Origin of the sequence: Lysobacter niastensis, from assembly GCF_031457115.1 — a bacterium.
In the GTDB taxonomy this organism is placed as follows: domain Bacteria; phylum Pseudomonadota; class Gammaproteobacteria; order Xanthomonadales; family Xanthomonadaceae; genus Lysobacter_J; species Lysobacter_J niastensis_A.
In genome coordinates this window covers 1,071,922-1,129,441 of record NZ_JAVDVY010000002.1, presented here as the reverse complement: position 1 = coordinate 1,129,441, position 57,520 = coordinate 1,071,922, and the positions used below count along the sequence as shown (strand labels likewise).

Annotated in this window: 50 protein-coding genes (2 of these 50 running past the window's edge); 36 read left to right on the top strand and 14 right to left on the bottom strand. The window is 66.9% G+C overall.

Annotation, left to right across the window (positions count from 1 at the left end; translation table 11 throughout):
• Together J2X06_RS14460 and J2X06_RS14455 are read right to left on the bottom strand one after the other, a co-directional pair.
• On the bottom strand, window positions 1–959 hold the 5' portion of the coding sequence (locus J2X06_RS14460) for a LacI family DNA-binding transcriptional regulator (protein ID WP_310063538.1). The gene continues 76 nt to the left of window position 1, outside the view; the window shows 959 of its 1,035 coding nt (coding positions 1–959); it begins with the start codon at window positions 957–959; its stop codon lies off the left edge, out of view.
• Window positions 960–1,087: 128 nt separating this feature from the next.
• Window positions 1,088–2,392: a sugar MFS transporter gene (locus J2X06_RS14455; protein WP_310063536.1), complete on the bottom strand. Its 1,305-nt coding sequence runs from the start codon at window positions 2,390–2,392 to the stop codon at window positions 1,088–1,090.
• Between the two features lie 313 nt (window positions 2,393–2,705).
• Here J2X06_RS14455 and J2X06_RS14450 point away from each other — a divergent pair, with 313 nt between their 5' ends.
• The 9 genes from J2X06_RS14450 to J2X06_RS14410 all read left to right on the top strand — a co-directional run bounded on the left by J2X06_RS14450 (window position 2,706) and on the right by J2X06_RS14410 (window position 18,469).
• Window positions 2,706–3,818 (top strand): glucokinase, encoded by a 1,113-nt coding sequence (locus tag J2X06_RS14450; protein ID WP_310063534.1) that lies wholly within the window; start codon window positions 2,706–2,708, stop codon window positions 3,816–3,818.
• 134 nt (window positions 3,819–3,952) lie between these two features.
• Complete coding sequence (locus J2X06_RS14445) at window positions 3,953–6,721, top strand: TonB-dependent receptor (protein WP_310063533.1); 2,769 nt, start codon at window positions 3,953–3,955, stop codon at window positions 6,719–6,721.
• Window positions 6,722–6,837: 116 nt separating this feature from the next.
• Entirely contained in the window at window positions 6,838–9,192 is a 2,355-nt protein-coding gene (locus J2X06_RS14440; RefSeq protein WP_310063532.1) for a family 20 glycosylhydrolase, read from the top strand.
• Window positions 9,193–9,353: 161 nt separating this feature from the next.
• On the top strand, window positions 9,354–9,983 hold the full coding sequence (locus tag J2X06_RS14435) for a tetratricopeptide repeat protein (protein ID WP_310063531.1): 630 nt from the start codon (window positions 9,354–9,356) through the stop codon (window positions 9,981–9,983).
• Between the two features lie 215 nt (window positions 9,984–10,198).
• Complete coding sequence (locus J2X06_RS14430) at window positions 10,199–11,395, top strand: EAL domain-containing response regulator (RefSeq protein WP_310063529.1); 1,197 nt, start codon at window positions 10,199–10,201, stop codon at window positions 11,393–11,395.
• A gap of 23 nt (window positions 11,396–11,418) precedes the next feature.
• The gene (locus J2X06_RS14425) at window positions 11,419–14,325 is read left to right on the top strand and encodes an ATP-binding protein (protein WP_310063528.1); all 2,907 of its coding nucleotides are present in this window, start codon (window positions 11,419–11,421) and stop codon (window positions 14,323–14,325) included.
• A gap of 43 nt (window positions 14,326–14,368) precedes the next feature.
• Window positions 14,369–16,084: a gamma-glutamyltransferase gene (ggt, locus tag J2X06_RS14420; RefSeq protein WP_310063525.1), complete on the top strand. Its 1,716-nt coding sequence runs from the start codon at window positions 14,369–14,371 to the stop codon at window positions 16,082–16,084.
• Between the two features lie 31 nt (window positions 16,085–16,115).
• Entirely contained in the window at window positions 16,116–16,838 is a 723-nt protein-coding gene (locus J2X06_RS14415) for a 2OG-Fe(II) oxygenase (protein WP_310063524.1), read from the top strand.
• Window positions 16,835–18,469, top strand: a complete 1,635-nt coding sequence (locus tag J2X06_RS14410; RefSeq protein WP_310063523.1) for a tetratricopeptide repeat protein — start codon at window positions 16,835–16,837, stop codon at window positions 18,467–18,469. Before J2X06_RS14415 ends, J2X06_RS14410 begins: the two co-directional genes overlap by 4 nt.
• A 122-nt stretch (window positions 18,470–18,591) precedes the next feature.
• Here the strand turns inward: J2X06_RS14410 and J2X06_RS14405 are convergent, their stop codons facing one another.
• On the bottom strand, window positions 18,592–20,079 hold the full coding sequence (locus tag J2X06_RS14405) for an AAA family ATPase (protein WP_310063522.1): 1,488 nt from the start codon (window positions 20,077–20,079) through the stop codon (window positions 18,592–18,594).
• A complete protein-coding gene (locus tag J2X06_RS14400; RefSeq protein WP_310063520.1) occupies window positions 20,076–20,243 on the bottom strand; it encodes a hypothetical protein in 168 nt (55 codons plus the stop codon). Before J2X06_RS14400 ends, J2X06_RS14405 begins: the two co-directional genes overlap by 4 nt.
• A 138-nt stretch (window positions 20,244–20,381) precedes the next feature.
• Here J2X06_RS14400 and J2X06_RS14395 point away from each other — a divergent pair, with 138 nt between their 5' ends.
• The 12 genes from J2X06_RS14395 to J2X06_RS14340 all read left to right on the top strand — a co-directional run bounded on the left by J2X06_RS14395 (window position 20,382) and on the right by J2X06_RS14340 (window position 30,485).
• Complete coding sequence (locus J2X06_RS14395; RefSeq protein ID WP_310063518.1) at window positions 20,382–21,014, top strand: ParA family protein; 633 nt, start codon at window positions 20,382–20,384, stop codon at window positions 21,012–21,014.
• Between the two features lie 66 nt (window positions 21,015–21,080).
• Window positions 21,081–21,557, top strand: coding sequence for a SixA phosphatase family protein (locus J2X06_RS14390; protein WP_310063516.1), 477 nt, complete (start codon window positions 21,081–21,083; stop codon window positions 21,555–21,557).
• Entirely contained in the window at window positions 21,548–22,126 is a 579-nt protein-coding gene (locus J2X06_RS14385) for a YceI family protein (protein WP_310063515.1), read from the top strand. The genes J2X06_RS14390 and J2X06_RS14385 overlap by 10 nt, the downstream gene beginning before the upstream one ends.
• Before the next feature lie 44 nt (window positions 22,127–22,170).
• On the top strand, window positions 22,171–24,117 hold the full coding sequence (locus J2X06_RS14380) for a phospholipase D family protein (protein WP_310063661.1): 1,947 nt from the start codon (window positions 22,171–22,173) through the stop codon (window positions 24,115–24,117).
• A gap of 236 nt (window positions 24,118–24,353) precedes the next feature.
• The gene (locus J2X06_RS14375) at window positions 24,354–24,548 is read left to right on the top strand and encodes a hypothetical protein (RefSeq protein ID WP_310063512.1); all 195 of its coding nucleotides are present in this window, start codon (window positions 24,354–24,356) and stop codon (window positions 24,546–24,548) included.
• Window positions 24,549–24,594: 46 nt separating this feature from the next.
• The gene (locus J2X06_RS14370; RefSeq protein WP_310063510.1) at window positions 24,595–24,786 is read left to right on the top strand and encodes a hypothetical protein; all 192 of its coding nucleotides are present in this window, start codon (window positions 24,595–24,597) and stop codon (window positions 24,784–24,786) included.
• Window positions 24,787–24,890: 104 nt separating this feature from the next.
• Entirely contained in the window at window positions 24,891–25,085 is a 195-nt protein-coding gene (locus J2X06_RS14365; RefSeq protein ID WP_310063509.1) for a hypothetical protein, read from the top strand.
• Between the two features lie 179 nt (window positions 25,086–25,264).
• On the top strand, window positions 25,265–25,708 hold the full coding sequence (locus J2X06_RS14360; protein ID WP_310063507.1) for a hotdog fold thioesterase: 444 nt from the start codon (window positions 25,265–25,267) through the stop codon (window positions 25,706–25,708).
• A 55-nt stretch (window positions 25,709–25,763) separates the two neighbouring features.
• Complete coding sequence (locus J2X06_RS14355; protein ID WP_310063506.1) at window positions 25,764–26,570, top strand: lysophospholipid acyltransferase family protein; 807 nt, start codon at window positions 25,764–25,766, stop codon at window positions 26,568–26,570.
• Window positions 26,571–26,635: 65 nt separating this feature from the next.
• Window positions 26,636–27,640 carry a YheT family hydrolase gene (locus tag J2X06_RS14350; protein WP_310063504.1) on the top strand — a complete coding sequence of 335 codons (1,005 nt, stop codon included), beginning with the start codon at window positions 26,636–26,638 and terminating at the stop codon, window positions 27,638–27,640.
• Between the two features lie 91 nt (window positions 27,641–27,731).
• Complete coding sequence (locus J2X06_RS14345) at window positions 27,732–29,804, top strand: tetratricopeptide repeat protein (protein ID WP_310063503.1); 2,073 nt, start codon at window positions 27,732–27,734, stop codon at window positions 29,802–29,804.
• A 54-nt stretch (window positions 29,805–29,858) separates the two neighbouring features.
• A complete protein-coding gene (locus J2X06_RS14340; protein WP_310063501.1) occupies window positions 29,859–30,485 on the top strand; it encodes a YbhB/YbcL family Raf kinase inhibitor-like protein in 627 nt (208 codons plus the stop codon).
• An 88-nt stretch (window positions 30,486–30,573) separates the two neighbouring features.
• On the opposite strand, the gene J2X06_RS14335 is transcribed toward J2X06_RS14340, so the two are convergent.
• A complete protein-coding gene (locus J2X06_RS14335; protein ID WP_310063499.1) occupies window positions 30,574–31,428 on the bottom strand; it encodes an undecaprenyl-diphosphate phosphatase in 855 nt (284 codons plus the stop codon).
• 451 nt (window positions 31,429–31,879) lie between these two features.
• On the opposite strand from J2X06_RS14335, the gene J2X06_RS14330 reads away from it, so the two are divergent.
• From J2X06_RS14330 to J2X06_RS14305, 6 genes are all read left to right on the top strand, one after another.
• The gene (locus tag J2X06_RS14330; RefSeq protein ID WP_310063497.1) at window positions 31,880–32,689 is read left to right on the top strand and encodes a DUF2092 domain-containing protein; all 810 of its coding nucleotides are present in this window, start codon (window positions 31,880–31,882) and stop codon (window positions 32,687–32,689) included.
• Window positions 32,686–33,213, top strand: a complete 528-nt coding sequence (locus tag J2X06_RS14325) for a hypothetical protein (protein ID WP_310063495.1) — start codon at window positions 32,686–32,688, stop codon at window positions 33,211–33,213. The genes J2X06_RS14330 and J2X06_RS14325 overlap by 4 nt, the downstream gene beginning before the upstream one ends.
• A 55-nt stretch (window positions 33,214–33,268) precedes the next feature.
• On the top strand, window positions 33,269–35,851 hold the full coding sequence (locus tag J2X06_RS14320) for a hypothetical protein (protein ID WP_310063493.1): 2,583 nt from the start codon (window positions 33,269–33,271) through the stop codon (window positions 35,849–35,851).
• A gap of 33 nt (window positions 35,852–35,884) precedes the next feature.
• Window positions 35,885–36,850 (top strand): SphA family protein, encoded by a 966-nt coding sequence (locus J2X06_RS14315; RefSeq protein ID WP_310063491.1) that lies wholly within the window; start codon window positions 35,885–35,887, stop codon window positions 36,848–36,850.
• A gap of 139 nt (window positions 36,851–36,989) precedes the next feature.
• Window positions 36,990–38,159, top strand: a complete 1,170-nt coding sequence (locus tag J2X06_RS14310; RefSeq protein WP_310063489.1) for a BamA/TamA family outer membrane protein — start codon at window positions 36,990–36,992, stop codon at window positions 38,157–38,159.
• Window positions 38,160–38,274: 115 nt separating this feature from the next.
• Window positions 38,275–38,937 (top strand): MarC family protein, encoded by a 663-nt coding sequence (locus J2X06_RS14305; protein WP_310063488.1) that lies wholly within the window; start codon window positions 38,275–38,277, stop codon window positions 38,935–38,937.
• A gap of 6 nt (window positions 38,938–38,943) precedes the next feature.
• Here the strand turns inward: J2X06_RS14305 and J2X06_RS14300 are convergent, their stop codons facing one another.
• Window positions 38,944–39,684, bottom strand: a complete 741-nt coding sequence (locus tag J2X06_RS14300) for a hypothetical protein (protein ID WP_310063486.1) — start codon at window positions 39,682–39,684, stop codon at window positions 38,944–38,946.
• Window positions 39,681–40,160: a phosphate-starvation-inducible PsiE family protein gene (locus J2X06_RS14295; RefSeq protein WP_310063484.1), complete on the bottom strand. Its 480-nt coding sequence runs from the start codon at window positions 40,158–40,160 to the stop codon at window positions 39,681–39,683. Before J2X06_RS14295 ends, J2X06_RS14300 begins: the two co-directional genes overlap by 4 nt.
• 396 nt (window positions 40,161–40,556) lie before the next feature.
• Here J2X06_RS14295 and J2X06_RS14290 point away from each other — a divergent pair, with 396 nt between their 5' ends.
• The 6 genes from J2X06_RS14290 to J2X06_RS14265 all read left to right on the top strand — a co-directional run bounded on the left by J2X06_RS14290 (window position 40,557) and on the right by J2X06_RS14265 (window position 47,046).
• Window positions 40,557–41,096 carry a DUF4136 domain-containing protein gene (locus tag J2X06_RS14290; RefSeq protein WP_310063482.1) on the top strand — a complete coding sequence of 180 codons (540 nt, stop codon included), beginning with the start codon at window positions 40,557–40,559 and terminating at the stop codon, window positions 41,094–41,096.
• A gap of 192 nt (window positions 41,097–41,288) precedes the next feature.
• Complete coding sequence (gene glnA, locus J2X06_RS14285) at window positions 41,289–42,698, top strand: type I glutamate--ammonia ligase (RefSeq protein WP_310063480.1); 1,410 nt, start codon at window positions 41,289–41,291, stop codon at window positions 42,696–42,698.
• A gap of 543 nt (window positions 42,699–43,241) precedes the next feature.
• Window positions 43,242–43,994 (top strand): TorF family putative porin, encoded by a 753-nt coding sequence (locus J2X06_RS14280; protein WP_310063478.1) that lies wholly within the window; start codon window positions 43,242–43,244, stop codon window positions 43,992–43,994.
• Between the two features lie 24 nt (window positions 43,995–44,018).
• Entirely contained in the window at window positions 44,019–44,357 is a 339-nt protein-coding gene (locus J2X06_RS14275; protein ID WP_310063476.1) for a P-II family nitrogen regulator, read from the top strand.
• A 229-nt stretch (window positions 44,358–44,586) separates the two neighbouring features.
• The gene (locus J2X06_RS14270) at window positions 44,587–45,882 is read left to right on the top strand and encodes an ammonium transporter (RefSeq protein ID WP_310063658.1); all 1,296 of its coding nucleotides are present in this window, start codon (window positions 44,587–44,589) and stop codon (window positions 45,880–45,882) included.
• 222 nt (window positions 45,883–46,104) lie between these two features.
• On the top strand, window positions 46,105–47,046 hold the full coding sequence (locus J2X06_RS14265; protein ID WP_310063474.1) for a DedA family protein/thiosulfate sulfurtransferase GlpE: 942 nt from the start codon (window positions 46,105–46,107) through the stop codon (window positions 47,044–47,046).
• A 247-nt stretch (window positions 47,047–47,293) separates the two neighbouring features.
• On the opposite strand, the gene J2X06_RS14260 is transcribed toward J2X06_RS14265, so the two are convergent.
• The 3 genes from J2X06_RS14260 to J2X06_RS14250 all read right to left on the bottom strand — a co-directional run bounded on the left by J2X06_RS14260 (window position 47,294) and on the right by J2X06_RS14250 (window position 49,636).
• Window positions 47,294–47,827 carry a porin gene (locus tag J2X06_RS14260; protein ID WP_310063472.1) on the bottom strand — a complete coding sequence of 178 codons (534 nt, stop codon included), beginning with the start codon at window positions 47,825–47,827 and terminating at the stop codon, window positions 47,294–47,296.
• A 686-nt stretch (window positions 47,828–48,513) separates the two neighbouring features.
• On the bottom strand, window positions 48,514–48,915 hold the full coding sequence (locus J2X06_RS14255) for a DoxX family protein (RefSeq protein WP_310063471.1): 402 nt from the start codon (window positions 48,913–48,915) through the stop codon (window positions 48,514–48,516).
• Between the two features lie 19 nt (window positions 48,916–48,934).
• A complete protein-coding gene (locus tag J2X06_RS14250; protein WP_310063470.1) occupies window positions 48,935–49,636 on the bottom strand; it encodes a pirin family protein in 702 nt (233 codons plus the stop codon).
• A 152-nt stretch (window positions 49,637–49,788) separates the two neighbouring features.
• Between J2X06_RS14250 and J2X06_RS14245 the strand changes: the two genes are divergently transcribed.
• On the top strand, window positions 49,789–50,697 hold the full coding sequence (locus tag J2X06_RS14245) for a LysR substrate-binding domain-containing protein (RefSeq protein WP_310063468.1): 909 nt from the start codon (window positions 49,789–49,791) through the stop codon (window positions 50,695–50,697).
• Window positions 50,698–50,741: 44 nt separating this feature from the next.
• Here J2X06_RS14245 and J2X06_RS14240 read toward each other — a convergent pair whose 3' ends face one another.
• Entirely contained in the window at window positions 50,742–52,859 is a 2,118-nt protein-coding gene (locus J2X06_RS14240; RefSeq protein WP_310063467.1) for an amylo-alpha-1,6-glucosidase, read from the bottom strand.
• 10 nt (window positions 52,860–52,869) lie between these two features.
• On the bottom strand, window positions 52,870–53,928 hold the full coding sequence (locus tag J2X06_RS14235) for a glycosyltransferase family 4 protein (RefSeq protein ID WP_310063464.1): 1,059 nt from the start codon (window positions 53,926–53,928) through the stop codon (window positions 52,870–52,872).
• Between the two features lie 168 nt (window positions 53,929–54,096).
• Here J2X06_RS14235 and J2X06_RS14230 point away from each other — a divergent pair, with 168 nt between their 5' ends.
• On the top strand, window positions 54,097–55,119 hold the full coding sequence (locus J2X06_RS14230) for an SDR family oxidoreductase (RefSeq protein WP_310063462.1): 1,023 nt from the start codon (window positions 54,097–54,099) through the stop codon (window positions 55,117–55,119).
• A 30-nt stretch (window positions 55,120–55,149) separates the two neighbouring features.
• Here the strand turns inward: J2X06_RS14230 and J2X06_RS14225 are convergent, their stop codons facing one another.
• The gene (locus J2X06_RS14225; RefSeq protein WP_310063460.1) at window positions 55,150–55,944 is read right to left on the bottom strand and encodes an alpha/beta hydrolase family protein; all 795 of its coding nucleotides are present in this window, start codon (window positions 55,942–55,944) and stop codon (window positions 55,150–55,152) included.
• Complete coding sequence (locus tag J2X06_RS14220; RefSeq protein WP_310063458.1) at window positions 55,934–57,034, bottom strand: DUF3182 family protein; 1,101 nt, start codon at window positions 57,032–57,034, stop codon at window positions 55,934–55,936. Before J2X06_RS14220 ends, J2X06_RS14225 begins: the two co-directional genes overlap by 11 nt.
• Before the next feature lie 225 nt (window positions 57,035–57,259).
• On the opposite strand from J2X06_RS14220, the gene J2X06_RS14215 reads away from it, so the two are divergent.
• A protein-coding gene (locus tag J2X06_RS14215; RefSeq protein WP_310063456.1) for a two-component system sensor histidine kinase NtrB crosses the window boundary here: on the top strand, window positions 57,260–57,520 show its beginning. The gene runs 792 nt beyond the window's last position; 261 of the gene's 1,053 nt are visible here — the first part of the coding sequence; it begins with the start codon at window positions 57,260–57,262; its stop codon lies off the right edge, out of view.

The window sequence follows — 57,520 nt, the reverse complement described above, 5'->3', positions numbered from 1 at the left end:
TTGCGCGGGGCCTGCTCGCGGATTTCCTGCAGTAGCCGGCGCGCGGCGTGCTGCGCGATCTCCTGCGTGGCCTGCTTGGCGGTGGTCAGCGCCGGCCAGCTCTGCTTGGAGAACGGACTGTCCTCGAAGCCGGCGATCGACAGGTCGTAGGGCACGTTCATGCCGCTGGACTTGGCCGCCGCCAACACGCCCGCGGCGATCTCGTCGTTGCTGCCGAAGATCGCGGTCGGGCGATCGGTCAGCGCAAGCAGTCGGCGCGCGCCACGGAAACCGTCGTCGAACGAGTAGTCGCCCTCGACGACGAGTGCGGGATCCAGCCGGATGCCGTACTCGTGCAGCGCGTCCTCGTAGCCCTTGTAGCGCTCCCACGAGGAGCCGTGCGACTTGCCGCCCCACAGGAAGCCGATCCGGGTGTGGCCCAACTGGATCAGGTGCTCGGTGATCTCGTAGGCGGCGTCGCGGTCGTCGACGTAGACGCAGGCGCTGCCGTCCTGCGGGTCGGCGGCGGACGAGACGATCCGCACCAGGCGGATGCCGTGCGCGACCAGTTCGGTCACCAGCTCGTTGCGCTCGGACATCGGCGGCGCCAGCACCAGCCCGGCCAGCCGTGAGTGCTGCACCAGGTCGATGAGTTCGGCGGCCAGCGTCGGCGAGGACGAATCGCAGGGATGGATCTGCAGCCCGTAGCCGGTCTCGCGGCAAACCGACAGCACGCCGGCCTGCACCGCGATCACGTAATACGGGTTGGGATTGTCGTAGACCAGGCCGAGCGCGTACGGCTGCGCGCTGCGCAGGCTGCGCGCGGACGGATCCGGCTGGTAGCCGAGTTCGGCGATCGCCTGCTGCACGCGCTCGCGCGTGCGCGCCTGCACCCCGGGCTCGTCGTTGATGACGCGCGAAACGGTCTTGAGCGATACCTGCGCACGCTCGGCGACGTCTTTGATCGTGGGTCTGCGCACCAGTGCCTCGAGTGTTATCGACATATCCGCCGGCGGTAGAAAGCCGCTGCGCCAGTGGGCGCGGCGGCGGGCCGGCTAGCCTACCCAGCGCCGCCTGCGATGGGAAACATGCGCAGGCGTAGCGTTCATCAGCCGTGTTGCGAGGCGGGCTTCGGGTTCGCCGCCACCGCGGCGCCGTGGCCGAGGTTATGGCCGCGCAGCGCGAAGAAGAGGATGTACAGGTAGCACGGCACCATCAGCAACACGAATACCAGCTGGAAGTCGTGCTGCTGCTTGAAGTGCACGAACAGCTGCGGGATCACCGCGCCGCCGGCGATGCCCATGATCAGCAGCGCCGAACCGTACTCGGTGAAGCGGCCCAGGCCCTGGATCGCCAGCGGGAAGATCGCCGGCCACATCATCGCGTTGGCAAAACCGAGCGCGGCGACGAAGCCCACCGACACGTAGCCCTTGGTGAGGAAGGCGCCGATGGCCAGTGCCGCGCCGAGCACGGCCGAGAAGCTCAGGTAACGCTCCTGCGAGATGAAGCGCGGGATCGCGATCAGGCCCACCACGTAGCCGGCGAGCATGCCGAACAGCGTGAACGAGGTGAAGAACTTGGTCTCGTCCAGCGGCAGGCCGAAGCCCTGGCCGTAGGTGCCGATGGCGTCGCCCGCCATCACCTCCACGCCGACGTAGACGAAGATGCACAGCGCTCCCAGCCAGACGTGCGGAAACTGGAAGATGCTGGTCTTGTCGCTGCTGGCGCTCTCGGCATTGGCTTCCTCGGCGCGGATTTCCGGCAGCGGCGAGAACAGGATGCCGACCGACAGCAGCGCCAGCAGTCCGGCCATCAGCATGTAGGGGTCGTGGATGCGCGCGGCGAACTCGTTGAGCAGCTGCTCCTTGGTCGCGGCGTCGGCGCCCGCCACCTGCGCCGACAGGTCGCCCATGCCGTGCAGCACCAGCGCGCCGATCACCAGCGGCGCGAGGATGCCGGCGACCTTGTTGCAGATGCCCATCACCGCGATGCGCTGCGCCGCGCCTTCGATCGGGCCGAGAATGCTGATGTAGGGATTGACCGCGGTCTGCAGGATTGCCAGGCCGGCGCCGATCACGAAGATGCCGGTTAGCGCGCCGGGGTAGACGCGCTGGGTCGTGTACTGGCCGAACACGACCGCGCCGACCGCCATCAGGAACAGGCCCAGCGCCATGCCCTTCTTCATGCCGGTTTTCTTGAGGATGAAGGACGACGGCAGCGCCAGGCAGAAATACGAGATGTAGAACGCGCTCGGGATCAGGAACGCGAGCGTCTCGCTGACGTCGAAGGCCAGCCGCGCGAACGAGATCAGCGGCCCGTTGAGCCAGGTGACGAAGCCGAAGATGAAGAACAGCGCGCCGACGATGGCGATCGAGCCATAAGGGCGCGTCGCGCGGGTGTTGGACCTGGACATGACGAAAAGACTCCCCTCCCAAGGAAGGCGGGGAGCGCCCCGCCGCGTCGGATGCCGGTTATGACTTGTCGGACATCACTTTGGCTCAACGTTGTCACAAGTTTGTCCGACAAGCCAGATGGGTATCGAAAAATTCGACGTAGCGCCGGAAATCGCGCGCCAGCCATGCTGCACTGCGGCATAGAGAACCCCAATAAAACCGGGCCTTCCAAGGATTGTTAAAAAAACGATGGCCGGTAGTTGACAACGTTGTCATGTGAGTCGCAATCTCGCCACGGCTGGCGGGGAGCCGGCCGCACGGAGGGAACATGCAGTGGGATCGCCGCACCTCGCCAAACCAGGACAGCCGCCCGGCCAACGCGCCCGTCGCGTTCGCCTGCCGGTGGCCGAGGTGAGCGCCGTGGTCCATTCCATCGTGCGTCCGGACAAGCGCTTCATCGCCGCCGACGTCGGCGGAACCCATACGCGTGTTGGCCTGGTGCGCGCCGGCGGCCCTGGCGAAGGTGCCGTCGCCGTGCTGGCCCACCGCAAATACGTCTGCGCCGATTACCCGAGCCTGGCCGCGATCCTGGCCGACTTCATCGCGTCCAACAGCATTTGTGCCGGCATCGAACGCGTGGCCATCGCCTGCGCCGGCGTCGTGCTCGACGATGTGGTGGTCAACTCCAACCTGCCCTGGCGCATCTCGCTGTCGCAGTTGCGCCGCGAACTGGCGCTGAGCGAGCTGCAATTCATCAACGACTTCCAGGCCGCCGCGCACGCCGCGCAGTGCATGGACCCGCGCGATTCGATGCTGCTCACGCCCGACGTCAGCGAGGCGGCACCGGGGCCGGTGCTGGTGGTCGGGCCGGGCACGGGGCTGGGCGCCGCGATCCGCATTCCGCACCGCGGCGGTACGGTGGTGCTGCCGACCGAGGCCGGCCACACCGCGTTCGCGCCGGGCAACGAGCGCGAAGTCGCGATCCTGCGCTGGCTGCAGCAGCGCGGCGCGACCCACGTGCCGACCGAACACCTGGTCTCCGGGCCCGGGCTGGTCAATTTGTACGACGCCATCTGCGCCCTCGACGGCATCTGGCCGGCGCTGCGCGCGCCCGCCGCGATCACGCAGGCCGCACGTCGCGGCGACGCGGCCGCGAATGAGGCGGTACTGACCTTCTGCGCGCTGCTGGGCAGCGTGATCGGCGACCTGATTTCGGTCAGCAGCGCCAAGGCGGTCTTCATCGCCGGCGGCATCGTGCCTCAGCTCAAGGATTTCCTGCCGCACAGCGCGTTCAACGCGCGCCTGCTCGACAAGGGCGCGATGCGCGCCGTGCTCGAGCGCGTGCCGGTGCGACTGATCGAGAACGACCAGTTGGGCGTGATCGGTGCGGCCAACTGGTACCTGGAGCATGTCTCGGAAAACGGCGTTTCGGAGCAGAGCGCGTAAGGCCGCAACCGCGGCCTGACGTACACAAGGAAACCGTCCTGGCGGCACCCGCCGGCAGGGCAAAGCGAGCAAGGCGTCGTAAGCCCACTCAGATCGGGCGCGGCGTCAACAACAGCCCTGAGGGAGGGAGTGCAATGAAAGTTCGCAAGTCAGTACTGTCGGCCAGTATCGTCATGGCCCTGGGTTTTGCCGCCAACGCGGCCGCCCAGGACACCGCCGCTCCGGCACCTCCTGCTACGCAGGAGGCCAAGGATCTCGACGCCGTCATCGTCAAGGGCATCCGCGGCGCCATCGCGGAGTCGCTGGAAACCAAGCGCGATGAGGTGAGCCGCGTCGAGGTCATCACTTCCGAAGATATCGGCAAGATGCCGGACAAGAACGTGGCCGACTCGCTGTCACGCGTGCCCGGCGTCACCATCAGCGCGGCCAGCGCCAACGAAGGCGCGTTCGACGAAAACGACCGCGTCAGCATGCGCGGCACCAGCCCGAGCCTGACCCAGACGCTGATCGACGGCCACAACGTCGCCAGCGGCGACTGGTTCGTGCTCAACCAGACCGGCACCGTGGGCCGCAGCGTGAGCTATTCGCTGCTGCCGGCCGAACTGGTCGACTCGGTGGTGGTGCGCAAGTCCTCCGAGGCAAAGCTGGTCGAGGGCGGCGCGACGGGCAGCGTCGACATCATCACCCGCAACCCGCTCAACTTCGACACCGGCTTCAGCGTGTTCGGCTCGGTCGGCGTGGTGTACGCCGAGCAGCCGGACGAGATCGACCCGCAGATCTCGGTGCTGGGCAACTGGAAGAACGACGACGGCAGCTTCGGCGTGACCGTGCAGGCGTTCAGCGAGAAGCGTCACCTGCGCCGCGACGGCCAGGAACTGCTCGGCTACGAGCAGATCGCCGAGGGCTCGGCGATCGCCACCAGCAATCCTGACCTGGCGGGCGTGTTCTACCCGGTGCTGATCGGTTCGGCCCTGTTCGAACAGGAACGCGAGCGCAAGGGCGGCATGATCAGCGCGCAGTGGAAGCCGACCGACACCGTCGAGCTGGAAGCCAACTACTTCCGGTCCGACATGGACGCCGACAACTACAACCGCAACTACATGCTCTGGGGCTCGCGCATCCTGGGCCAGGGTTCGGGCCAGGCGCCGGATCCGGGCTACGTCGTGCGCGACAACACCCTGGTGCAGGCCAACTTCACCGCCGATCCGACCCGCCAGTACGGCATCTACGACGAGATCTCGCGTCCGGGCGCCGAGTCGAGCACCGAGTTCTTCAGCGTAGGCGGCAAGTGGGACGCCACCGAGAGTCTGCGCTTCAGCGCGCAGGCCGGCACGTCGGAAGGCCATGGCAAGACGCCGACGCAGGACGTCGCCGAATGGGACACCGGCCTGGGCACCGGCGGCGGCTACCTGCTGCACGGCGTCGGCGCCGCCGACTGGAACCTGGGCTCGGCCAACACCTCCGTGCCGGGCACGCCGCTCGTCGATTACAAGCTCGACTGGATCTTCGGCTTCCAGGACATCGACGTGGTCGACGAAGAGGACTGGGGCCAGATCGACGGCCAGTGGTTCCTCGACAACGCCAGCCCGCTCGACTCGATCGAGTTCGGCGTGCGCGACGCCAAGCACAAGCGCAACCTGGACCAGGTCACCGCCCAGGGCCCGGCCTGCCTGGTCAACGGCCAGGTCGATCCGTCCTGCCCTCCGGGCTCGCAGTCGCCGTTCGACCCGGCCAACTTCCCGCAGGGCTTCCAGAACTACCCGAGCGATTTCGCTGACGGCTTCGGCGGCAACTTCCCGCGCAACATCTGGTTCCATTCGATGGAGCAACTGGCTGAGTTCAACCGCTTCACCAACCGCGATCCGCAGGCCCGTTTCTTCTTCCCGGGCGCCTACGGCCTGGAAGAGCGCAACTCGGCCGGCTACATGCAGCTGAACTTCTCGGGCGAGCAATGGAACGGTAACTTCGGTGTGCGCTACGTGCAGACCAAGGAAGAGGTCACCAACTACGTCAACACCACCGCGGCCGATCCGGCAGCGATCACCACGTCGCTGTTCGGCCCGTACAAGACGGTGCTGACGACGAACACGTACCGCACCTTCCTGCCCAGCGCCAACCTGAAGGTCGACCTCACCGATGAGCTGGTGCTGCGCCTGGCCGCGTCGGAAACGATGACCCTCCCGGACTTCTCGGCACTGGCCGGCTCGGTGAGCCTGCTGCCCCCGGCCACCCTCGGTGGCGTGGGCTCCGGCACCGGCGGCAATCCGAACCTCAAGCCGATCCTGTCGACCAACCTCGATGCGACCGTCGAGTGGTACTACGCCGAGCGCTCGCTGTTCTCCGTTGGCGCGTTCAGCATGGACATCGACAACTACGTCGCGCTCGATCGCGTCCGCCAGGAGTTCCTGACCATCGACTCGCTGCATCCGGCCCCGGGTGCATTCGTCCCCTACGACCTGGTCGTGCCGGTCAGCTCGCACGCCGAGGTCAATGGCTTCGAAGTGGCGTGGGAAGGCACCTTCGGCGAGTACTTCGGCGCGTTCGCGAACTACACCTACGCCAGGGGCAACACCGACGACGGCCAGCCGATGCTGGGCACGTCGGAGAACACCTACAACGTCGGCGTGTGGTTCGAAAACGAGATGTTCAATGCCCGCCTGAACTACAACTACCGCGACAAGTTCTTCAGCGGCCTGGATCGCGCCTCGGCGTTCTGGCAGGACGACATCGACAACGTGTCGGCTTCGTTCGGCTGGAAGATCAGTGACAACTACGCGCTGACGCTGGACGCAATGAACCTCAACAACCCGAAGACCAAGTACTTTGCCGAGACCGAAACGCGTCCGCGCTCGATCTACGAAAACGGTCGCCAGTACTACCTGAACTTCCGCTTCAACTTCTGATGTCGCGCGTGAGTTCAGCAACCTTGTGAGGCAAGGGCGGGCCCGGTCACTCCGGGCCCGCCTGTTTTGACACGGCCGATGGCGCTGCCCTGAATACCGACGAGACCAATGCACCGATGAAACCGCAAAGCACCAAGGTCATGGCCGCCAGTGCGGCGTTGATGATGTTCCTGGGCGCATGCCAGCGACCGCAGACGGAAACCGATGCCGGCACCGGCACGGGGGCCGCGACGGCCGCGATGACGACCTCCGTCATACCGCGTCCGGCACAGGTCGAACCGCGGTCCGGGCAGTTCCTGCTTACGGGCAAGACGCCACTGCGGGTGTCCGCAGGCGACGGCGAGGCGACCCGCATTGCCCGCGATTTCGCAGCGCGATTGCGCCAGGCGCGCGGATTCGAGCCGCAGGTGGGCACGGGCGAAAGCGACGGCGCGGTGAACTTCCTGATCGACCCCAAGGCGCCGCTCGCCAGCGACGAGGCCTACACGCTCGACATCACCGACCGCGGTGCCACGATCACGGCGCGCGCTCCGGTCGGCCTGTTCTATGGCGCCGTCACGCTGTGGCAGCTGGCCACCGCCGACGGCGGCCAAGGCGATGCCCGCATCGCCGCGCAACGCATCGAGGACGCGCCGCGCTTTGTCTGGCGCGGTTTGATGCTCGACGTCGCGCGCCACTTCCGCAGCGTCGATGAAGTCAAGGCGCTGCTGGACCAGATGGCGCTGCACAAGCTCAACACCTTCCATTGGCACCTGACCGACGACCAGGGTTGGCGGATCCAGATCCGCCAGTACCCGAAGTTGACCGAAGTCGGCGGCTGCCGCATTCCGGCCGGCGCGGCCGGACGAGACGCGGACGGAAAGCCCAAGCCGTACTGCGGTTACTACACCCAGGACGAGATCCGCGACGTCGTGCAGTACGCCGCGCAGCGCTTCATCACCGTGGTGCCAGAGATCGACCTGCCGGGCCATGCGCAGGCGGCCATCGCCGCGTATCCGCAGCTGGGCGTGACCGGCCAGGCGCCGCCGGTATCACCGGACTGGGGCATCAACACCTGGCTGTTCAATGTCGACGACGGCACCTTCACGTTCCTGGAAAACGTGCTGGGCGAAGTCATGGAGCTGTTCCCGTCGCGCTACATCCATCTCGGCGGCGACGAGGCGGCCAAGGACCAGTGGCAGAAGTCGCCGGCGGTGCAGGCCAAGCTGCGCGAACTCAATCTCAAGGACGAGATGCAGCTGCAGAGCTGGTTCATGGGCCGGCTCGGCACGTTCATCGAATCCAAGGGGCGGCGCCTGATTGGCTGGGACGAAATCCTCGAAGGCGGCCCGCCGGCGGATGCGACCGTGATGTCCTGGCGCGGGACTCAAGGCGCGATCGACGCCGCCCGTGCCGGTCACGACGTCGTGCTGTCGCCGGCGCCGGACCTGTACTTCGACCACATCCAGAGCGACGCCGCGGACGAGACGCCCGGCCGCCTGGACGTGATCTCGTTGAAGGACGTCTACGGCTACCAGGTGGTGCCGGTGCAGCTCAGTGCCGAGCAGGCCAAACACGTGCTGGGCGCGCAGGCCAACCTGTGGACCGAGCACATGCGCACCAACGACCGCGTGCAGCGGGCGCTATTCCCGCGCGCGGCAGCGTTGGCCGAGAACACCTGGACGCCGGCGCCGCGGCACGACTGGAACGATTTCCTCCAGCGCATGCCGGCCGACATGGCGCGTTATCGCGCGGCCGGCTTCCATGCCGCCGACAGTGCCTTCGCCGTGCGCTTTGCGGCGCAGACTGCCGCCGATGGCCGCGGCACGGTGACGCTCTCCAACCAGTCCGGGTTCGGGCAGATCCGCTACACCACCGACGGCAGCGAACCGTCGCCGACATCGAGCGCCTACGCGCAGCCGCTGGCGGTGTCATTGCCGGCCACGATCAAGGCCAATGCCTTCGTCGATGGCAAGCCTCTAGCAGCCACCCGCAGCTTCGCCGTCGATGCGAAGAACCTGCGCACGCGGGGCAGCCATGCGCTGCGCTCGTGCAAGAAGGGACTGACGCTGCGCCTGGAGGACGATGCTCCGGCCAATGGAAAGCCAGATGGTGACCGGGCCATCCTGCTGACCGACGTGTTCGACCCGTGCTGGGTCTACGACGGCGCCGAACTGGATGGCATCGGGACGCTGGAGGTCCGTGTAGGCCAGTTGCCGCACAACTTCCAGTTGTGGAAGGACGCCAAGCTGGTGGTTACGCGTCCGGCCACGGTTCCCGGCGGCGCCCTGGAAGTCCGCCTCGACGGCTGCGAGGGCAAGCCGGTCGCAACACTCCCGTTGGCGCCGGCCCGCCGTTCCGACGGCCTGAGCACGCTGCAGGCGACGCTGCCGGCGCTGAGCGGGCGGCACGACCTGTGCTTCACCTTCGCCAGCGGCGGGTACAACCCGATGTGGGCGATCGACGAGGTGACCCTGCTGCCCGGGCGCTGAGGCCTTTCGCGGACGCCGCACCACTCCCGGCGGTCGGAGGGCGGCCGGGACGGTTTGCCCGTCTTGGGGAAAAAACGGAAAGCGCGGCACAGCGCACGCGGCACCGTGTCACGCATCGGCCCGATGGGGTTAGCATTGGGGCGTTACAGGGGGATCCACACATGCTCAAGCACAGCCTTTTGTTCACGGCGCTGATGGCCGTGGCCGGCATCGCGCCGGCGCAGTCCCTGCCGAAGCCGGCGGAGTTCTACTTCGATGCCGATGCCAACGCCACCAAGCCGGTCATCGCCGTCAAGGAAACGGGCGATGTGGCGATGCAGAAGCTCGCCAAGATGATCGAGCGGGGCAACAACGTCGATACCGCGGCGGCGCAGCTCGCGCACATGGCGATGGAGTCGGGCCGTGCCGAACTCGGCCGCCAGCTATATACGCGTGCACTGTCGGGGCTCGAAACCAGCGACGGGGTGTGGCGCGCGGTCGTGTGGAACTACGGCTGGGATCTGTTTCGCGCAGGCGACGACAAGGCCGCGCTGGACCAGTGGCGCGCGCTGCTCTCGTCGCGTGGCGTGACCGCTTCTTGGATGCCGCCCACCTTCGCGATGGTGCTGTGGTCACTGGACCGCAAGGAGGAGGCGGTGCAGTGGTACGGCGCAGCAGTGCGTAGCGAGCCGCAGCAGTGGCGCACCGCCGATCAGTTCGTGCGGCTGTTGCCGGCCTGGAGCGAAACGGAACGCGGTCTGCTCGCCGAAGTGCAGGCGGCCTGGGCGGCCAACCCGCCTGCCTGGCCCTGAGCCGCATCGCGTAACGTGCTGCCAAAACACGCCGCACAGGCGCGGCGTGAGCAATTAATGGTTACCTAACCGCAGAGTCGTGTAACCCGCGACCGCCTATCGGCTTCGTTGCCGTTGTCACGGACAAGCGGCTACAGTGACCCTGCCCCGTTCGGGGCAGGCGGGCGCGGCAAGCGCCTGGACTGATCGCACCGCGCACTGCACCGGTGATCAGCATGTCCATGTCGGCACTCAGCGTGATGGTGGTCGAGGACCACGGCTTCCAGCGCCGCATGGCGTTGCGGTTGCTGTCGGAACTGAATGTCTTCGAAGCCAGCGAAGCCGCCGATGGCGCCAGCGCGCTGCAGCAATTGCAGGAACGTGCCGCGCCGGTGGACGTGGTCATGGTCGATCTCGACATGCCCGGCATGGACGGCATCGAGTTCATCGGCCACCTGGCCCAGGGAGGCCTGGCACGCTCGGTGCTGGTGGTCAGTGCAATGGAGTCTGCCCTGCTGATGACGGTGCAGACGATGGCGCGCGCTTACGGCCTGAACGTGCTCGGCACGGTCGAGAAGCCTTTGACCCGCGACAATCTCTCGCAGGCGCTGCTGGGCTTCGACGATCCAATCGTCGACATCGAAATCGACGACGACTTCGAGATCGGCGCATCGACGATCCGTGAGGCCATGGATGCGGGCGAGATCATGCCGTGGTTCCAGCCGCAGGCCGAATTCGACAACGGCAAGGTGGTCGCGGTGGAAGCGCTGGCGCGCTGGCGCCGTCGCGACGGACGCATCGTGCGGCCGTCGCGGTTCATACCGGTGATCGAGCGCGAAGGCATGGTCGATGCGCTGACCGACCACATGCTCGTCCATGCGTGTCGCTGGAAACGCGTCTGGGACCGCATGGCACTGCGCCTGAATATTTCCGTCAACGTATCGCCCACGACGCTTTCCGATGCGGGCTGCGCCGACCGCTACCAGAAGATCGTTGAGGACCATGGCGTGGATCCGGCCGACGTGGTGTTGGAAATCACCGAAAGTTCGGTGATGGCCGACTTGGCCGGTGGGCTGAGTGTGCTGGCGCGCCTGCGTTTGAAAGGATTCGGATTGTCGATCGACGATTTCGGTACCGGCTACTCCTCGCTGGCGCAGCTGTCGCAAATTCCGTTCACCGAGCTGAAGATCGACCAGGGCTTCGTCGTCGGCGCGCGCGAACAGCCGCGCAAGCGCGCCGTCATCGAAGCCAGTCTCGAACTGGGACGCAAGCTGGGCCTGGATGTGGTGGCCGAGGGCGTGGAAACGCTGGACGAGTGGCAGATGCTGGCCGAAATGCACTGCGGCCTGGCGCAGGGCTATCTGATTTCGGCACCGGTGACCGGCGCCGAGCTCGCAGGCGTCGTCTCGCGCTGGCGCAGGCCGGAGCTGTGAGTGCGCGAATCGTGAGTGCAAGAATGAAGTGGCGCGCTGTCGGTTGGAACATCCGTCGCCAGGTATGGGCCGTTTTCGTGCTGTTCCTGCTGACCGCCCTTGGCGTGGTGGTGCTGGACGAGATCGGCCAGTATCGCAGCCGGCAGTCGATGCAGATGCTCAAGGACCACTCGCTGCTCGGGCTGCGCCGGATCAAGACCGTGTCCGACGCTTACGGACTCGACCTCGTCGATACCACCTTTCGTGTCCGCAACGGCCTGATGACCCCCGAACGAGGTGTGGCTGTCGTCGACGCCGCGCGTGAACGGATCGACAGCGCCTGGAGCGCGGTGGCGTCGATATCGCACGAGCCCAGCGAGCACGCTTTGTTCGCGCAGGCAGAAAAAGCGCGGGCGCGCGCCGATGCGGCCGCCGACGAACTGCATCACATCCTCGTGTCCGGTGACGTCGACGCGCTTTCTCATTTCGCCAACCATCGGCTGTACCCGGCGATCGACCCGGTCACCGAGGCGCTCAAGCGGCTCTCGGACCAGCAACTGGTGGAAGCCGAGCAGATCGTGCGAGCCAACCTCAAGCGCCAGGAGCGCTTCAGCGCGATACGCATCGCGCTGTCGGCGCTGACGCTGCTGATCGTCGGCGTGATCGCGCACCGCATCCTCAGCAATGCCTACCGCGGTATCGAAAGCCTGGCCGCGCTGGCTGAAGGGATGCGTCGCCATGACTTCACCGCGACCCCCACGTACCGGCCGCGCGGCGAGCTGGGCGAGGTGATGGATGATTTTGTACGCATGCGCAGCGAGGTGCGCGCCTTCGAGGTCGAGCTCACCGAGCAGCTCGCCAGCAACGAGCGCGTGCGCGACGAGCTGCAAAGGCGCGAGCATTTCCTCAGTTCGCTGTTGTCGGCCGCGCAGGCCGCGATCATGGCGATCGACGAGCAGGGCCGCTGGATCGTGTTCAACCCGTTCGCCGAGCGCCTGCTGGGCTGGCGTGCCGAGGAAGTGCTCGGCCGGGTCCTGCGTTTCAACGATCCTCCGCGCCCGGACGATGGACCGCTGCTGGCGACCGCCGGGCAGATCCAGGCCACCGTGGAGCTGCTGGAGTCCACGCTGGGCCGGGTGGTGTCGCCGGACTGGCACGCGGTGCTCGAGCTGGCGGCGCTGCAGCAGGCGCCCGGCGAATGGCGATTGCATGACAAGAAGGGACAGGCCGTCCCGGTGTGGATGGCACTGTCGGCATTCAAGGACGAGCGTGGGCGCCGGGCCGGCGTGATCGCAGTGGCCACGGACCTGTCCGAGATCAAGCAGCTCGAGAGCGAGCTGCGCGACAGCGAGCTGCGCGCACGCGAAGCCAGTGAGGCCAAGTCGTCTTTCCTGGCGACGATGAGCCACGAGATACGCACGCCGATGATCGGCATCAACGGCATGGTCGAGGTGCTGTCGCATACGCCGCTCGACACCGAACAGCGGCATGCGCTCAACGTGATCCAGGCTTCCGCCGAGGCGTTGTTGCGGATCATCGGCGACATACTCGACTTCTCCAAGATCGAAGCCGGGCGCCTGGAGCTGGCTCCGGCCGCGGTCGACCTGCGGCCGCTGGTGAACGGGATCGCCGCTGCCTTCGCCGGGACGGCGTCCAGCAAGGGACTGGTGCTCGAGGCCCGCATCGACGACCGCGTCGCCCCGGCCTACCGCGCCGACGCGATGCGACTGCGTCAGATCCTGGGCAACTTCGTGTCCAACGCGATCAAGTTCACCGACAAGGGGCGCGTCGATATCGTGCTTGAGCGGGTCGACGGGCCAGGTCCCGGGGAAGAAGCCGATGCCGACAGGCTGCGCTTCAGCGTCAGCGACACCGGCATAGGCATCAGCGAGGAGCAGCGCGCGCGCCTGTTCGAACCGTTCTCGCAAGCCGAGAGCGACACCGCCCGTCGCTACGGCGGCACCGGCCTGGGGCTGGCGATCTCGTTGCGCCTGGCGGAGTTGATGGAGGGCGAGATCGACATGGACAGCGAGCCCGGACACGGCACCACGATCCATTTGACGGTGCGGCTGCCACGCGCGGCGGCCGCAAGCGTGCCGACACCGACGGCCCAGACGAGCCCGGCGATGCCATTCGCCGCGCGCCGCGCGCCGAGCGTGGCCGAGGCCGAGGCCGCCGGCACGCTGGTGCTGCTGATCGATGACCATCCAACCAACCGGATCGTGATCTCGCGGCAACTGGCCTTGGCGGGATTCGCCTGCGAGGTAGCCGAGGATGGACGCGAGGGGTTCGAGCGATGGCACGGCGGCCGCTTTGGCCTGGTGCTGACGGACGTGCACATGCCGGACGTGGACGGATACAAGTTGGCAAGGATGATTCGCGAAGCCGAAGCCAGGGAAAGCAGGTCGCGTACACCCGTTGTCGCCTTGACCGCGTCGGCACTCAAAGGCGAGGCCGAGCGGTGCCTGGCGGCCGGCATGGACGATTGCCTCGTCAAGCCGGTGCCGGTGCCGGTCCTGGCCGAGCGGCTGTTGCGCTGGCTTCCGCATGCACGGGCCGCCGCACTTGCCGACGAGGCAGCCCCGGTTGAAGTGCCGCCATTGCAGGCGCATCAAGTGCTCGACGAAGGATCCCTGGACGCACTGACCGGCGGCTCGGCGTCGGAAGCCCGCGTGGTGATCGACGATTTCCTGGGCGCCACCGCGCAGGACCTGGCGGTACTCGAGACCGCCGTGGAGCAGGGCGACGCCACGGCCGTGACGCGGCAGGCACACCGGATCAAAGGGGCTGCGCGACTGGTGGGGGCCGTGGAACTGGCCGCAGCCGCCACCGCGCTGGAGTCTGCCGGACGCAAGGGCGCCTGGCCCGCGATCCGGCCGGCGGCCAGCGACGTGCACACCGCCGTGGCGCGGGTGCGGCGACTGGCCGCGCAACGCTATCCCGCGGCGTGACCGGTCGCGTTACGATCCGGCTTTCCCTTGCGGATCATCAGTAATGCGATCGTTGTTCGCTGCCGTCCTCCTGACCCTGCCCCTGACCGCCATGTGCGCCGACCGCATCACCGGCAAGACCTTTGCCACCCGCAGCGAGGTTTACGCCCCGCATGCGATGGCGGCCACCTCGCACCCGCTGGCCACGCAGATAGCGCTGGACGTGATGAAGCAGGGCGGCAGTGCGGTCGATGCCGCGATCGCGGCCAACGCGGCGCTCGGTTTGATGGAGCCGACCGGCAGCGGCGTCGGCGGTGACCTGTTCGCGATCGTGTGGGATCCCAAGACGAAGAAGCTCTATGGCTACAACGGTTCGGGCCGCTCGCCCAAGTCGCTGACGCTGGCCGAGTTCCAGCGCCGCGGCCTGACCGACATCCCGCCGCACGGCCCACTGCCGGTGACGGTGCCGGGCGCGGTCGATGCCTGGTTCGCGCTGCACGGGCGCTTCGGTCGCAAGCCCATCGCCGACGACCTGGCGCCCGCCATCCGCTACGCCCGCGAAGGCCATCCGGTGCACGAGGTGATCGCTTATTACTGGGGCCGCAGCGTGCCGACGCTGTCGAAATGGCCCGGCTTCACCGAGCAGTTCACCGTCGCCGGCGACGGCGCCGGGAAAAGACGCGGCCCGCGCACCGGCGAGATGTGGAAGAACCCCAACCTCGCCAGCACGCTGGAAAAGATCGCCCAGGGCGGCCGCGATGCGTTCTACAAGGGCGACATCGCCCGCACCATCGACGCCTACTTCAAGGCCAACGGCGGCTTCCTGAGCTACGAGGACATGGCCGCGCACCAGGGCGAGTGGGTCGAGCCGGTCAGCACCAACTACCGCGGCTATGACGTGTGGGAGCTGCCGCCGAACGGGCAGGGCATCGCCGCGCTACAGATCCTCAACCTGCTCGAACCATACGACCTGAAGTCCTACGGCTTCGGCAGCCCCGAGCACGTGCACCTGTTCGTCGAGGCCAAGAAGCTGGCCTTCGCCGACCGGGCGCGCTGGTACGCCGATCCGGCCTTCGCCAAGTCGCCGGTCGACAAGCTCATTTCCAAGGATTACGCCGCGCAGCGCCGCAAGCTGATCTCGATGGACAAGGCGCTGAAGGAAGTGCAGCCGGGCACGCCGAAGGAGCTCGATGAGGGCGACACCATCTACATGACCGTGGCCGACGCCGACGGCATGATGGTCTCGCTGATCCAGTCCAACTACCGTGGCATGGGCAGCGGCATGGCGCCCCCGGGACTGGGCTTCATCTTCCAGGACCGCGGCGAGCAGTTCGTGCTGAAGGAAGGCCATCCCAACTCGTTCGCGCCGGGCAAGCGCCCGTTCCACACCATCATTCCCGCCTTCGTCACCCAGGCCGGCAAGCCGTGGCTGAGCTTCGGCGTGATGGGCGGCGCGATGCAGCCGCAGGGTCACGTGCAGATCCTGATCAACATGATCGACTTCGGCATGAACCTGCAGGAAGCAGGCGACGCGCCGCGCATCCAGCACGACGGTTCGACCGAACCGGCCGGCCAGGCGACGGTGATGAGCGATGGCGGCGAAGTCGACCTGGAGACCGGCTATCCGTACGAGACGGTGCGCGCGCTGATGCGCATGGGCCACAGCGTGCGTTTCGCCGATGGCCCTTACGGCGGCTACCAGGCGATCAAGGTCAACCCCAACGGCGGCTATGTCGGCGCCAGCGAGTCGCGCAAGGACGGGCAGGCGGCGGGCTACTGATCGCTGGGCCCTGATCGACGGACCCTGATCGATGATCAACGATCGCATAGACCTGGTGCACTGGCGCGAACGTCTGCAGCGTGAGGGTCGCGTGCAGATCGCCGACTATCTGCAACCGGTGGCGGCGGAGCGCTTGCGCCAATGCCTGGAGCAGGAAGTCCCCTGGACGCTGGCGCTTCGCGACGGGGCAGGTGCGCGCACGATCGATCATGCGGCGTACGCGGCCATGGACGAGGGCGCGCGCGCCGCGCTTCTGGCACAGACCGCGGCGGAAGCCCGCGCGGGCGACGCCGGCGCCGGCGGCGAGTTCCGCTTCGCCTACGACAGCTACATGATGGTCACCGCCTACCAGCAGGGCCGCGACCCGGGCCTGCTGCTGCATCGGGTGCTCGAGCTGTTCAACTCGCCCGACTACATCGCTTTCGCTCGTGCGCTGACCGGCGATGCGCGCATCCGCCGCGCCAATGCGCAGGCCACGCGCTACCAGCCCGGTCATTTCCTGCGTTACCACACCGACGAGGAGCACAGCGAGGGCCGCCTGTACGCCTACGTGCTCAACCTCAGCCACCACTGGCAGGCGGATTGGGGTGGCCTGCTGCAATTCATCGACGCCGACGGCCAGGTGCTCGACACGTTCCTGCCGCGCTGGAACACGCTGTCGCTGTTCGCCGTGCCGGCCGGCCATGCGGTGTCGCTGGTCGCGCCGTGGGCGCGGCAGGATCGATTGGCGATCACCGGCTGGTTGCTGACGTGATCACGCAGGCGCAGGTGCGGGAGCGGCTGGGTCGGGCCTGGGCGGCGTTGCAGCACAACCAGCCGGCGCACGCACGCGCCGAATGCGAGGCATTGCTCACCGAGGCGCCCGACACATTCGACGGTTGGCGCATGTTGGCCATGGCCGAGCAGGCGCTCGGCGACCGGGTCGGCTGCCGCGCCGCACTCGAACGTTCCCTGGCGCTCCGCCCCGACGATGGCGCGACCTTGCTCGACCTCGGTACCGTGCTGCTGCAGGGCGACGAGGCTGTCTCGGCCTTGCCGTACCTGCGCCAGGCCGTGCAAAGGCTCCCCGAGGAACCGCGCGCGGCGTTCCGCTACGGCACGGCCGCGTTCGTCACCGGCGATTTCGCCGAAGCGGTGGCCGGCTTCACTGCGGCTGCACAGCGCGATCCGCGCTGGGTCGAGGCATGGAACAACCTGGCGGCGGCGCACGGTCGCCTGCAGGACTATCCGCAGGCGATTGCGGCAGCCCGAAACGCGCTGCAGTTGTGCCCGGAGGTGGCTGGTGCGCATCAGGCGCTGGCGGCGCTGTTGTCGAACCTGTTCGACCGCGAATCGCTTCAGGAAGGCCTGCGTTTCGCCGAACGCGCGCTGCAGCTCGATCCGGCGCTGGCCGAGGCGCATCGCAATGCCGCCATCGCGCTGCGCAAGCTGGGCCAGCCACAGCGCGCGCAGGAACATGCCCTGCGCGCAGTGGAGCTGGCGCCGCGCAATGCCGACAGCATCGACACACTGGGCGAACAGTTGCTGCTCAACGGCCAGCCCGCCGAAGCGGTGGCCACGTATGAGAAGGCGCTCGCCTCGGGTGTGGTGACACCCGCGTTGCGACGCCAGCACGGCATCGCACTGCTGCACGACCACCAACCGGCCGAAGCGGAGCAGGTGTTGGCCGCGCTGTTGCACGACCAGCCGACCGACCAGCGTGCGATCGCCCATCTCGGCCTCGCCCTTGCAGCGATCGGCGATGTCCGCGGCGCGAGCGAACGGCTTGGACTGCACCGTCATGTGCATGCCATCGAGTTGCCGCCACCGGAGGGCTTCGTCGATGCCGCGCAGTTCCATGCCGCGCTCGCCGACGACATCCGACGGCACAGCCAGCAACGCTGGGAGCCTGCCGGCCTGGCCGCGCGCAAGGCCTATCTCAGCGGCGACCTGCTGGCCGACCGCACGGCGGCGATCGTCGGCTTCGAACAGCGCCTGCGCGAGACGATCGATGTCTTTCTGGCGAGATGCCGGGCGGCGGCGGGCGCACAGGACGACCTGTTCCTGCGAAATGTTCCGCAACGCTATCGCCTCCACGTGTGGGCGACCCAGGCCGCAGAGCAGGGCTTCATCGACACCCACATCCACGAGGATTCATGGTTGTCCGGTGCCTACTACGTCGAATTGCCCGAGGCGATCGGCGACGGCGACGCCACCCATGCCGGGTGGATCGAATTCGGTCGTCCGTTTGCCGGCCTGCCGTCGTGGCCTGAGCATGCATTGCACCGTGTACGGCCTCGCGTCGGCACGTTGCTGTTGTTCCCGTCGTACCTGTTCCATCGCACGCTGCCTTACCGCGGTGCGGGGGAACGCATCAGCATCTCGTTCGACCTGGCCGAGGTTTGAGGCTGCCCTGCCCCCACCTCGCCCGCGCGCGGGAGGGGCTCACTGAACTTTCCTGTCTCCGCACGGAGAGAGGCCTACTGCCCCTTCTCCCGCAGAAGGTGCCTTTGCCTATGCAAACCGCCTCAATCCGCCGGCACCGTCCGCTGCCGCGCCCATTCGCGCAGCGCTTGCACCTGCTCGCCCATCAGCACCGATAGCGGCCGCGTTTGTTTGAGTTCGGCACGCAACAGGAAGTCGTTGAGCGGCGCCCTGGCGGCATGCGCCGCGTACAGCGCTGCGACGATGGCTTGCTCGATCTCCGCGCCGGAGAAGCCATCGGCGCCGGCGATCAGGCCGGCCAAGTCGAACTGCGCCGTATCGAGCGATCGCTTCTTCAGATGCAGCGCGAACAACTGCTCGCGCGTCGCCGCATCGGGCAGGTCGACAAAGAAGATCTCGTCGAAGCGGCCCTTGCGCAGCAGCTCCGGCGGCAGCGCGTCGATCTGGTTGGCCGTCGCCACCAGGAACACGCGCGACTTGCGCTCGGCCATCCACGTCAGCAGGTAACCGAGCACGCGCCGCGACACGCCGCCGTCGCCCTCGCCGCCGTCGCCTGCCAAGCCTTTCTCGACTTCGTCGATCCACAGCACGCATGGCTCCAGCTGTTCGGCCGATTGCAGCGCTGCGCGCAGGTTCTTCTCGGTCTCGCCGTGGAATTTGTCGTACAGCGTGCCAAAGTCCAGCCGCACCAGCGGCACGCCGAAGCCGGCGGAGACCGCCTTGGCCAGCATCGACTTGCCGCAGCCCTGCACGCCGAGAAGCAGCACGCCCTTGGGCGGGTCCAGGCCGGCCGGCGCCTCGCCGCTGACGAACACGTCGCGGCGCTGCTCGATCCAGCGCTTGAACCGGCGCGCACCGGCGACGTCGTCCAGGCGTGCGCTGTCGTATTCGTAGTGCAGGTGGCCGCTGCGGTTGAGCAGCTCGAACTTGAGCCTGGCCAGCTGCGGCAGGTCGCTGGCGCCGAGCGCGCCGTCGTCGAAGATCAGGTGCCGCGCGATTCGGCGCGCGTCGATCGGATCCAGTCCGCGCAGGTTGCGAACGATCTGCTGCACCGCGTCGCCATCGACCTCGACGCGGCGCCCGCCGTTCTCGCGCGCATAGTTCTCGGCCTCCTCGCGCACCAGCTTGAGCAGCGCGTTGGCGTCGGGCAGCTTGGGCGTGTAGCGCACCGCCAGTGCGTCGAGTTCGGGCGCAAGCTCGACCTTGTGCCCGACCAGCACCAGCACGTGCGGCTGGCAGTCGCGACGCTGGACGATCTCGCGCAGCAGTCGCTGCGTGCTGGCATAGCCCAGGTAGGGATGGAAATCGAGCAGCAGGTAGATGCCGCGTTGGTCGGCATCGCGGATCGCGTGCAACGTGGTGGAGGCATCCGGCGCGACTTCCGGCGGGTCCTCGCGGTCGAGGTCCACGCGGCGCAGGCCTTCGGTGATCGACCAGCGGTACAGCGCGCGCCAGACCTGCATCAGCGCCTGGCGGAACAACTCGACCACGCGCGCCTCATCGCGGGTCTCGATGACGATCAGTGGGGTGTTCGCGCGGATCAGCGCGGTCAGGTCCTGCAATTCGCTCATGGGCATGCCGTCTTCCGTGTGCGGCGATCATAACGGCGACATCGGGAAACCAGCCTGGGCGACGCCACCGCGCGCGTGAGGGTGCTGGAATCGGCCATGCCGCCGATGGTCACCGCCGGCGCGTCGGCGATTTCGACGAGCTGGCGGCGGCGATGGTCGGCCAAGACCGCCTGCTCTCCCCGCTGCCGCCGTGGGCCGGCCTCCCGGTGGGGTGATCGCCGGGAGCCGTCCGCACGGGGCGGCCGTGGTGGCCGCATGCAGGGCCGGGGTGTAGGCTGCGGTTTCGTCTGGAAGGAGCTCGCATGAAGACCGTGCTTGTGGCCAGTTCCAAAGGGGGCGTGGGAAAGACCACGATCGCGACCCATCTCGCCGCGCAGTCGGCCGTAGACGGGCTGAACACCGCCCTGGTCGATGCCGACCCGCAAGGTTCCTCGACGCGCTGGGCGCACCGCCGCGCCGGCTTGGAGACCGCCGTGCTGCCGCTGGACGGCACGCGCCGGAAGGCGTGGCGCAAGGGATTGCCCGACGACACCCAGCGCATGGTGATCGACGCGCCGGCCGGGGCGATGGCCAGCGACCTGGAACACTTCCTCGAGATCGCCGATGCCGTGATCGTGCCGGTGCAGCCATCCGTGCTCGACATCGAGGCGACCGTGCCGTTCCTCGACACGCTGGCGCGCTATCCGCGGGTACGCAAGGGCGAGCTGCGCGTCGCGCTGGTCGGCAACCGGCTCAAGCCGTGGACCAACGCCTCGCAGCAGGCGATCGAACTGCTCAAGGCCTGGCCGTATCCGGTGGTCTCGCAGTTGCGCGACAGCCAGGCCTACGTGATGCTGACCTCGCTCGGCAAAAGTATGTTCGATTACCACTCCGCTCAGGTGCGCGAGCACCAGGACGACTGGCAGCCGCTGTTGAAGTGGCTGAGGAAGGCCTGAGGCAAACTCACCCGCCCATCCCGGCAGTCGATAAAATGGCGCCCCGACGACGAGGTTTCGACGCGAATGCGTGAACTGATCCTGCTGCGCCATGCCCACGCCGAGCCCGCCAGCAATGGCCAGGCCGACCTCGACCGCGCGCTGTCGGCGGAGGGGCTGGCCGAGGCTGAAGCCGCCGGCCGCTGGCTCGCCGCCAACAAACTGGTCCCCGATTGCGTGCTGTGCTCGCCGTCGCGGCGCACGCGCGAGACGCTGGAGGCCGTGCTGGGAACGATCGGCTACGTCGACCAGCGCATCGAGCCGGCCATCTACGACGCCACGCCGGGCACGCTGATCGCGCTGGCCGATACGCATCCGGAAGTCGAACGGCTGATGTTGGTCGGGCACAACCCGGGCATCGAGCGGCTGGCGGCGCTGCTGCACAGCGGCCAGTCCGGCGACTACCGCGGCATGCCGCCGGGCGGGATCGCGGTGTTGTCGGTGCCCCCGGGTTCCAGCCTGGAGCCGGGCGTGGCACAGCTCAGCGCCTTCTGGTGGCCGTGAGGCTGTGCCTGCGACTGGCCGGGCTGCTGATGCTGTGGGTGCTGGCCGGAGCCAGCCTCGCGCAGGCGTCGGTGTCCGGCTTCGATCCTGCGCATACCCGATTCAACTTTGAAATGCGCACGCGCTGGGGACAGCGCGTGCTGGGCGAGTTCCCCCGCTACGACGGCGAGCTGCGCGTATTGCCCGACGGGCGCCACCAGGTACGCATCGTGCTGGTGGTCGATTCGCTGGTGGTGGGGGACTCCGAGCGCTACACCAGCATGGCGCGCGGAGAACGCTTCTTCGATGCGCCCCGTTTCCCGACCGTAGAATTCGTGTCCGAACCGCATGAGGCCGCGCTGGCCACCCAGGGCGGGCGACTGCGCGGCCGCCTGACCATGCACGGCGTCAGCCGCGCCGAGTCCTTCAACGTGGAGCCGGCGAAGTGCGCCCGGCCCGGACGGGACTGCGACGTCATCGCCTATGGCAGCGTCCGTCGCAACGACTACAACCTCGACGGCTGGCAGTTCGCGCTGACCGACCGCGTGCGCTTCACGATGCGTGTGCGGCTGAGGCCGGAGGGGCAGTGAGAACCCGGTTTGCCCTGGCGGCGCGCGCCGGACTGGCCGCGCTGATGCTGGTCGCGTTGTCGGCCTGCGCGTCGTTGTCGACGGCACAGCGCGATCGCGCCAGCGGGATAGTGATGCAGGCTCGCTCGCAGCAGGTCGACTGCGCGGCGCCCGACGCCTGTGCCAAGCCTTCGCCGCTGCACGATCTCGCCGCGCGTGCCTTCGCCGAGTCGACGCCGCAGGCGCCGCACCATTACGCGCTGATCCTCGACCGCGGTCCGGACGCGTTGTTGGCGCGGCTGAGCCTGATCCGCAGCGCGACCACCACCATCGATCTGCAGACCTACATCTTCGATGAGGACGATGCCGGCCGGCTGGTGCTCGATGAACTGTTGAAGGCGGCACGCAGGGGCGTGCGCGTGCGCCTGCTGATCGACCAGTTGTCTGCGCTGCGCCGCATCGACACGCTGGCCGCGCTGTCGGCCGCCCACGCCAACCTCGAGGTCCGCCTCTACAGCCCGGTGCTCGGGCGCGCACGGATCAACTACCCGCAATACGCGTGGGCCGTGGTGTGCTGCTGGAGCAAGCTCAACCAGCGCATGCATACCAAACTGCTGCTGGTGGACGGAGCGGTCGGCATTACCGGCGGACGCAACTATCAGGACGACTATTACGACTGGGACGACGAGTACAACTTCCGCGATCGCGACCTGCTCGTTGCCGGTCCGGTGGCGCGCGAGATGGCGACCGATTTCGGCCTGTTCTGGGAGGATCGCCGCAGCGTGCCGGCCGAACACCTGGACGACGTAGGCGGCCTGCTGCTCAAGAGCGGCGTACCGCCGCTGCCGCAGGTGGTGTTCGAGCGGCCGCAGCGGGCCGAGGCGATGCGCCGCGACGCCGACGATGCCGACCTCGTCAGCAGCCGGCTGGTCTCCCAGGCATTGCCGGTCGGCGAGGTGCGCTACATCTCCGACACCCCGGAAAAGCATCGCGCCACGGCGCGGAACGCCGCGGTGGCCTCCGATTCGCTGCGCGGGCTGATCGAATCCGCGCAAAGCGAAGTGCTGTTGCAGACGCCCTACCTGGTGCTGTCCAAGGCGGCGCAGGACATGTTCCGGCAACTGCGCCAGCGCCCGAACCGGCCGACCGTGATCGTCTCGACCAACAGCCTGGCCGCGACCGATGCGTTCATCGCCTATGCGCTGTCCTATAAGTACAAGCGACGCTACCTGCGCGAGTTCGGCTTCAACATCTTCGAGTACAAGCCATTTCCGGCGGATGCGCCGATCGACATCGGGGCCACCGGCGCGCCCGTGCCGGAGATCGAACCGCCGGCCGAGCCGACAGCGCAGGTGTCCGCCGAGACGCCGCAGGACGAACCGGTGGTGCCGCCGAATCGGCATCGCGAACTTCGCGATCGGTACGACCGCCGCAGCGTGGTCGGGCGTGAGCACTACCGCCGCGCGCTTTCGCGCGAAGGAACGGCCCTGCGCACCGGCTCGACCAAGGCCAACTGGCCGGTGCCGCTCAAGCGCGCCGGCGTGCGCATCGGCATGCACGCCAAGTCGCTGGTGATCGATGAGCGCATCGGCGTGGTCGGGACCCACAATTTCGATCCGCGCGGCGACCACTACAACACCGAGAGCGCGGTGGTGATCGAGGATGCGACCTTCGCCCAGGCGCTGGCCGCCAGCATCCGTCACGACATCTCACCGCCGAATTCATGGGTGATCGCGCGGCGCGACAAACCGCCGGTGTTCTCGGGGCTGGACTACTCGGTCGGCAAGATGTTCGAGGCGATGCCCGTGTTCGACCTGTGGCCGATGCGCTATGCCACCAGCTATGAGTTCGTGCCCGGCCCGGCCTGTCCGGCGCCGCTGCTGCCCAGCGACCCCGGTTTTCGCGCCTGCTATCGCCCGGTGGGCGACTTCCCCGAGGTCGCGCTCGGGCTCAAGGGCCTGACTACGCGCATCTTCACCGCCTTTGGCGCGGGACTCGCGCCGATCCTCTGACGCGCAGCGGTTTTCCTGAGCGCGGTCGCTCTTCCCCTCGGTGTCCGATCTGCCCCCCCCCTGTCGTCAGTCATGGCAACGGATCGCCCCTGCGGGCCATCTCTATGGGTGTTCCGGCCTGCGCCAACCCCTTGCAGCACTAGGTCTTCGGTGGGGTGACTTCTGGCCCATGGCGGAATCGGTTCGGTGTTGTACTTTACCAACACACCAGTTCACACCAACGCCAGGACACCACCATGAACGCCTCCCGCAACCAGCAGTCGACCTACTCCAACCCGAGTCGCACGGTCGCCGCGGAAGTGGCTTCTTCCCCGGTCCGCCACGTCCATCGCGAACGCGACTTCGGCGTCGGTTACGGCAACAGCTCCGGCTATGCCAGCCCGCGCCGCTACATCGACCAGTGGGCTCCGTCGCGCTTCCGCTGCGTCTAAGTCCAGTCATCTCCACCTGCGTCCCTTCCCCCCAAAGGATTTCGCCATGAATGCCCTGCTTACCTCCGCCTTCACCCGCAAGCCGCTTCCTGCCAGCGCCCCGGCTGCCGTCCCGGCTGCGACCCGCCTGGTCCGTCGCGAACGCGACTTCGGCATCGGCTACGGCCGCAGCAGCGGTTACGGCTGCACCCGCCGCTACACCAGCGACTGGGCACAGCCCCGCTTCCGTTGCGCATGAATCGTCGCGCATGAACCGTTGTCTTGAGCCGCTTCGCCTGACCCGCTCCACCCGTTGAGATCCGGCCGTCCCGGCGGATCTCCGAAAGACCCAAGGATTCCGCCATGAACGCCCTGCTTCGCACCGACCTGTTCCCCGCCAAGTCGCTTCCCGCCCGCGCGCCGGCCAATGCCTCGGCCCCGGACCGCCTGGTCCGCCGCGAACGCGACTTCGGCATCGGCTACGGCCGCAGCAGCGGTTATGGCAACTCCCACCGCTACACCAGCGACTGGGCACAGCCCCGCTTCCGCTGCAGTTGAGCCACGGTTCCTCCGCCCCGCGGTCCGGCGCGCCATCCACGGTGTTTGGCGCGTCGGCCGCGGGTTCTTTGTAACCAGGAACCCGCCTGATAGGCGCAGATCTCCGACGAAACCGGACATTGATCGCGCAGGGGGTGTTTCGACTGTCCGCTGCGGCGCCCGTCCGCTATCGTGAGGGGATGACTATCCCCGCTGCCGAACCCAAGTCCCTGTTCCGCCCCACCACGCTGGCCGCGCTGAACGCGATGTCCAAGGACACCGCCATGGAGCCCCTCGGTATCGCTTTTACCGAGATCGGACCGGATTACCTGCGCGCCACCATGCCGGTGGACGCCCGCACCTGGCAGCCGTACGGGCTCCTGCATGGCGGCGCCTCCGTGCTGCTCGCGGAGACGCTGGGCAGCATGTCCGGCATGCTGTGCATCGGCGAAAACGAGATATGCGTCGGCATCGAGATCAACGCCAACCACGTGCGCGGTGTCCGCGACGGCGTGGTCACGGGGACGGCGCGCCCGTTGCACGTCGGCGGGCGCACCCAGGTCTGGGAAATCCGCATCGAGGATGAACGCGGTCGCCTGGTGTGCATCTCGCGCATTACGCTGGCGGTCGTCCCGCGCGCATGAGCCGTGGCGTGATTTTCGCTGGTCGCTGGGGCGTGGCTTCGGTATCGTTTCCGCAATGAATGCGCCGTCCCCCCACGCCGGCGCGACGGCGCCAGACCATGCGCCGCTCGCGCGCACGCTCCGCTACCTGATCCGCGTGCCACTGCTCGTGTGGCACCTGCTGATCGACCTTCCGCTGGTGCTGCTGTTCACCACGCCGCTGACGCGGGGCCTGCACATGGGTGGGGACACTCTGGAGCACCGCGCGATCCGTGCCTGGTCGGCCGGGTTGATGCGCGTATTCGGGTTCCGCCTGCGTCGTATCGGCGAGCCATTGCCGGAAGCGGCGATGTTCGTCGCCAACCACGTCAGCTGGATCGACATCGAGACGCTGCACAGCCAGCGCATGATGGGCTTCGTCGCCAAGCGCGAGATCGAGAGCTGGCCCGTGGTCGGCTGGCTGGCCGCGCGCGGCGAAACCATCTTCCATTCCCGAGGCAGCACCGAGTCGCTCGGCGGTGTGCTGCACGAGATGCTGGCGCGGCTGCGCAGCGGCCGCTCGGTCGGCGTGTTCCCCGAGGGCGGCACGCGCGGCGGTGGCCAGGTCGGGCCGTTCCACGCGCGCATCTTCCTGGCGGCCGTCGAAGCCGGCGTGCCGGTGCAGCCGGTCGCGCTGCGCTATGGCGAGGGCGGCAACGCGCAGGGCGTGGTGGCATTCCAGAAAGGCGAGAGTTTCTTCGGCAACTTCGTGCGCCTGCTGGGCGAGCCGCAAAGGCTGGCCGAGATCCATTTCCTGGAGCCGATCATGCCGGGCGAGACCGATGGACGCCGCCGCATCGCCGAACTGGCACGGCAGCGGATCATCGACGCGATGACCAGCTGAAGCAGATGAACAAGGGGCGCAAGCCTAGTGCGACCACTCGAAAACGACGGACTATCGTCGAGCACATGCTGAAACCGGGCACGCTGACCGCCGCCGACTACCGCCCGCCGCAATGGCTGCGCAACCCGCACGTGCAGTCGGTGCTGGGCACCAGCTCGCTGCGCCGTCGCCAGGGCGAGCGCGACCTCGACGCCCTGGGCGCGGTCACGCGCCCATACCTCATCGATGGCGGCGACGGCGTGCGCCTGCAGGGCCTGCACAGCGTGATCCCGGATGCGCCGGCCAAAGGCATGGTGCTGCTGCTGCACGGTTGGGAGGGCAGCGCCGATTCCAGCTACATGCGGCTGACCGCGGCGCAGCTGCTGCGCCGGGGATTCGAGGTGTTCCGGCTCAATTTCCGCGACCACGGCGGCACCCACCACCTCAATGAAGGCCTGTTCCACTCCAACCGCATCGACGAAGTCGTGCATGCGGCCTGCGAGGTGGCACAGCGCTTCCCGTGCCGGCCGATGTCGGTGGCCGGCTATTCGCTCGGCGGCAACTTCGCCCTGCGCCTGGCCTTGCGCGCCCCCTCGGTCGGACTGCCGCTGGCGCACGTCGCCGCGGTCTGCCCGGTGCTCGATCCGGCGCGCACGATGGATGCGATGGAACACGGCCTGCCGGTGTACCTGTGGTATTTCGAGCGCAAATGGCGCGGATCGCTGGCGCGCAAGCGCGAGCTGTTCCCGCAGACGCATGCCTTCGACGACCGGGTGCTGGGCCTGCGCATGCGCCCGCTGACGCAATGGATGGTCGAGCGCCACACCGAATTCGGTTCGCTGGAGCGGTATTTCGACGGCTACTCCATCGCCGGTGAGCGCCTGTCGGCCCTGCAGGTGCCGGCCAGCATCCTGATGGCCCAGGACGATCCGGTGATCCCGGTCGACGGGTTCCATTCGCTGCGCCTGCCGGAAACGGCGCGCCTGGAGATATCGCCTTGGGGCGGGCATTGCGCCTTCCTCGAAAGCGCCCGGCTGGACGGCTTCGCCGAGCGCTGGATCGCCCAACGCCTGGACGACGCGACCGGCTGAGCTCGCGGGCGCCTGCGGTGTGCCTGGTGACTCCGGGCAGCGCCCTTCGCAACGGCTACAATCGCCGATTCGTCCGTATTTCGAGCCGTCCATGTACCAACCGATTCTCGACGCCCTGCGTCGTGGCGCCGCCGCCGAGGCCCTGGCCGCCGCGCGCGAGGCCGTTGCCGCCCAGCCGCAAGATGCCACTTCCCACCGCCTGCTCGCCGCCGCACTTCGCCTGGACGGCGATCGCGAGGGCGCCATCGCCGCCATCGACCAGGCCATTGCGTTGGCTCCGGATGACGCCAACGTCCACCTGGAACGCGCCGGCCTGCTGCTGCAGGAGCGCCAGCTCGACGAGGCTCAGGCCGCGCTTGCGCGCGCCGTCGGCCTCGATCCCAACCAGTTCCCCGCCTACATCGTGCAGGCACAGCTCGCGCTGGGCCGCGGCGATCTCGACGACGCCGAGCGCGTTGTCCGCATCGCTTCGCGCATCGCACCCGAGCATCCGCACGTGGCGGCGGTCGAAGGCACGCTTGCGCTGCGTCGCGGCGACGCCGACAACGCCCTGACCATCCTGAGCCGGGCCGCCGAACGCGCGCCGGACGACATGCAGCTGCGTCACTCGCTCGGTTTCGCCTATCTGGCCAAGGGGCATCTGGCCTTCGCCGAACAGGCGTTCCGCCGCATGCTGGAAGCCAACCCTGGCTCGCGTCCGCTGCGCGCGCTGGTGGCCGATGTCATCCGTCGCCAGGGCCGCATGGCTGAGGCCGCCGATGAGCTGGCACCGCTGCTCGAAGGTGCCGGCGCGACGCCGGCCCTGCACGCGGTGGTCGGTGAAATGGAGCTGGCTGCCGGCCGCAACGAGCGCGCCCTGGCCGTGCTGCGCCCCGCCTTCGCCGCACATCCGAGCGAACGACGCGTCGTGGCCGCGATGTGCGAGACCTGGCGCCGACTCGGCGCCGAGAGCGAGGCCCGCGACACGCTCGACACCGCATTGACCGAGCACCCGCAAGCCGCCGACCTGTGGCATGCGCGCCTGCTGTTCGAACCGTTTGCCGAGCAGGGTGCGCGCACCGTGGTCGAGCGCTGGCTGCAGGCGATGCCGGACTTCGTGCCGGCGCTGCAGGCGATGGCGACCATCCACCAGCAGGCCGGTGAAAGCGAGCAGGCCGAAGCCATTGCCGTGCGGATTACCGAAATCGAGCCCGGCCACACCCAGGCCGAGCTGCGCGTGGTCGACCATCTGCTGCAGCGCGATCCGGAAGCGGCCGTGACCCGCATCGAAGGCCTGATCGGCCTCGCCCAGGACGAGAACGTCAAGCGCAACCTGCGGCAGTTGCTGGGTCGTGCGCTCGACATTGCCGGTCACCCGGCCGCTGCGACGGAAACCTGGACCGAAGTGCACGCCGAGCACGCGCCGCAGCGCCTGCCGCTGCCGCCGACCGGCACGCGAACCGGCGACTGGCCGGCGCTGGCGCCGAAGCCGGAAGGCGTCAACAGCGTGCTGTTGCTGTGGGGCCTGCCCGGTTCGCTGGTCGAGCGTGTCGCCCATACCTTCGACCTGGCCGGCATGCCGCTGCGCGCCGACCGGTTCGGACCGCAGCCGCCCAACGACCTGTTCCAGCGCTACGACACGATCACCTCGCTGGATTCGGGTTCCGCCGATCCCCAGGCGCTGGTCGCGCAGTGGCGCGAGCAATTGCCCGCGCGCGGCATCCGCAACGGCGTGATCTTCGACTGGCTGCTGTTGTGGGACAACGCGCTGCTGCGCGCGCTGCGCCCGCAGCTGCCCGAGGCGGTGCTGATGGCGGTGATCCGCGATCCGCGCGACATGCTGCTGGACTGGCTGGCCTTCGGTGCGCCGGCGCCGTTCGCGTTGGAGTCGCCCGTGGTTGCCGCACGCTGGCTGGCGCAATCGCTGGAGCAAGTGGCCGATCTGCAGGAGCAGGATCTGTTCCCGCATCGCGTGCTCAAGCTCGACGGCATCGAGTACACCGAGCGCGGCATCGGCCAGGCCATCGCCGATGCATTGCAGATCACCATCGAAGCCGCGCCGCCGGTGGCGCTCGGCCCCCCGCATTTCGAGGCGGGTCACTGGCGCACCTATGCCGGGCCGCTGGCCGAGGCCTTCGCGCTGCTGGCGCCGGTGGCACAGCGCCTGGGCTATCCGGCCGCCTGATCCCTCCCGGGATCTTCGCGACCACATCGATACGTCACGCAACCAGGAGGCGACATGCGGATCCACAGCGACAGTTTCGAACATCGCCAGCGCTTGCCGGTGGAATTCGCGGCCGGCCGGGCCACGGCTGACGGTTTCGGCTTCGCGCCGAACCGCAATCCGCACCTGGCCTGGGACGACGTACCGGAAGGCACCAGGTCGTTCGCGTTGCTGTGCATCGATCCCGACGTGCCGACCGTGCCGGAAATGGTCGGCAAGCAGGGCGTGCTGATCCCGTCCGACCAGCCGCGCTGCGATTTCGTGCATTGGGCGATGGCCGACATCCCCGCCGCCGTGCGCGAGATCGCGGCAGGCAGCTGCAGCGATGGCGTGGTTGCGCACGGCAAACCCGACCCGGCCGGTCCGGCAGGGTCGCGACAGGGACTCAACGACTACACCGGGTGGTTCGCCGCCGCCCCGTCGATGTCCGGCGACTGGCTGGGCTACGACGGCCCGTTCCCGCCGCCCAACGACCTGCGCCTGCACCGCTACTTCTTCCGCGTGTTCGCGCTGGATGTCGACAAGCTGCCGCTGCCGGAGAAGTTCACCGCTGCCGACGTCTTCGCCGCCATGCACGCTCACGTGCTGGAGGAGGCGACCATCTACGGCACGTATTCGCTGAATCCCTCGGTCGAGGGCTAACCTTGTCCGATGCCGGGCGTGCGCGCCGTAGCTGCGACGCGCGCAAGGCGCTGTGGGGCGTCGGCAGTGACGCCCTCGCGGCGTGCCATCAGCTCCCGGCCGGCACCAGCAGCAACAGCGCGCAGCCGAGGAAGAACCGGTAGATCGCGAACACGGTGAAACGATGGCTCTGGATGTAATGCAGCAGCCACTTCACCGCGATGAACGCCGTGATCGCCGAAGCGACAAAGGCGACCGCAAGCGCGGTCCAGTCCTCGTGGACGGCTCCGCCGTTGCCCAGCACGTGCAGCAACTCGTAGGCGGTCGCGGCGAACATGGTCGGGATGCCGACCAGGAACGTGAATTCGGTGGCGGCGGCGCGCGACGTGGTGCCAGCCAGCAACGCTATGAAAATCGTCGCACCCGAACGTGACGTGCCGGGGAACACCCCGGCCACGACCTGCGCGATGCCGACCAGGATCGCCACGGTCCAGGTGATCACCGTTCGCTCGCCGATCGCGGCGGCGCGCTTGGCGGCGAAATGTTCCGCCGCGATCATCCAGAAAGCTCCCAGCACCAGCGCCCATGCGATCGGCGTGACATGGTCGGGCAACTCGAAGCCCAGCTTCTTGACCACCACGCCCAGCACCGCGGTCACGCCGAAAGCCGCTGCCAGCTTGAAGGCGTAATCGCGCGCCTGCGCCACCGTCATCGCCATGTGGGAGGGGCTGTGCTCCGCGCTGGCTTCGCGGCCGGCAAAGGCCATCGCCAGGTCCCACAGGCGCTGGCGGTAGATCACCACCACGGCCAGGATCGCGCCCGCCTGAATGGAGATGTTGAACAGGTCCGAGCGGTGTCCGAGCCAACGCTCGGCGATCAGCAGGTGACCGGTGCTGGAGATCGGCAGGAACTCGGTGATGCCTTCGATGATGCCGAGCAACAGCGCGGCGAGCAGATCGGTCATGCGGGACGGTTTCGTGAATGGAGAAGCGGCGCGCCAGCATAGCCGAACGCGCAGAACCGGCATTGCGGCGCCTGCAATACCAATGACCGGCGTCTCGCTTCACGTGCCCTAGACGGCGCATTCACGAAGGTTACTGCCGGTTCAATCATCGATGCCGGGCTCGCGCCGGCAACCGCCGGCAGGAGCAGGCTTGCGGCAACCGCGTGCCAATGACGGCGCACGCCTGCGGTGATGGATCGCCTTGCACAGGCAGAGGAGGGTGAGCGACACGAACGGCTTCAGCGCCCCGACGATGGGTCCCGGCTCGCTCTGTTCGCCTGTTTGCGCGTGCCATCTCACCGGTTGCATCCGGGCGCCCGATCGCATCCGCCAGCCGCTGTACCCAGACACTCCGCGGCACCACCCGAGCAGCAAGCTCGCCTTCAACATTTCTCCCCCAGGAGGGCGCGTCATGAGAGCAATACCGCTGTATCTGGCTGTTGGCGTGGCGCTGCTGTCACCCTTGCCCGCCGCCGCGCAGTCGTCCGCATCCGCAAAGGCCGGATCGGACAGCACGGCCACCGCATCGGCGGTCGATCCCAGGGCCGTGGCCGCGCTGGAGAAGATGGGCACGTACCTGCGCACGTTGAAGCAGTTCAGCGTGCACGGCGACAGCACCTTCGACCTGGTGGTGGATAACGGGCAGAAGCTCCAGTTTCCCGGCACCATCGATTACAGGGTCCGCGCCCCCAATGCACTGGCCATCGACCTCAAGACCGACCGCAAGGATCGCCAGCTGTTCTACGACGGCAAGCAGTTGACCGTCTACGGCGCCAAGACCGGTTACTACGCCACCATCGATGCGCCGCCTACGACCCGCGAACTGCTGGCCATCATCGAAGACGACTACGGCATCGAGTTGCCGCTGGTCGACCTGTTCCTTTGGGGCACCGACAAGGCGTCGACCTCGGCGCTGACCTGGGCCACGTTCGTGGGTCCGGCGCGCATCAACGGCACCGCCACCGACCACTACGCATTCCGCCAGGAGGGCGTGGACTGGCAGGTCTGGATCGAGCAGGGCAGCAAGCCATTGCCGCGCAGGATGGTGATCACCACCACCGACGAGCCAAGCCAGCCCCAATACACATCGACGCTGACCTGGAACACCAACGCCACGTTCAAGGATTCGAACTTCACTTTCGCCCCGCCCAAGGATGCCAAGCGCATCCAGTTGGTCAAGGTGGCGCTGGTGGATGAAACCGGTCAGGAGGGAACGCCATGAACATCCTTCGCAAAGCTTCGGTGCTGGGCCTCGGGCTTGCCCTGTTCGCCGGAACCGCCGCGCTGCTGGCCGTGAGCACCGACGCGGCGGCGCGTGGCGGCGCACGTGCCAGCGTCAACCATGCCGGTGGCGGCGGCAACCGGGCTGCTGCCGCCAATCGCGGCGCGGGCACGCATCAGGCCGCCAACGTCAACCGCAGCAACGTCCAGAACGTGAACCGCAACACCAACGTCAACCGCAACACCAACGTCAATCGCAACACCAGCATCCACAACGAAGTCGACATCGATGTCGACCACGGTTGGGACAACGGGTGGAACGACCATCCGGTCGCCACGGCCGCGGCGGTGACGACGGCCGTAGCGGTGACCTCGGCGGCGATCGGGTCGATCGTGCATTCGGTGCCACCCAGCTGCGTATCCACGGTGGTCAATGGCATCGCCTACCAGCAATGCGGCAGCACCTGGTACCAGCCGCAGTACGCCGGCACGTCGGTCCAGTACGTGGTCGTCGATGCACCGTGATCGCTGCCGGGCCGTTTTCGCCGCGTTTCCGATCCACACCGTTCTGGGGTAGGCCATGCGCACGCTTCCGAAGTTAGCTTGTCTCGGTATCGCCCTGGCGTTGCTGGGTTCGCCATGGATGGCCAGCTCGCAGGCCTCGGATCCGGCGGCGTCGCAGGCGAACATCGACGCGCGTCCGTTCCCCCGCGAGTTCACCGTCAAAGGCACGAGCTTCAACGTCCATCAGCCGCAGTTCGACAGCTGGGAAGGCAACCAGCTCAAGGGTCGCTTCGCGATGTCGGTGAAGACCGGCACGCACAGCGGCGCGAACGGCAAGGCCCAGGACACGTACGACTACGGCGTCGTGCAGTTCCAGGCGCGCACCGAAGTCGACAAGGAGGCGCGCGCGGTGGTGTTGACGGATCTCCAACTGCCCGGCGCCAGCTTCCCGACGTCCACCGCCAAGCAGGATCAATACCTGCAGCTGGCCCGCGAGCAGCTGAAACAGAAATCCACGATGACGATATCGCTGGATCAGCTTGAAGCGGCCATGGCGATCGCCAAGGTCGATGCCGCGACGCCGCAATCGCTGCCCGTGCGCAACGATCCGCCCGACATCATCTTCAGTACCGAACCGGCGGTGCTGATGCTGGTCGATGGCGAGCCTGTGCTCAAGCCAAGCGGCGTCGGAGGCGTGCAGCGCGTGATCAACACCCGTTCGCTGCTGCTGCAGAAGGGCGGCCAGTATTTCACGGTAGTCAGTGGCCATTGGGCCAGCGCCCCGACGTTGGCCGGCCCGTGGACGGCGGTGGCCAGCGTCGACCCGGCGCTGGTCCAGGCCAAGCAGAAGGCGCTGGACAGCAAGCAGGTCGACGCGCTCGACAATCCGCCCGACGCGCTCAAGCAGGACTACGCTGCCGGCCGCGTTCCGGTCATCCATGTGCGCACCAGGCCGGCCGAGTTCATCTCGGTGCAGGGCGAGCCGCAATTCGTAGCGGTGCCGGGCACCAAGCTGACCTACATCGACAACACCGGCGCTGACGTTTTCGTCGATGCCGCGGCCAACAACGCCTGGTACGTGCTGGTGTCGGGCCGCTGGTTCACCGCACCAGGCAGCAAGGGCCCGTGGACCTATGTCGCGCCGGCGCGCCTGCCGGCGGAGTTCGGCAAGATCCCGCCCGACAGTCCCAAGAGCGGTGTGCTGGCGTCGATTCCGAACACGCCGGAGTCGAGGGAGGCGCTGATCGCCAACAACATTCCGCAGACCGCCGTGGTCAATCGCCAGCAAGCCCAGCTGAGCGTGCAGTACGACGGCGTGCCGCAGTTCGAGCCGATTCCGGGCACGCAGCTGCACTACGCGCACAACACGCCGGTGCCCGTCATCCAGGTTGCGCCGGACAGCTATTACGCGGTCGACAAGGGCATCTGGTTCACCGCCAAGGCGGCGACGGGGCCGTGGTCGGTCGCCACCAGTGTGCCCGCGCAGATCTACTCCATCCCGACCAGTTCGCCGTTGCATTACGTCACCTATGTGCGCGTGTATGGCCAGAGCGGCGACGACGTGTACGTGGGCTACACGCCGGGTTACTACGGCACGGTGGTCAGCGACGACGTGGTCGTCTATGGCACCGGCTACACCTGCGATCCGTGGGTGGGTGCTTACTGGTACGGCTGCCCGGCCACGTACGGCATGGGCGTGTACTTCGGCTGGAATGCCTGGGTGGGCTGGACCTTCGGCTGGGGCTGGGGCTGGTACGGCGGCTGGTACGGTCCGTACAACCCATGGTGGGGGCCGTGGTACGGACCGGCGTATCCGTGGGGCTGGTGGGGCGGCGGCGCCGCGGCTTGGAACGTCTATGGCCATTGGGGCAATGCGGCGGTGCGCGGCACGGCGGCGGCCTGGGCCAATCCGTGGACCGGCAACGTGGGACGGGGCGCGCGCGGAGGCTTCTACAACGAGGCCACCGGTGGCCGCGGTATCGGACGCGCCGGCGTCAACACCAACATTTACACCGGCACGACCAGCGCCGCTGCGCAGGGCATCCGCTACAACCCGCAGACCGGACGCGTCGTCGCCGGCACAGGCGCGGCGGCGGTGAATCCTTACACCGGACAAGCCGCTGCCGGCGGCCGGCGCACCGTGGTCAACACCAATACCGGGCGCGTGACGCAGCAGGCCGGTGGCGCGGTGGCCGGACCGGGTGGCGCTGCCGGTGCCGGCGCGTTCAACAGCCAGGGCGATCGCGTCGATGCCAAGGGCGCGGGCGGTTTCCACTACAACGCCGACACCGGCACGATGCACAAGGGCGGCGTCGTCAACGTCAACGACAACGTCTACGCAGGCCGCGACGGCAACGTCTACAAGTACGACAACGGGCAATGGCAGCAGGTCACCCGGCCGGAGTCGGGCGGCGCAGTCAATCGTGTCGATCCGGCCAGTCTCGACAGCGACCGCTACGCGCGCGAGCGCGGCAACGAGCGCATCCAGGGAGGCAGCGGATTCGACCAGGGCTCGCGGTCCACCCGCCCCGCCGGTGGATATAACCGACCTGCCGGCGGATACAACCGGCCCGCTGGGGGATACAGCCGTCCGGCCGGTGGATACCGGCCCAGCATGGGCGGTGGCATGCGCGGTGGCGGCGGCTTCCGCCGGCGCTGAGCGACTAAGCATTCCGAGGGAGGGAGTGTGGCGATGAAGGAAGGGATCCTGTGCACCGGTCTGCTCGGCGTGGCCGCGTCGTTCGCAATGGTCATGCCTGCGCATGCCGTCGAGGGCGCGCTGGGCCGAACCATCACCGGCACCAACATCATGTCCTATGCCGGCGTGGTGCCGCCCACGCCGGGCTTCACCATGGGATTGGGCTACGTCCACTACTCGGGCGACATCGGCGCTGATCGGCAGGTCCCGGTCAACAACCTGTTGACGCTGGGCCTGGACGCCACCTTCGACATGTTCTCGCTGACCGGCGTGTACGTCTGGGACACCGGCGAGGGCCGCTGGAACTTCGCCTCGATGGCTGCCCTGCCATTGGCCCAGGTCGATGTGGATGCCAACGTCAGCTTGGGGCCGCGCAGCGGTCAGGTCGGCGACAGCGATGGCTGGGGGCTGTTCGATCCGTTCTTCGCGCCCGTCATCGCCGGATACCACTTCGACCAGACGCACCACCTGTCGTTGTCCCTGTATGTCTATACCGACTGGGGCAGCTACGATCCCGACAGGCTGGCCAACCTCAGCCTCAACAACTGGACGTTCTCGCCGACCGTCGGCTACACGCAGTTGATGCAGAAGGGAACGCTGGAGCTCAGCCTGCTCGGTGCGGTCGATATCTACACCGAGAACGACGCCACCCACTACCAGAACGGCGCCGTGTTCCGCCTCGACGCGCAGTTGGTCAAGCGATTCGGCAACGGTTGGGGCATCGGCGGCATCGGTGGCTGGATCGAACAGTTCGAAGACGACGATCCCCCGATCGCCGGCCAGTTCGCGGCATTCAAGGGGTTCAAGGGGCGCGCCCTGGCACTGGGCCCCACCGTGAATTACACGAAGAAGTGGGAGGGCGGCCAAGTCGAGTTCGCGGCGCGATGGCTGCAGGAGTTCGACGTCAAGAACCGTCTCGAGGGCGATCCCTTGATGGTGACGGCGATGATCACGTTCTGAGCAGGAAAGGGAGCGACACTGCATGACGCACCCTGGCAGGTCTGCTCTGGGCGGTATAAAACGCGCGATTTTGCTTGGCGGCGGCAGTGCCCGATCGCGGATGGCGGCGACAGGCCTCCTGCTGGCGGCATCCATACCCGTGGCATCAAGCGCAGCCGACTCCACATCCACGTCCACATCCACATCCCCGACTGCCGCGCCTGCCGAGAAGGCCCCTCACGACAGCGATCGCATCGCGTTGTTCAAGGACCCGAAAGACGGCCATTTCGACACCTCGCGCTGGCTGCTGGACCATCGTGGATTCCTGCCCGTACCCATCGTCATCACCGATCCCGCGGTCGGCACCGGCGGTGGCGTCGCACTGACGTTCTTCCACCGACCGAAGGGCGCGGCCACCACCCGCAAGACCAGCGACGGGCACACGCGGACGATCACGCCGAACCTCTACGGAGTCGGTGCGATCCGCACCTCCGACGGCACCAGTGGTTATGGCGCCGGCGCGAGCATGCACTTCGATGAAGATCGCTGGCGTTACCGCGGAGGCGTTGCCAAGGCCGATATCAATCTCGACGTCTACACGCCAGGCACGCTGCTGCAGCCGCTTCAGATCGGCTACAACGTCGACGGCATCGTGTCGTTCCAGCAGGTATTCCGCCGACTGGGTGACGAGGACCTCTATCTGGGCCTGGCCTGGACCTACACCGACCTGGACATCTCCTTCGATTCCCAATCCGATCGCGGCCTGTTCACCGACCGTGAGTTGGCCCAGCGCAGCTCCGGGCTCGGCCTGTCGCTGGAGTACGACAGCCGCGACAACCCGTTCACGCCCAACAGCGGCTGGCTCGGGATGATCGAAGGCAACTTCTACGCCGACGCCATCGGCAGCGACAACGACTTCCAGAGCTACCGCGCGCACTCCTACGTCTACGTACCCGTCGCCGACAAACGACTGATCATCGGCGGTCGCCTCGATCTGCGCGCGGCCAACGGCGATGTCCCGTTCTATCGCCTGCCCTACATCGACCTGCGTGGCATCGGCTCCCTGCGGTACCAGGGCCAGCGTGTGGCCACCGTCGAAACCGAGTGGCGGTGGAACGTCACACAGCGCTGGGCGTTGATCGGATTCGCGGGCGCAGGGCGCACCTGGGGCCAACGCAAAGACTTCGGCGACGGTCCCAGCCGGGTCTCGAAGGGCGCCGGCTTTCGCTATCTGCTCGCCCGCCAGCTCGGGATGTACGTCGGCCTGGACTATGCCTGGGGCCCGGAGGACGAAACGTTCTATGTCCAGATCGGCAGCGCCTGGCGCTGACGCGGCCCCCTCACGACCTGCTCCGGCGCCGGTCTGCGTCTTTGTGGTGTAAAGACGCGCGGTTCCGCGCTTCTACTGAATATCACCCTGAACCACCGCATCGCAAGGTGAAGAAATGGATCCCGCGGTCACGCTGTTTGTCAGCATGTTCACCACGCTACTGGCGATCATCAATCCGCTGGAAGCCGTTCCCGTATTCCTTGGGTTGTTGGAAGGAAAGGGCGATGCGGAGCGTCAGCGTGTTGCGCGAAAGGCCTGCTGGAACGTCGTCCTGCTGACGTTCTTCTTCCTGATCTTCGGGAACGTGCTGCTGCGCCTGTTCGACGTCCCCTTGAGCATGGTCCGCGTGGTCGGAGGCGTGATCCTGATGCGCCTGGGGTTCGAGTTGTTCTCGCCTTCGCCAAGCGGCGGGATGATTCCCAGTGGCGGCAGCGGCGACCAGCACGTGTCGTTCATTCCCCTGGCGATGCCGATCATGTTCGGTCCGGGTGCCATCGCCACGGTGATCGGGCTCACCTCCACCATCAAGAGCTCGGGGCATCTGGTGCTGTCGTTCGCGGCGGCGTCAGCGGCAGTCTTCGCGGCGATATTCGTCACCTATCTGTCGCTGGTCTACGCAAAAGCCATCCTGAGCAAGATCGGCCCGCAGGGCATCGACGCAGCAAGCCGGATCGTGGGTTTCTTCGTCTCGGCAATGGGCGTGGCCCTGATATTCCACGGCACCGTGGAATTCCTGCAGTCTTACGGCGTGTTGCTCGGCAAGCCTGCGGGGCAATAACGCCCGTCAGAAGGTGAATGCGAATCCGACCGCCGGGCCGCTCATCGTGATGTCGGTGCTGGTGGGGCCGGATTCGACCTCGACCGAAAGATATCGGTAGCCGAACGCCCACGAGCCCCACTTCACCCGATACTGCGCGATCGCGCTGGCATTCCAGGTGCCTTCGGTGTCTCCGAAGGAGCCGTCGCCGCGCATGGTCAGGGCCCAGCGATCGGAAAGGTTCCACGTGTAGCGCAAGCCGACCATGAAATCGGCGTACGAGTCGTTGACGTTGCGCTCGACGGTGGGAAGCAGCGGGTCGTCCGGCTCGAACTTCACGTCCAGGTCCACGTCGATGTAGCGCAGGCCAGCGAACACATCCAGACCGCTATAGCGCCCATCGGCGGGATTCCACACCGCCGCCAGTTCCAGCAGCTGCGAGTCCAGCTGCGACCGCGTGCCGAACCGGTCGAAGTTCTTGCTGTCGCCCAAGCCCAGGAACGTGTAGTCGCCGAACACACCGAAGCGCTCGCCTTGCCCCTCTGCATGCATCTGGAAGGCGCCATCGATCTTGTCGATGATGTCCGAGAACGAATCTCTATTCGATACGGAAGGAAACCGATCTGTTTCCAGGTCTGTGCCGATGCTCGCCGCCCATAGATACGGAGCGACCTTCCATTCCCATTCGGCCGCCTGCGAAGTGGCGGAAGCGCCCATGAAGCCCAATGCGGCCATGCCGACTGCCACTGGTTTGGTCAACATGTTCATTGCTTGATCTCCTCGCGACTGGCTGTCGTGGACGACAGGGCCGTGTCCGCGCGCAAGCGACGCGCCAGGTAATAGCCGCCGACCAGTGCCGCGATCAGTGCCGCGATGCCGACCAGCGTGAGCCCGTCGACGTCCTCGAGTTCGAGTTCGACGATATGGCGACCCAAGGCGATGACCGCGACGATCAGCACCACTTCGAGTCGTATCCGATGTGATTTGAGGTAAGCGCGTACCGTCTCCAGCAATTCCAGGCCGATCAACACAAGCAGGATGCCGGCGAAGCCCTGCTGCATCGCCCTTTGCAGTTCGCCTGTGGTCTGGATGTTCAACAGGTCCGAGCGCGCGCCACGAAACAGCAGGTACACCAGGTCCAGCAGCCCGAGGACGATCATCACCATCAGCAGTACCTGCACCGCCGATACCACCCAATGCTCGAATCCGCGCGTGAAGGCTTCTTTGGGCCATAGGTCTTTCATGGCTTCGTCCCTGGGGGCACCCGCGGGTGCAACCGCGTAGAAAACGAAAGTGATTCGTGGCGACGGCCATTGCATCGGCCTCAAACCGCCAATGGCGCGTGCCTGTCGCGCATTCAGACGCGGATGACCATGCGACATGCGTACTCGCCATGCCGCAGCTCGCACTGAGCAGTGCATGGTTATACGCCACCTGGATAATCGATGCGGCGTTGCAGCACTTCATCGCTCTGTAACGCTACGTGACAGAAGCTAACGCGCTGCCGTTTACCCAGCCTCCGACTGTCTCGCAAGGCTCGCGAACGATGTCATGCAAATTGCATGCACGGCAGCAACGTTCTGATCGCGCGGTATCTGGCGCACGCCGTCTATCGGCCCCTCTCGAGAGTGGAGACGAACATGAAAGCACTGGCTTTGGCATTGATCCTGGTATCGGGGGTGGTCGTTGCGGCAACACCCAAGGTATCCACCGACTCCGATCCGCAAGCGCAGTTCAGCACCTACAAGACCTACTACTGGGCCATGCAGCCCCAAGGCAATTCGCCGCTGATGGCGCAACGCATCGTCGATGGCGTCAACTCGAGATTGCAGGCCAAGGGATGGCAGCTCGGCGCGAAGGGTGATGTCGCCGTCGCGGCGCACATCACGACCCAGGAAAAGCAGTCGCTCGACACGTTCTATAGCGGCGGTGCGATGGGTGGCTGGGGTTGGCGGGGCTTTGGTGGATTCGGCGGCGGCATGGCGACGACCACGGTCGATACCTTCGAGGAAGGAACGCTGGTCGTCGACATGTTCGACAGCCGCACACAGAAGGCGATCTGGAGGGGCACGGCCACCGGCGCGGTCTCCAGCAAGTCCAACAAGACCGAGGCCGAGATCGACAAGAGCCTGGACAAGATGTTCGCGGCGTTCCCGCCGGGCAGCGGCACCGGCAAGTAGCGGCAATCGCAGGCCAACGGCAATCCGGAAGCGCCCCATCCTTGTGCGGCGCACCTTTTTGGTGCGAACGTCGACTCGGTCCGGATGGGGCGCTGTGACTAATTAATTGAAAATCAATATCTTACGATTTCAAAAAAGTTGGCATGCGACTTGCTTGGTAGTAGACATCGCTCACCACCAAGGCCAGTCGCCATGTCCCTCGAACACGTAGAAAAGCTCATCAAGGATCACAAGGTCGAGTTCGTCGACCTGCGTTTCGTCGACATGCGCGGCGTGCAGCATCACGTGACCTTCCCCAAGTCGATCGTCGAGCCGAGCCTGTTCGAGGACGGCAAGATGTTCGACGGTTCGTCGATCTCCGGCTGGAAGGGCATCAACGAGTCCGACATGGTGCTGCTGCCCGACGCGTCCACCGCGTTCCTGGATCCGTTCACCGCAGATCCGACCGTCGTGCTGACCTGCGACATCCTCGATCCAGCGACCATGCAGGCCTACTCGCGCGATCCGCGCGGCGTCGCCAAGCGCGCCGAGGCCTTCCTCAAGTCCAGCGGCATCGCCGACCAGGCCTTCTTCGGTCCGGAGCCGGAATTCTTCATCTTCGATTCGGTCCGCTTCGCCAATGAAATGGGCCACACCTTCTTCCACATCGACTCGGAAGAAGCGCACTGGAACTCCGGCCGCGAATACGACGGCGGCAACACCGGCTACCGTCCGATGGTGAAGGGCGGCTACTTCCCGGTCGCTCCGCTGGACTCGCTGCACGACCTGCGCGCCGAGATGTGCAAGACGCTGGAACAGGTCGGCATGGAAGTCGAAGTGCACCACCACGAAGTGGCCAACGCCGGCCAGTGCGAGATCGGTACCAAGTTCAACTCGCTGGTCAAGAAGGCCGACGAGCTGATGACGATGAAGTACGTCATCAAGAACGTCGCCCACCGCAACGGCAAGACCGCGACCTTCATGCCCAAGCCGATCGTCGGCGACAACGGCAGCGGCATGCACGTGCACCAGTCGCTGGCCAAGGGCGGCGTCAACCTGTTCACCGGCGACGGCTACGGCGGCCTGTCGCAGATGGCGCTGTGGTACATCGGCGGCATCTTCAAGCACGCACGCGCGCTGAACGCCTTCACCAACTCGGGCACCAACAGCTACAAGCGCCTCGTGCCGGGCTATGAGGCCCCCGTGATGCTGGCCTACTCGGCCCGCAACCGTTCGGCCAGCTGCCGCATTCCGTTCGTGTCCAACCCGAAGGCGCGCCGCATCGAGATCCGCTTCCCCGATCCGATCCAGTCGGGTTACCTGACCTTCGCCGCGCTGATGATGGCCGGCCTGGACGGCATCAAGAACCAGATCGACCCGGGCGCACCGAGCGACAAGGACCTGTACGACCTGCCGCCGGAGGAAGAGAAGAACATCCCGACCGTGTGCCACAGCCTCGACCAGGCGCTGGAAGCCCTCGACAAGGATCGCGACTTCCTCAAGGCCGGCGGCGTGTTCACCGACGACTTCATCGACGGCTACATCGCGCTGAAGATGCAGGAAGTGACCCGCTTCCGCGCCGCCACGCACCCGCTCGAGTACCAGATGTACTACACGGTCTGATGACCTTTAACCCCTCCCTTTCGCCGCTGGCGAAGGGGAGGGCCGGGGCGGGGTATCGCTTTGCGCTGCAGGTAACTACACCGAGCAAAAGCACCCAACCCAACCTCCTCCGGCCCGCTGCGCAGGCAACGGGAGGAGCTGAAACGCTGCACCGCCGCGCGGCCATTCCCTGCGCGGCGCGCTTTGCCTCCCGCCCGTGGCCATCCCTCCGGGCGCGGACCGCTCAATGCCCCGTGGCCCCGCCCGGCGGCGCATCACGTCCGTCTCGCGGCCGTCCCTGCGAGCGCGCATCACGTCCACCCGCGGCCGTCCCTGTGGGCATGCATCAGCGACGGTCTGCCCGTCGATCCGCCACACCTCCCGAATGAAAAACGGTGCCGTGTCGTCACGGCGCACCGGGCCACTGCGCCCGCGATGGGACATTCGCGGACAACCGAACGCAATCGCAGCAACGCCGGTGCAGTGGGGCTGCATCGGCAGGCAACACGAACAACGAAAGCCAATGACCGGGGAGGGGCTAACCAACATGAGGAGCCTGGTGTCATGAAGCATCAATCCGTTGCAGTCGTTCCAAGCCTCGCCATTGCCGTACTGCTGACGCTCGCTCCTGTGGAAATGGCGCGCGCCGGTGTGTCCGGCTCCGTAGCGCTGACCAGCGACTACATCTTCCGCGGCGTTTCGCAGACCAACCAGGAGCCAGCGCTCCAGGCCGGGCTGGAGTACGCCGCCGACAGCGGCTTTTACGTCGGAACGTGGGGAAGCAACATCAACTGGCTGTCGGATCTGTCCACGACGCAAGCACCTATATCCAGCAGCCTCGAACTCGATGCTTACGCCGGCTATCGAGGCAAGTTCGGCGACAGCGTCGGCTTCGACGTCGGTGCGCTGTACTACTGGTATCCCGGCGACTTTCCGTCCGGCTTCAACAGCGCCGACACCGCCGAGCTCTACTTTGGCATCAGCGCCGGCGTGTTCTCGGTCAAGTACTCCTACGCGCTCACCGACCTGTTCGGCTACGCCGATTCGGACGGCAGCGGCTATCTCGATGCGGCGGTGAACTGGGAGTTCGTGCCGACCTGGACGCTCAACGTCCACGGTGGCAAGCAGTGGATCGAGAACAACGGGGCCTTCGAATACACCGACTGGAAGCTCGGCGTGACCAAGTCCTTCGACGGCGGATTTGCCGTGGCGCTCGCCTACACCGATACCGACACGGAACGGGCGCTATACACCAATGCGCACGGCAACTACATCGGCGACGACACGGTGGTTCTGACGCTCACCAGGACGTTCTAGCCCTTCAACCAACGGAGCTGTGAGATGAAACTGATCACCGCGATCATCCGGCCGTTCAAGCTCGACGAGGTGCGCGAAGCGCTTACCGACGTGGGCGTGTCCGGCATCACCGTTACCGAGGTCAAGGGCTTCGGACGGCAGAAAGGCCACACCGAGCTCTACCGTGGCGCCGAATACGTCGTCGATTTCCTGCCCAAGCTCAAGGTCGAATGCGCCGTCCCCGAGGCGCTGGTCGACGCCGCCCTGGAGGCGCTGCAGAACGCGGCGCGCACCGGCAAGGTCGGCGATGGAAAGATCTTCGTGCAGGCGCTGGAGCGCTCGGTGCGCATCCGCACCGGCGAGATCGATGACGATGCGTTGTGAGGAGGCGACGACTATGAACCAGATTCGCACATACGAGTTTGCAGAATCCTCATCCCCGCGCAGGCGGGGATCCAACAACAGGGGAAACGACACAATGACAGGCGTAGAGGCGCTGGATCCCCGCCTTCGCGGGGATGACGGCAACAGGTTCTGGACGCTTTCGCTGGATGATCGCCATCGCATCATCGAAGCATTCAAGCGCCCGCGAGCGCTGCCAGCGTTGATCGCGATGGCGGCTCTGGCAATACCAGGCTTCGCGCTCGCGCAGGAAACGGCCGCCGCCGCTGCACCGGTCGTCGACAAGGGCGACGTCGCCTGGATGCTGACCTCGACGTTGCTGGTCTTGCTGATGACCGTGCCCGGCCTGGCGCTGTTCTACGGCGGCCTGGTGCGCAGCAAGAACGTGCTGTCGGTGCTGATGCAGGTGCTGGCGGTATTCTCGCTGATCGTGCTGCTGTGGGTGGCCTACGGCTACACGCTGGCGTTCGGGGGTGGCGGTGCGTTCATCGGCACGTTCGACAAGCTGTTCCTTTCCGGCGTGACCAAGGAAACCCTGGCGGCTACCTTCACTGCGGGCGTGTCGCTGCCGGAGTACGTGTTCGTCGCGTTCCAGTCGACGTTCGCCGGCATCACCGGCGCGCTGATCGTCGGCGCGTTCGCCGAGCGCATCCGCTTCCGTGCGGTGCTGCTGTTCTCGGCGTTGTGGTTCACCTTCGCCTACCTGCCGATCGCGCACATGGTCTGGTACGGGCCGGACGGCTGGCTGTTCGCCAAGGGGGCGATCGATTTCGCCGGCGGCACGGTCGTGCACATCAATGCCGGCGTCGCCGGACTGGTCGGCGCCTACCTGGTGGGGCGCCGCGTGGGCTACGGGCGCGAGGCGATCAAGCCGCACAACGTCACCTTCACGATGATCGGCGCATCTCTGTTGTGGGTGGGCTGGTTCGGCTTCAACGCCGGTTCCAACCTCGAAGCCACCGCTGGTGCGGCGTTGGCGTTCCTCAACACGCTGCTGGCGACCGCGGCGGCGGCGCTGGCATGGAGCCTGGTCGAGGCGGTGGTGAAGGGCAAACCGTCGATGCTCGGCGGCGCGTCCGGCGTAGTGGCGGGACTGGTCGCGATCACGCCGGCCTGCGGCACGGTCGGCCCACTCGGTGCTATAGCCATCGGCGCCATCGCAGGTGCGCTGTGCGTGTGGGGAGTGACCGGCCTCAAGCGCCTGCTGCGCGCCGACGACGCGCTCGACGTATTCGGCGTGCATGGCCTGGGCGGCATCATCGGCGCGCTGCTGACCGGCGTGTTCACCGCGCCGTCGCTCGGCGGTACCGGCGCGGCGGACTTCTCGATCGCGCACCAGTTCGGCGTGCAGGCATTGAGCGTCGGCGTCACGGTGGTGTGGTCGGGCGTGGTGTCGGTGCTGGCGTTCCTGATCGTCAAGGCCGTGGTCGGCCTGCGCGTGGCCGAGGAGGCCGAGCGCGAGGGCCTGGACATCACCTCGCATGGCGAGTCGGCCTACGAGAGCTGAAGGCCCGGGGTGCGCGCCCGTCTTCCGGGCGCGCACCAGGCATCGTTCCGTAGCGGTAGCCGATGCTCAGGGCGACATCGGAAGGCGGGCCGAGGCCCGCCCTACGAGAGGCGCGCCCTGTTTACGTGCGAATTGCGGAACGCTCTGTAGCCCAGCCGGCACGGCATGGGGGCGTGCGTCGCGACGTATCATGGGCGTCTCGAAAATCCCGGTCGTCCCTCCATGGACACGCTGCTGTACCTGATCGCCACATACGGCTTGCTGGTGGTGGCCGTGAGCGTGTTCCTGGACCAGGGCGGCGTGCCGGTTCCCGCCTATCCGCCGATCATCGTCACCACGTCCATGGCCCTGCAGGCCGGCGAAAGCGTGTGGCCGATCCTGATCGTGTCCACCCTCGCCGCGGTGGTCGCGGACTGGTTGTGGTTCATCGGAGGACGGCGCCTCGGCGCGAAGCTGGTGCGGCTGATGTGCAAGCTGTCGCTGTCGCCGGATTCATGCGTGCTGCGCACGCGCGGCGTCTACGGACGCTGGGGGCCGGCATCGCTGATGGTCGCCAAGTTCGTGCCGGGCTTCGCCGCGGTCGCAACCACGCTGGCCGGCGAAACCGGCGTCAGCACCCGTCGCTTCCTGATGTTCGACACGATCGGCGCGTTGTTGTGGTCGGGCCTTGCGGTCGCGCTGGGCGTTCTGTTCAAGGACGTCGTTGAAAGCGTGCTGACGCAATTGGACGAGCTCGGTCGCTACGGCCTGATGCTGGTGCTGGTCCTGATTCTCGGATTCATCCTGTGGAAGTGGTTCAACCGCCATCGCGTGCTGCAGCAGCTGCGCATGGCGCGGATCACGGCCGATGAGCTGCACGGACTGATCGAGACCGGCGGTGCGCCGCTGATCCTGGATGTGCGCTCGAACGAGCGGCGCGAAAGCAGCGGCTGGATTCCAGGCGCGGTGTTCGTCAATTCCCTGTCCGATGTGACGTTGCCCGATCAGGATCAGGTAGTGGTGTACTGCGATTGCCCAAACGAGCTGTCGGCGGCGGTGTTGGCGCGCGAACTGCAGAAGCGCGGATTCCGACGCGTGCGGCCGTTGGCCGGCGGCTTCGATGCGTGGCGTGAGTCGGGACGGCAGGTGGCGCTGGCTTCGCCGATGGCGACCGAGAATGCCTGAGGTTGCGGGGCCCTTCTCGTAGCGCTTGACCACAACCCGTTGGTAGCCAAGGCAGAACCCCCTATCACGATTGCGGACGAAGGTTCCCGGAGCAAGATGAGGGGGGCTTTTGCGATGATCGGACGCTGGCTCGCGAGCGCATCTTCGAAAAGTGCGGCCGCACAAACAGAAAGCCGCCGACCCAAGGCCGACGGCTCGCTGCTTTCTTCCCACGCTGCGCATCCGGCGCAGCGTCAATCGCCTTCGATCAGAAATCGAAGCGAACCTGCAGCTGGGCCAGGTCCTGGTCCAGGTCTTCCATCTCGAAACGGCTGTACTCGCCGCGCATCGCGACACGGTCGGTGAGTTGATACTGCACGCCGACGCCGTAGGTCGGATCGGTGCCGCTGTCGTCGTCGGTGCCGGTCAGGCCGGGGATGGCGTCGTCGATGTTCCAGCGGTGGAAGCCCGCTTTCGCGTAGGCGGAGAACTTCTCGGTGATCGGCACGCTGCCGACCGCGGTCAGGTAGAACGAGTCGGCTTCCAGCTCAGGGCCGGCGATGTCCGGCGAGATCTTGCCGAAATCGGCGTAGCCGCCTTCGAGCGCGAAATATTTGTTGAACTGATAGCCACCGAACACCGAGAACGCGGTGTCCTCGTCGTCGTAAGTCTGCTCGTCGACGAACGATTGGCCGACACCGGCGCCGGCGTAGAAGCCCTTGTCGGCGGCCTGGGCGGAAAGCGCGGAGACGCCGAGGACGGCGGCCAGCAGCGCGCGGGACAGCATCTTGTTCTTGCTCATTGCATGGGTCCTTCAATCGGTCGCAGGAGGGGGAAGCCTGCGAGCCTGGCGACGGGCCCCGGCCCAATGCCTGGACTGCCGTCGCTGCAGGACCTTTCTATGGGCATGGCCGTTGCAACCAATAGGAGATATCGGGCACGAAGAATCCCGTGGTCGGAACAATGATTCAGTTGCGTTCAAGCTGGCATGTCGTATTGCCACGCAACCGCAACCGGACGCGCCGCATAACGTCGAAACGTCGGCTGACGGCGATGTCGACGCGCACGCACGCGCGTGACCACGATCGTTCACTTGGCGCCCGCGACAGCATCCGCACGGCCTCGAGACCGACGCGGTGTTGCGCGCGCTGCCCCATCGGCTCTCGGCGGTACGCCATGCCGCAGTTCAACCGCCGTGCTGGCAGCTGTCGTGGTCGGCTGAAGGAGCGACGCATAAAAAAGCCGCTGCCCGGCGGGGGAGGGGTATCCGGGCAGCGACAGCGGGGCGCGCCGTCAGTTGGAGGCGACGACGCACCATGGCATCCGGGCGATGGTCAGGAGCCGTCGCCGGATGCACAGAAATTTGTGTCGAAGATGTTCTTGCGTTGTCCGCACTCCCGCGCACTCCTCTGCGACAAGCATGCAACGAAGGCAGCGCATTGGATTGCACCCGCGTGCGGTCATCGCAACGCGGATGCCCTGGCACGATTACTGCCGCTTTGCGGTGCTGCGATCGAACACCAGCAGCATGCCGCCGAGGATCGCCGCGTTCTTCAGGAAGGCGGTCAGCTGTTCCTGAAAGTGCGCATCGTCGGCGCTCCAGAAGCCGTGGAAGATTGCCGTGACCGGAACCAGGAACGCGGCCAGCGCCAGCGCGGCCCAGCGCGACTGCCAGCCGATGACCAGCAACAGTCCGCCGATCACTTCGACGGCGATGGTCAGCGTGAGCAGCAACGACGCGAACGGCAGGCCGGCGCTGGCCATCCAGCCGGCGACGCCGGCGAAGCCGAAGATCTTGCCGATGCCCGAGACCACGAACAGCGCGCCCAGCAGCGCGCGCCCGATCCCGAACAGGGTATTGGACGAAGAGGTGTTGTTGACGGTGTTCATGACGATGTCCTTGGATATTTCAAAGCGGAAGGTCGAACAGGAGCACTTCGGCGTCCTGCGCGTGGTCGAGGGTGACTTCGGTTTCGTCGCTGATCTTCAGGGCGTCGCCACCGGACAGCGCGATGCCGTTGACGGTCAAGTCGCCACGGATCACGTGCACGTAGGCACCGCGACCGGCTTGCAGCGTGTGGGCGATGCGATCGGTGCCGTCGAGGATCGTCGCGTACAGCCATGCGTCCTGGTGGATCAGCACCGAGCCGTCGCGACCGTCCGGCGAGCCGACCAGGCGCAGGTGGCCGCGCTTGGTATCCGGTGCGAAGTGCTTTTCCTCGTAGCTGGGCGCGATACCCCGCTGCGAAGGAATGATCCAGATCTGCAGGAAGTGCACCGGCTCGCTGCGCGAGTGGTTGAACTCGCTGTGGCGCACGCCGGTGCCTGCGCTCATGCGCTGCACGTCGCCGTAGCGGATCACCGAGCCGGTGCCCAGGCTGTCCTTGTGTTCCAGCGCGCCGCCCAGGACGTAGGAAATGATCTCCATGTCCTGGTGGCCGTGGGTACCGAAACCCTGTCCCGGCGCGACGCGGTCCTCGTTGATGACCCGCAGCGGGCCGAAGTGGACATGGTTCGGGTCCATGTACTCGGCGAAGGAAAAGCTGTGGTGGGAGTTCAGCCAGCCGTGGTTGGCCAGCCCGCGGTCTTCGCTCTTGCGAACCTGCAGCATGTTGGCGCTCCTGTTATGTGCGAATATTTCGATCGTGTGGCCGGTGGCTCGGTGGCTTTCAATCGCCATGCCCTTCGGTTGCCGCGCAGTATCCGCTCGGCGGAAGCGCTTGAAAAACGGAAAGATTCCGTTCCAATCATCGAAAAAATCGAATGCTCAGGATCAGCCTCGAAGCCCTGCAAGTACTCGACGCCATCGACCGGCGCGGCTCGTTCGCCGGTGCCGCGAAGGAGTTGCATCGGGTGCCTTCGACCATCTCCTACGTCGTCGGCAAGCTGGAGGACGATCTGGGAGTGCAGCTGTTCGAGCGCCTCGGACCGCGCGTCGCGCTCACCGATGCCGGCCACGAACTGCTGAAGGAAGGCCGCTACCTGCTGAAGGCAGCGCAGGACCTGGAGCTTCGCGTGCGCCGCGTGGCTTCAGGCTGGGAAACCGAATTCGCCATCGGCATGGATTCGATGCTGTCGCCGCTGGGGTTGGTGGCGGATATCGCCGCGTTCTACGCCGTCGCCGACCAGACCCGGTTGCGCGTGGCCACCGAGGCGCTGTCCGGCACCTGGGAGGCGCTATTGGACCGGCGCGTCGACCTGCTGGTCGGCGCGGCCGGCGAGGGGCCGTCGGGTGGCGGCTACATCGCCGAGCCGATCGGCGTCGTGCCTTTCGTATTCGCGGTCGCGCCCACGCACACGCTCGCCAAGGGCAAGAAAGTGCTGGCCAAGGCCGACCTGCGCGCGCATCGCGCCATCGCCGTCGCCGACTCGGCGCGCAACCTGCCGCCGCGAACGACCGGCATGCTGTTCGGCCAGGACGCGTTGACCGTGCCGGACATGCGCAGCAAATACGCCTACCAGGTGGCGGGAGCCGGCTTCGGCTTCCTGCCGGAACACTACGCCCGTCCCGGCATCGAGGCCGGCCTGCTGGTGGAACGCCAGGTCGAGGAGCCCAAGCCGCCGGAAACCTTCTACCTGGCCTGGCGCAGCGACGAATCCGGCGCGGCACTGGACTGGTGGCGCACGCGGATGCGCGAACCGGGCGCGCTTGACCGCTTGCTCCAATCGTAGGGCGGGGCTCGGCCCGCGAACACTGTGGCGCCTCGCGCAGTCCCTCAGGCGCGAATCCGCACCGGCACGTGACACGCATCGCGACCTTCCACGAACACGCCGACGCGCTCGTTGAGTCGCTTCAATACCAGATGAATACGGTACGGGCCGATGGGAATGTGGCGTACCACCACCTCGTCGATGCCGACGGGCAGTTGCGGCCTTTCGATGGCGACCTCACCGCTATTGCCGTCGATGCTGATGCCCAGGCAGGCCTGCACCAGCATGAATGGCGAGCCGGCCGCCCACGCCTGCGGCAGGCAGGCCACCGGATACGCCACCGGCGCGCTGCCAGGCGTGCGCGCGAAACCGCAGAACAGCTCGGGCAAGCGCATGTCGAAATGCACTGCAGACTCGAAGGCGCCGCGTAACAACCGCGTCGCGGCCTGGCGTTGGCCGTAGGCGGCGATGCCGGCCGCGCAAAGCGCCGAATCGTGCGGCCACACCGAGCCGTTGTGATAGGACATCGGGTTGTAGTGCGTCTCGCCCTGTGCCAGCGTGCGCACGCCCCAGCCGCTGAAAAATGAAGTGTCCAGCAACTGCTCCGTCACCTGCGCCGCGCGCCCGGCATCGGGCAGTCCGCTGTACAACAGGTGTCCCGCGTTGCTGGCACGCACCGCGCACAACTCGCCGGCCGCATCGATGGCGATGCCGTAGTAACCGCGCTCGGGTATCCAGAAATGCCGTTCGACTTCGGCGCGCATGCGCTCGGCGCGCCCCAGCCAGCGCGCGACCGAAGCCTTGTCGCCACGCACGCGCGCCATGTCCGCCATCGCGCGCAGCGCCGCGAAGACATAGCCCTGTACCTCCACCAGCGCGATCGCGCCCTGCGGCGGTCGGCCATCGGCGTGGAAGACCGAATCGGAACTGTCCTTCCAGCCCTGGTTGGCCAGGCCGCTGTCCTGGCCGCGCGCGTAGTCGAGGAAGCCGAACGGATTGGCATCGCAGACGCGTTCGATCCAGCCCGTGGCAGCGACCAGCTGCGGCCAGATCGAGTCGATGAACGCCTGGTCCCCGGTGCGGTGCAGATAGGCCCCGGCCAGGCCGATGAACAACGGAGTGGTATCCACGCCGCCGTAGTAGCGCCCGAAAGGCAACTCGCCGAGCGTCGACATCTCGCCCTTGCGCGTCTCGTGCATGATCTTTCCGGGTGCGGAATCCATGAACGAGGATTCCTCCTGGGCCTGGTGGCTTGCCAGGAACGCCAGCACGCCGCGCGCGAGGCCCGGATCCAGCCACAGTGTCTGCAACGCGGTGATGACCGCATCGCGGCCGAACGGCGTGGAAAACCACGGCACGCCGGCGTAGGGGTAGGGTCCGGTCTCCAGTTCGCTGGTCAGCATCGCCAGGTCGGCGCGCGAGCGGTCCATCCAGTCATTGAACAAGGGCCCTTCGCTGCAGATGCGGGCGCTGCTGCGCGCGCGCTTGCGCATGCGCGAGCGCGCCAGCGCCGCCGCGGCGCGAAAGCGATCGCGAGCCGGCAGCGCCATCCCGTCGCCGACTTCGATGTGGATGGCCTGGCGCCCGCCAGCGGGTAGCCCGATCTGGAACTCCACCGTGCCACCGGCAACGCGCAGCGGCTTGGTCGAGAATGCAATCGACGAGCTGCGAAGCGCCGAATCCAGCCCGCGATAACGGAAGATCTCGCCGTGTTCGAGCACTTCTGTCGGCAGGATTTCGCCACGGCGCGAGCGCGTGCTGCCGCGCACTTCGAACATGTCGGAGAAGTCGGCGTCGACCTCGAACGTCACTGGCACATGCGCCGGGATGCTGCCGTAGTTGTGCAGCATCACCCGCTCGTAGAGGCGGTCCGCGTGCAGGAACCGCATGCGTTTGATGTAGACCAAGCCCTGGCCGGTGGAAGCGTCGTTGCCGAGCGGCGGCAGCTGGCGGTTGGTCAGGTGCGCGACGAAGAACACGTTGTCGCGGGTCACGTACGAGCTCAGCAGCATCGGCGCGCTGTCGCCGAGAACCAATCGATACCGCGACAGTATCCGCGTGTCGTTGTGGAACAGGCCGTCGGCGCCGCCCTCGACGTCCCCGAGACGAGTGGCGATGAGGAAGCTGTCGCCATCCTTCAGCACGTAACTGGTGTTCAACGAAGCGGAGGCGGCCGGATCCATGCCCGGCGCCCTAGGCGATCAGGCGCTGCAGGGCATCGTCCTGCTGCAGCAATTGCTGGTAGGTATCCACATAAGACGCGGCCATGACCCTCGCGCTGAACCGGTGCTCGAAACGCTCGCGGATCGCGCGCCTGTCGAGCGCCAGCACGGCGGGCAGCGCGTCCACGGCCTGCTGCACGGATTCGACGATGCACCCTGTCACGCCCGGCTCGATCACCTCGGGAACCGAGCCACAGTTCCAGGCTACTACCGGCGTTCCGCACGCCATCGCTTCGATCATCACCAGGCCGAACGGCTCCGGCCAGTCGACCGGGAACAACAGCGCCAATGCATCACCGAGGAACTGGCCTTTCTGGTCGTCCGATATCTCGCCGATGAACTCGACGCCTTCGCCGTCGAGCAGCGGTGCTATGTCGCTTTCGAAGTACGCCCGGTCGACCGCGTCGATTTTCGCGGCGATCCGCAGCGGGATTCCCGCCCTGCGCGCGATGATGATGGCCCGGTCCACGCGCTTCTCGGGCGAAATCCTGCCGAGGAAGGCCAAGTAGCCGCCGGCGGGTGTCGGCGAATAGTGCAGCAGGTCGGAGGGGATCCCGTGATGGATGGTGCCCACCCAGTTGACGTTGCCCAAGGGTCCGCGCTGACGGTCCGAGATCGAGACCAGCGGAAACTGCGGCCAGCGACGATACGCCTGCGGCAGGTCTTTCAGGTCCAGGCGGCCGTGCAGCGTGGTGACAGTCTTGCCGGCGCAGTCCTCGAAGAACGGGTAGTGCAGCAGGTCCACGTGGAAATGCAGCATGTCGAACTCATGCGCGCGTCGGCGCACGTCGTACAACAGCGTCATGTGCGCCGCCAGGTCGGATTTGAGGGGGGCCGGATCCAGCCGGATCGCCTGGTCGCGCATCGGCGCGAGCGTCGCGCGCGTGCGCGTGTCGGCCGATGCAAACAGCGTTACATCGTGTCCTGCGTCCACCAGCGCGTCGGTCAGATACGCGACAACCCGCTCGGTGCCGCCATAGAGCAGGGGCGGAACAGCTTCATACAGCGGTGAGATCTGAGCGATTCGCACGCGAATGAAGTTACGGCATCGCTCGTGTAGAAAATGTTGCGCGGACGCCGCGGTTTCGCTGAACAGGCTTCGCACACGAGTCGGGCAACAACGACCTTGCGTCCCCTTCACATGCGTATACGAGCTTCATTCCGAAACTCATGCCGATACCGAATTTGAGCGATGCCCATGAGCAAGCATGAGAGCGCAAACACCACTGGGCACAAGCCGGCGTCCGTGCGACGGACCGTGAGCGACCAGCGCGCCATCCAGGGCCGCATCGATCGCAAGGATGCGAAGAAGTCGCCGGCGAGGAAATCCGCGGGGGAAAAGAAGGCGCCGGTGCAGGCAGGCGTGCACAAGCAGCCAGAGCCGCCCTTGCCGGCGCAACATCTGCGCAAGCCCGGCATGGAGTCGGAGCTTGTTCTGAAACCGCGCTACCTGGCCCCCGAATACCGCGGCAGCGGGAAACTCGAGGGCATGGCCGCGCTGGTGACCGGGGGCGATTCCGGAATAGGCCGCGCCGTCGCCGTGCTGTTCGCGCGCGAAGGAGCCGACGTGGCGATCGCTTATCTCAGCGAGCACGAGGATGCGGAGGAGACACGCCGGCAGGTCGAGAAGGAAGGGCGGCGCTGCATCGCCATCTCCGGCGACGTCAAGGACGCGCGGTTCTGCGAACAGGCCGTGACGCAGGCGGTGAAGGCGTTCGGGAAGCTCGACATCCTGGTCAACAACGCCGCGTTCCAGGAGCACAGCCACAGCCTGGAGGACATCACCGACGAGCACCTGCAGGAAACCTTGCAGACCAACATCGCCGGTTACTTCCACATGGCGCGCGCGGCATTGCCCTACATCGGGCGCGGCGGATCGATCATCAATACCGGGTCGGAAACTGGACTCTTCGGCAACAAGGACCTGCTGGACTACTCCGCGACCAAGGGCGCGATCCACGCCTTCACCAAGTCGCTGGCGAGCAACCTGCTCGAGCGTGGCATCCGCGTCAACGCCGTGGCGCCGGGGCCGGTATGGACGCCGCTGAATCCCGCCGACAAATCCGCCGACAAGGTGGAGAAGTTCGGCCAGGCTAGCGACATGGGCCGGCCCGCGCAGCCAGAGGAGATCTCACCGGCCTACGTGTTCCTGGCCTCGCCCGCGTGTGCTTCCTACATCAGCGGCATCGTGCTGCCGGTGATGGGCGGTCCATACGGATAGGCACGACGCGCGTCGCGCCGTTCGGATGATTCAATTGTCGGGCATTGAGTCAGGTGCCCGCTCGCGCACCCGAGTCGCGGCGATCTCCTCGCGCGCGCCCATGATCATCTCGCGCAGCCATTTGCACAGGATCGCGTTGTAGGCCTTTTGCGCCGGGGGCGCATTGAAGGTGTGGTCCGCTCCATCGACCTGGCGTCGCGTCAGTGAGCGAACATGCACGAACGCGGCCACGTAGTTGTTCATCACCATGTGGGGGACCACGTCGTCGTGTTCGGCCTGCACCAGCAGCACATCGCCTCGGAAATCGGCGCAGGCACGAAGGGCCTCGTTCTCCTGCCAGTCGACGCGCCGGCGCCGGTACGCGGGAAGGTCGGCGTCCATATGCAACTGGCGCTTGGCCTGGTGCCATCCTTCGTCCTTGTAGATCGCCGGGGAGCGCAGCGCGAGCCAGCGCACCGGGCGACGCGCGGTCAGCAGCGTGGACAGGTAGCCGCCGTAGCTGATGCCGGACACGGCGATCGAAGCCGGGTCGACGTTGGGCTGTGCCGCCAGCCAGTCGTAAGCCGATAGCAGGTCCGCCAGATTCTGCGCCCGGCTGACGTTTTCCCATTGCATCGCGGTGCGCTCGTGGCCGCGCAGGTCGAAGGTCAGGCATACGCAGCCCAATCCGGCCGCCTCGCGCGCCCGCACGAGATCCTGCCGCTGGCTCCCGCCCCAGCCGTGCACGAACAAGACGCCGGGCAACGCCGAGGCCGGCGAGAGCACGGACCCGCAGATGCAGTCCTGCTCGACCTTCAGTTCCAGCGATTCGAGCCTAACGTCCATCCCGATCGTCCAGGCCGCATTTGACCAGTGAGTACTTGGTGAGGGCGCCGACGGCCGGATCGATGGCGGAGAAATACACCTCGGCCCTGGGCGGCGGATCGATCAGATCGTAGACCTCGTGCGACGAGGCGCGCACGCGGTGCAGCGTCGGATCCGCCGCGAACGCAGCCAGTGCGCTCACTTCGGCGGGCGTCGCGCCGCCGATGCGCCAGGACTGCTCGAGCACGCCATGCGCAAGCGCGCCGTCCTCGCCACGCCCCGCCGCGACATCGTAGTTACGGCGCGACGCGAACAACTGAGGATATCTGTCGGCGATGGCGGCGTCGTAGTGCATGGTCAGGCCCAGCACCTTGCGTTGCGCGGGATCCGTCGTGGCATCGAGCAACTCCTCGAACCTGCCTCGCACGCAGGTCAGATCCGAGCCGCCGTAGACCTCGTGGCCCTTGTGGTTGCGGGTCAGTCGCTGCACGCCGACATAGGCGATGGTCAGATCGCCGACGCGTACCGTCCCGACGCTGTAGGTCTCTACGTCCTGGAGATTGATCTCCAGCACGACGCCGAGCTGTCGGGTCGCGTCTTCGTCGAGATCATCCAGGGCGGCATCGAGCTCGGCCGCCGTCGTCGCGACCGACTGATGCAGGCCGCCGATGCCCGCGCCCGGCTTGACCCGGATCGCGGCGTGGCGCTTCAACAGCGCGATGCCCGCCTCGCGCGCGTCGTCGCGGCCGAACGCCGACCTGCCCGGCAGAACCACGGATTCGAGCGAACGGGCCAGGTCCTGCGACCAGCCCTCGGGAACGACGCGTGCGTTGTCGATGAGCGTATGCGAGATGGCCTTGCTGGCCACGAAGCGGTGGGGAACGACGCCGCCGAGCAGGTCCCGCTCGGTCGAGATGCGCAGCTGCCGCGCGCGGTCCAGCAGCAAGGTCGATTGCGGCACGAAATAGAGGCGGCCGCCGACCGCCATGTCCGGTTCGTAACGGCCCGCATAGCGATACCCCAGCAGGTCCGCGACGCGCTGGGCGATCCAGCGCCGCGTCGCCGGCTCATGCTGGGCCCGCTTGGGGACGTCGTCCGGCAGCTCGACCACGGCGCCATCGGTGTCCGTCGGGGGATCCGATGACGCCGATGGCCGCGAAATCGCGCGAGGGTGGTGCCGGCCGCTCATCCGCGCGTGTCTGGATCGGTCATGCGCATCGGCACCGACGATACGAAAGGGGCGGCAACGCGACGTGACGGCAGAAGTGCATCGTACTGGTGCGAACTGGACGTGCGCCCCGGCGTCCCAGGCGCAGTTTTGCACTACGATGGTGCAATGAGTTCCGTCGCGCCCGAATTCGACACGTTGACCACACCCCTGGCATGGAGCGACGGGGCCGGGGTCATCGCCGGTTGCAACACCGCTTTCTCGCGCTGGCTGGGGGTCAGTGCCCGGCGCCTGCAGGGCTGGCCGCTGGCCGGACTGGACTCGGGTGATGGCCGGCTGGCCGAAGCGCTGCGGCGGGCCAGCGATGACAGCGCGCCGCTGCGGGTGCGCCGCGGCCGCCTTCGCTACAGCGACGGCGAGGAGTGCTTC

Bases quoted from the DNA above. Each gene is read 5' to 3' on its own strand.
- J2X06_RS14270 (WP_310063658.1), top strand. From the start codon at position 44,587: ATGGCGGCTCTGGCAATACCAGGCTTCGCGCTCGCGCAGGAAACGGCC.
- J2X06_RS14425 (WP_310063528.1), top strand. From the start codon at position 11,419: ATGAAGTGGCGCGCTGTCGGTTGGAACATCCGTCGCCAGGTATGGGCC.
- J2X06_RS14250 (WP_310063470.1), bottom strand. From the start codon at position 49,636: ATGCTGCAGGTTCGCAAGAGCGAAGACCGCGGGCTGGCCAACCACGGC.
- J2X06_RS14305 (WP_310063488.1), top strand. From the start codon at position 38,275: ATGGATCCCGCGGTCACGCTGTTTGTCAGCATGTTCACCACGCTACTG.
- J2X06_RS14360 (WP_310063507.1), top strand. From the start codon at position 25,265: ATGACTATCCCCGCTGCCGAACCCAAGTCCCTGTTCCGCCCCACCACG.
- J2X06_RS14225 (WP_310063460.1), bottom strand. From the start codon at position 55,944: ATGGACGTTAGGCTCGAATCGCTGGAACTGAAGGTCGAGCAGGACTGC.
- J2X06_RS14255 (WP_310063471.1), bottom strand. From the start codon at position 48,915: ATGAACACCGTCAACAACACCTCTTCGTCCAATACCCTGTTCGGGATC.
- J2X06_RS14415 (WP_310063524.1), top strand. From the start codon at position 16,116: ATGATCAACGATCGCATAGACCTGGTGCACTGGCGCGAACGTCTGCAG.
- J2X06_RS14325 (WP_310063495.1), top strand. From the start codon at position 32,686: ATGAACATCCTTCGCAAAGCTTCGGTGCTGGGCCTCGGGCTTGCCCTG.
- J2X06_RS14435 (WP_310063531.1), top strand. From the start codon at position 9,354: ATGCTCAAGCACAGCCTTTTGTTCACGGCGCTGATGGCCGTGGCCGGC.
- J2X06_RS14430 (WP_310063529.1), top strand. From the start codon at position 10,199: ATGTCCATGTCGGCACTCAGCGTGATGGTGGTCGAGGACCACGGCTTC.
- J2X06_RS14245 (WP_310063468.1), top strand. From the start codon at position 49,789: ATGCTCAGGATCAGCCTCGAAGCCCTGCAAGTACTCGACGCCATCGAC.
- J2X06_RS14455 (WP_310063536.1), bottom strand. From the start codon at position 2,392: ATGTCCAGGTCCAACACCCGCGCGACGCGCCCTTATGGCTCGATCGCC.
- ggt (WP_310063525.1), top strand. From the start codon at position 14,369: ATGCGATCGTTGTTCGCTGCCGTCCTCCTGACCCTGCCCCTGACCGCC.
- J2X06_RS14265 (WP_310063474.1), top strand. From the start codon at position 46,105: ATGGACACGCTGCTGTACCTGATCGCCACATACGGCTTGCTGGTGGTG.
- J2X06_RS14275 (WP_310063476.1), top strand. From the start codon at position 44,019: ATGAAACTGATCACCGCGATCATCCGGCCGTTCAAGCTCGACGAGGTG.
- J2X06_RS14380 (WP_310063661.1), top strand. From the start codon at position 22,171: ATGCTGGTCGCGTTGTCGGCCTGCGCGTCGTTGTCGACGGCACAGCGC.
- J2X06_RS14345 (WP_310063503.1), top strand. From the start codon at position 27,732: ATGTACCAACCGATTCTCGACGCCCTGCGTCGTGGCGCCGCCGCCGAG.
- J2X06_RS14260 (WP_310063472.1), bottom strand. From the start codon at position 47,827: ATGAGCAAGAACAAGATGCTGTCCCGCGCGCTGCTGGCCGCCGTCCTC.
- J2X06_RS14365 (WP_310063509.1), top strand. From the start codon at position 24,891: ATGAACGCCCTGCTTCGCACCGACCTGTTCCCCGCCAAGTCGCTTCCC.
- J2X06_RS14280 (WP_310063478.1), top strand. From the start codon at position 43,242: ATGAAGCATCAATCCGTTGCAGTCGTTCCAAGCCTCGCCATTGCCGTA.
- J2X06_RS14390 (WP_310063516.1), top strand. From the start codon at position 21,081: ATGCGTGAACTGATCCTGCTGCGCCATGCCCACGCCGAGCCCGCCAGC.
- J2X06_RS14395 (WP_310063518.1), top strand. From the start codon at position 20,382: ATGAAGACCGTGCTTGTGGCCAGTTCCAAAGGGGGCGTGGGAAAGACC.
- J2X06_RS14315 (WP_310063491.1), top strand. From the start codon at position 35,885: ATGAAGGAAGGGATCCTGTGCACCGGTCTGCTCGGCGTGGCCGCGTCG.
- J2X06_RS14375 (WP_310063512.1), top strand. From the start codon at position 24,354: ATGAACGCCTCCCGCAACCAGCAGTCGACCTACTCCAACCCGAGTCGC.
- J2X06_RS14290 (WP_310063482.1), top strand. From the start codon at position 40,557: ATGAAAGCACTGGCTTTGGCATTGATCCTGGTATCGGGGGTGGTCGTT.
- J2X06_RS14355 (WP_310063506.1), top strand. From the start codon at position 25,764: ATGAATGCGCCGTCCCCCCACGCCGGCGCGACGGCGCCAGACCATGCG.
- J2X06_RS14320 (WP_310063493.1), top strand. From the start codon at position 33,269: ATGCGCACGCTTCCGAAGTTAGCTTGTCTCGGTATCGCCCTGGCGTTG.
- J2X06_RS14440 (WP_310063532.1), top strand. From the start codon at position 6,838: ATGAAACCGCAAAGCACCAAGGTCATGGCCGCCAGTGCGGCGTTGATG.
- glnA (WP_310063480.1), top strand. From the start codon at position 41,289: ATGTCCCTCGAACACGTAGAAAAGCTCATCAAGGATCACAAGGTCGAG.
- J2X06_RS14330 (WP_310063497.1), top strand. From the start codon at position 31,880: ATGAGAGCAATACCGCTGTATCTGGCTGTTGGCGTGGCGCTGCTGTCA.
- J2X06_RS14230 (WP_310063462.1), top strand. From the start codon at position 54,097: ATGAGCAAGCATGAGAGCGCAAACACCACTGGGCACAAGCCGGCGTCC.
- J2X06_RS14340 (WP_310063501.1), top strand. From the start codon at position 29,859: ATGCGGATCCACAGCGACAGTTTCGAACATCGCCAGCGCTTGCCGGTG.
- J2X06_RS14335 (WP_310063499.1), bottom strand. From the start codon at position 31,428: ATGACCGATCTGCTCGCCGCGCTGTTGCTCGGCATCATCGAAGGCATC.
- J2X06_RS14295 (WP_310063484.1), bottom strand. From the start codon at position 40,160: ATGAAAGACCTATGGCCCAAAGAAGCCTTCACGCGCGGATTCGAGCAT.
- J2X06_RS14240 (WP_310063467.1), bottom strand. From the start codon at position 52,859: ATGGATCCGGCCGCCTCCGCTTCGTTGAACACCAGTTACGTGCTGAAG.
- J2X06_RS14350 (WP_310063504.1), top strand. From the start codon at position 26,636: ATGCTGAAACCGGGCACGCTGACCGCCGCCGACTACCGCCCGCCGCAA.
- J2X06_RS14370 (WP_310063510.1), top strand. From the start codon at position 24,595: ATGAATGCCCTGCTTACCTCCGCCTTCACCCGCAAGCCGCTTCCTGCC.
- J2X06_RS14405 (WP_310063522.1), bottom strand. From the start codon at position 20,079: ATGAGCGAATTGCAGGACCTGACCGCGCTGATCCGCGCGAACACCCCA.
- J2X06_RS14445 (WP_310063533.1), top strand. From the start codon at position 3,953: ATGAAAGTTCGCAAGTCAGTACTGTCGGCCAGTATCGTCATGGCCCTG.
- J2X06_RS14300 (WP_310063486.1), bottom strand. From the start codon at position 39,684: ATGAACATGTTGACCAAACCAGTGGCAGTCGGCATGGCCGCATTGGGC.